Here is a 46,117-nt window from a genome sequence, read left to right as displayed (position 1 = left end):
TGGATCCGCGCGCAGTGCTTGTAGAAGAGTCCGCCGTGAACGGTGGCGATGTTGACCTGGGACTGGAACTCCTCCCGGTCGAGCATGTGGACCTCGTCGTCGGTCAGCCCGTACTTCAGCTCGGTATCACGCCTGGTGACAAGTCGACCGAGCCCCGCCCGAGTGTGAGCGGCCACGAGCGCGCCACCCTTGTGCTGATCGGCATCGATGCCCTCGGCCTCAAGGATGTCCAGCACCGCGTCGACGCCGGCGACGAACTCCTGCTGCAGCGCCCGGCTCGCCTCCAGCCCACCACCGACACGGGCGAAGGTGGCACGATTTCCCGGAGGCATTGCCGAAAGCCAGCCACCGTTGCGCCCTGACGCGCCGTAGCCCACCTGCTCGGCCTCGAAAACGGCGACCGAGAGCGACGGTTCGAGCTTCTTGGCGAAGTACGCCGCCCACAAGCCGGTGTAGCCGCCGCCGACAATGGCCACGTCGACGGAGTCCCGGCCGGTGAAACGGGGGAACGAGGGCTTCTTGTCGACCAGTTGGGTCACCCAGAAGCCGAGCTCTCCGTTTCGAGGGGATGCCGCAAGGGTGTTCATAATGAGTCTTTCTTTCTGCGTCTGGAAACCGTGTGGGCCAGCACTGGAAGGCGGTGTGACCGCCACCGAGGGGGAGGGCCGGGAACGAAGGGCTCCGTCGCCCTCGATCAGGACCTCCAGCCGCCCGGTGTCGTCCCCCATCGCATCGGCGAGGGCGCTGATGGCCGCGATGTTGTCGACGCCGACCCGCAGACGGGTCGTCTCGGCCAGCCACCGGATGTGCGGCCCTTTCGTTCCCCGCGGGCCGGATCGGGTAGTCGATGAAGACACCGTCGAATCCGGCCTCGGCGAAGACCTCGGCCTCACCCACGTTGCCCGCGGTGATTCCGTCGGTCTCCGCCTGGACCCGGCACCGACCGACCTCAACGCACTTGTCCGCCTTGACGTGCGGCCTGACGTCGAGGCTGTGCTCGGCGGCGAAGCCCTGAATACGGTTGTTGTCGTCCCGCATTACGTGGGCCGGCACGATCGGCGCCGGGGTGTCGATGCGCTCGATGAGGGCGCCGAGTGCCTGTTGCAGCCGGTTCACAGCTGTACTGCCCATGATTGGTTCGCCGCTACACCGCAGTGCAGATCATCTGGATCTCGACAGGGGTGTTGAGCGGCAGTCCGGCGACGCCGATCGCGGTCCGGGCGTGCCGTCCGTTCTCGCCCAGAACCTCGATGAACAGTTCACTGGCCGCGTTGGCGACCTGTGACTGCAGACCGAAGTCCGGCGTGCTGGCCACGAAGACCAGCATCTGCACGATCCGGACCCGGTCCAGATCACCCACCGCCTGCACAGCAGCGGCGAGCGCGTTGAGCGCGGCATGGCGCGCGAGCTCCTTCGCGGCCTCCAGCTCCACGTCCCGGCCGACAACGCCCTGACCCAGCAGCTCGCCATCCTTGAAAGGCAGTTGGCCGGAAATGTGGATGCTGGAGCCCACCGCTCGGTGGTGCACGAAGTACGCGTTACCGGCGAGGTCGGGTAGCTCCAGTCCGAGGTTTCGGAGCTTTTCTGAAGCTGAGTCACCCTTGACGGTCTGAGGCAGGGGCTGACTCATGCCGCCACCGCCTTGCTGTGGATCATTTCCTCAGTTCTCCGCTCGGGTGTCAGGGGCGCGGGAGGCCGAAGAGGACCGGGAGGTCGGCGATGTCGGTGATCCGCTCGTAGCCGAGCCAGTGCTCGTCGTGCTCCCAGCCGCGGTCCATGTACACCTTGTTCTCGATGCCCATGATCGCCGCGGAGCGCAGGTCGTACATCGGGCTCGCGGAGACATGGACGATCTCGTCGGGTGTCACGCCGAGCTTGGCAAACATGTACTCGAACGCGCTGAGTCGCGGCTTGTAGACGCCCATCTCCTCGGCACTGATGACGACCTCGAACGGGGCCTTCAGGTTCTCCGCGAGGCGCACGGCGTGCGCGGTGTCGCTGTTCGTGATGATGACCAGCGGGACCGCCTCGGCCAGGCGGTTCAGCGCCTCGGTGACACCCGGGTACGGGCCCCAGGTGGGAATGCGCTCGTACACCGCCCGCGCCTCGTCCTCGCGGAACTCCAGACCGACCTTGTGCAGAGCACGCTCCATGGAACGAGCGACGACCTGGTGGAACGGCTGGTACGCGCCCGTGCACTCGTCTATCCGGTACGCCTTGCAGATCCGCAGGAACTCATCGGCGACCTCGGCCGGCAGCCGGTCGCCCAGGACCTCGCGCATGGTGTCGTTGATGCTGAACTTGATCAGCGTTCCGTTCATGTCGAACGTCACGAACTTGGGCTTGACATCGAATCCCATGAGTCCTCCTAGTGCTTCAGCGGAGCAGCTTGAGCCGCTATGGACGATTGTCGACCAGCGCTGTCGATTGTCGACCATATGGGTATCGGCTGTCAATGTTGGGCAGCCTGCGTCCGCTCTGGCCATCGGCGGCTCCGCCTCGGCGGGGGGCTCTGTCGTCGGCGCCCCACCTGCGCGGCGGAGGGGGTGGACATGGGCTTGCAAGGCTGAGTGAACGCCGGTCAGTGGCCTGTCATGAGGCTGCGGAGGCCCGGGCGTGTGTGCGGCGCAGACGCGTTCGGCGGGTGCATCCTGACCCGCATCGCCCAGGGCGCGCTCACCAGGTATGTGCCACCACCTGCCTTGCCGCCACTCGGACCCTTGGCGCACCGACTGGTGCCGCTGCTCCCGGTGCTGCCGCGACGGGGCCGGGGTCCTGGCGTGGAGTGGTTCCCCGGACCGCCGGCTCGGGTTCAGTGTGGGACGCGGAGGGAGTTTCCCGGTCTCGCACTTCCATGGCGCAACGGAGTCTGTGAATCGTCCAGGGTGCTGGAGCGCGAGCTCAACCGGACCCGCTCCACCGCCGGCCGGTCGATTATTCCGGCCCCGGCAGGGCCGCCCCGTCCGATATCGCCCCCAAGTGCGGCGCCGACAGGGCTCCCTTCACGCTGCTGCAGATCAAAAACGCCCGTGGCAGGACCGGCGTCGGTCAGACAGTCAAACGGTCCCCTTAAGGCGCCGACCTGTCCTGTGAGTCAGGGGAGAACCGTGCTCAGAAACCGAGTTGATTGTCGATGCAAGATCAATGGAGGTATAGTCGACAAAAGAATGGTCGACAACGACCAAGGGAGGCCCCCACAGTGGACCACAAATTCGAGTGGCAGGAGCAGCGGATGACGACGCCGGACGGCGTCTACCGCACGCTGCGTGCCGCCATTCTCGACGGCACCGTACCTCCCGGTGGCCAGTTGCGTGAGGCGCACATCGCCGCGGATCTCGGCATCAGCCGGTCCCCGCTGCGTGAGGCGCTGACCAAGCTGGAGGAGGAAGGGCTCGTTGTCAAGATCCCCTACCGCGGGGCGTTCGTCGTAGAGGTGAGCGCTCGTGAGGTCGCCGAGATCGACTCGGTCCGGCTGCGGGTAGAGCCGTACGCCGCGGAGCTGTCCACCGAAGCGCTGCGCGGTCCTGAGCGGCCTCAGTTGCTGCAAACGGTCGAGGATCTCCGCCGGGCCATGGAGAAGGACGACATCCCGGCCAGCATCGACGCGCACCTTCGCTTCCACCGACTCTTCTACGATCTCTCGGGGCACGGCGTGCTGCAGAGCCTCTGGAACGGCTGGGAGACCAAGCTGCGCCTCCACCTCAGCGTCGATCACCGCACCTACAGCGACGACCCGCATCAACTGGTCGTCGAGCACGAGCGGTTGGCCGCGGTCGCCCTTGACGGCGACACCGACGCGTTCCGTCAGGAACTGGCTGCCCACTTCCCCATGGGGCTGGGAGCCCAGACGGGAGACCCGGGGGAGCGTACGCCCCGGCACATGTGAGGCCATGTTGCCTGCGTGGTCCAAGGCCGCTTGCCACCGTGACGCTGTAGAGCCGTGCCGGGAAGTCGAGGATCGTGGCGGGGCCTTGTGTCATAAGCGCGGCTTCTCCCGCAGCGCGGTCGGGGCCGCGATCGCCCCGCATCCCGTCGTCCGCGACGACCTGGAGCGAGGGCAACTCGTCGCACCCTTCGGTTCTGTCCCCGACGGCACCGGTTACCACCTCCTCAGCCCGTCACTCACCCGAGCAGGAAGGACGCGTCCGCCGGCTCATGGCATGCCTGCGGGCCAATTAGTACTGCAACGGTGCTTGTTCTGAGTGCTGGGCAGTTTCAGGGGCTGTGTCCGCGTCGTTTGTAGTGGCTGATTCGGGCTTGGTGCTGGCGTCTTCGGCGCCAGGTTGACCAGTGCAGGATGTGGTCGACCGGGGCCGACCGGCGGTGGGTGAGGCGAGTGATCAGTCGTCGGATCTCAGCGAGGCTGAGGTGGATGAGCTGGGAGGATCCGTTTCTGCTTTCTCCGTGTCCAGTTGGCGGGCCCGTAGGACGGTCAGGCAGGCGTGGGCGGCGATGGCGAGGGTCATGTGGCGGTGCCAGCCCGGGTAGCGGCGGACCTGGTAGTCGTCCAGGCCGCATTCCTGCTTGGCGGTCTGGAAGCACTCCTCGACAGCCCAGCGGCTGCCCGCGATGCGGATGAGTTCGTCCAGCGTGGTGTCGGCGGGACAGTAGGCGATGTAGTAGGAGACCTCCTCGGGCCGGCTGACGCTGCGGCGGGCGAGGACCCAGTGCCGGCGGTCCTCGCGGTGCCAGGGGCGGACCTCGACGCGAGCCCAGTCATAGATCCGCCGGCCATGGGCTCCCTCGCCGAAGGAACGGCGCTTCCACTTCTGCCGCGGCAGACCGGGGAACAGGTCGTGGACCGGGTGGTCCATGGCCCAGCGGGTGACGACGGTGTCGTGCCGGGTGGCGGCCATGACATGGAAGACGTCCGCCTGCTCCAGTTCGAACCGCCAACCCTTGCTGAAACCGTAGGCGGCGTCCGCGGTCACCCAGCCGAACGGGATCCGGTCCGCGATGGCCCTGCGGACCATCGCCTTGGCTATGGCCACCTTCGTCTCGAACGCGACCTCGTCGCCGATGCCGGCCCGACGGCAGCGTTCCCGGTCGTCCGTCCACGACGTGGGCAGATACAGCCGGCGGTCGATCAGCGTGCGGCCGCGATCGGTGGCGTAGGCGAGGAACACACCGATCTGGGAGTTCTCGGTGCGGCCGGCGGTTCCGGAGTACTGCCTCTGCACCCCGGCCGACCGCAGGCCCTTCTTCAGAAAGCCGGTGTCGTCGACGATCAGCACGGCATCCCAGTCGCCGAGGTGTTCCACGACGTAGTCGCGGACGTCGTCCAGGACCTCATCAGCGTCCCACTCGATCCGGTTCAGCATCCGCTGGATCCGGTCCGGGCCGTCGTGACCGGCCTCCTCGGCCAGCGTCCAGCCGTTCTTGCGCTCCAGCGGAGCAATCAGCCCCCGCATGTAGGCAAGAGCCGACTCCCGCGGCTCCGACCTGTTGAAACGGTGCACGAACCGCTCATGCAGAGCGCTCAGTTCGCCCGCCCACAACCTGACATCAGCAAGGTCCCCACCCATAACCACACCAACGACCGACCTGGCCAGCAGTCACGACAGACACCGTTGCAGTACTAGGGCAAGCAACGACCGCTACTCGTGCTCGGACAAGCGGATCTCGCTACTCCGAGGCGTCTGCCAGGTCGACGGAGGGCTCTGGTCCACGCTGGAAGGCACGGCCGAAGTGCTGGCCGGAGCTACCGACGGACAGGAGGTCCGGGCGTTTGGCCACGCGACCGTCTCCGGAGGAACGCCCACGCGCGCGCCTGCCGATCCACGGACCGAGGAATCCGGCGATCCAGCGCACCTCGGCTGACGCGGTACGCAAAAATCGTGCCCGACCGACAGGCAGGACGGGCAACGGGTGCGTCCAGGAGTCGTCGGTGTCCGGCAGGTTGAGCGAGTGAGCGAGCGCCGCCGCGATCCGCTGGTGGCCGAGTGGGCTCGAGTGGAGGCGGTCCTGACTCCACAGGCGTGGATCTGTGGCCACCGGATACAGGGTGACGTCGGCGACGACGACACCATGCCGGTGCGCCGCCGCGCGAACGCGGTGGTTCAGCGCCTCAAGACGCGGCCGGAGCGGACGGGCCAGTGGAGTAACGCGCGCGATGTCGGGAAAGGTGAGCGTCGCCACGCGCGCCCCCTGGCCGGTGAGCGCGGCGAACATCGCCTCCAGATGCGCGGCCACCTCATCCGGATCGAAGCGGGGGCGCAGCATGTCGTTAACTCCGGCCACGACCGTCGCGAAGTCCGGCCGCAGCGCAAGCGCCGCGGGCAACTGCTCCGCGTGGACCTGCCCGGCCAGACGGCCCCGTACGGCGAGATTGGCGTACCGGAGCTGCGGGCTGTGGCGAGCCAGGTGCTCGGCGAGCCGGTCGGCCCACCCGCGCAGGCCTGTCAGATCGTCGCCGTCGCCGACCCCTTCTGTGTGACTGTCGCCCAGGGCCACGAAGCGCAGATAGCGGGTCTCAGTGCCTGACATGAGCGGCTGGCTCCTTATTGTGATCACCGGAAGAGCCACCACTCTAGTCAATTTTTTGAGTAATCATCTTGGTGCGCTGGTCGAGCCTGCGCAACACCATGTCGCCCCACTGGAGGTTCTCCCGCTCGAACGACATCCCGCGCAGCAGAGTGAGGTACGGGCCGATACGCTCGGCCTCGGCAAAGTACGCCTCCTCCGAGCGGCCGCCCAGCAGTCGTTGACGGATTCTCTCGTAGCGGGCCAGCTTGGCCGTGGCCCATTCCATGCGTTCGACGACGGCGGCGCGCACCGCCTCGACGTCGCCGGCGTCCGCGCACTGCACCTTGACCAGCAGCTCGTCCCTGATGACCGCGGGCCGACCCGGCGGCTCGGCCGTGTATGCGCCCACAGCCTCCCGTCCAGCCTCCGTCAGGGAGAACAGCCGTTTGTTGGGACGACGCCGCTGCTCGACGAGGCGAGCCGTGACCAGCCCCTCGGCCTCCATACGCTCCAGCTCCCGATAGAGCTGCTGAGGCGTCGCCGTCCAGAAGTTCGCGACTGTCGCGTCGAAGCCTTTCGCGAGGTCGTAACCGGACGCCTCGCCCTCCAGCAGCGCGGCCATCACCGCGTTCCGCAATGCCATGGGAGCAAGGTACGGCCCAGCGAGTATTCCATGATGAGCACTCCCGAAGCGCCGCACCCTCGACAAGCATCGGAGTCACCTCTACCCTCCTCTATACCTATTCAACTTATTGGGTATAGAGGTCGATCATGCACCCCTTCCGTAAGGCCGTCGAGAACGGTGACCTGGACGCCGTGGCCGCCCTTCTGGCCGACGACGTCGTATTCACCAGCCCGGTCGCCTTCAAGCCATACCCGGGCAAGGCGATCACCACCGCGATCCTGCGCGCCGTGACACAGGTCTTCGAGAACTTCACCTACGTCCGGGAGATCGCGAACCCCGACGGCCGTGACCACGCTTTCGTCTTCACCGCGAGCGTCGCCGGAAAGAAGCTCCAGGGCTGCGACTTCCTGCACTTCGACGAGGACGGCAAGATCGACGACTTCACTGTGATGGTGCGCCCGCTGTCGGCCGCCCACGCGCTGTCCGAGGCCATGGGCGCCCAGTTCGAGAAGATCGCCCGAGAGGCCGCCGAGCAGTGAGCCCGACGACCGACTTCGACGCCGTGGTCATCGGCGCGGGAACGCCTGACTGACCGCCGCCACCACACTCCAGCAGGCGGGACAACGCACCTCCTGGTGGAGCGTCACAACATCCCCGGCGGCTGTGCCTCGTCCTTTCGGCGCGGGCGCTTCAACTTCGAGACGGCGCTGCACCAGTGACTGTCCGGTCGGCACCACGTTGAGCAGAAACGGATCCTCCCAGCTCATCCACCTCAGCCTTGCCGAGATCCGAGGCCTGATCACCCGCCTCACCGACCGCCGGCCCAGCACCGATCGACCACATAGTGCACTGGTCGACCTGGCGGCGAAGGCGGCAACACCAAGCCCGCATCAGCCACTGCAAGCGACGCGGGCACAGTCCCTGAAGAGCTGCCCAGCAATCAGAACAAGCACCGTTGCAGTATTAGACCGTGTCCTACGTGGTGAGGCGGATGAGTCGCTTGTAGCAGCACAGGGCGGCTGCGAGGCCGAGAAAGGCGAGGTAGTTGCGGGGATCCCACCACATAGGACACCGTCTTAGACGGTGTCCTATGTGGTGAGGCGTCGTCACCTGCGCCGGGCGGCCGACACCGACGAAGGGGGGCGGGGATTGTTCCTGGTCGCCCAGTTCACACACCGATGGGGCACCAGTTACGTGCCTCGCGACAAAGCGATCTGGACCGAGCAGTCACTCAACGGCTTGGCGACCGAGCCTGCCGCGGACATCGCCGACATGCTGCGGCCAGTGGAGCGAAGCGGACTGGTGACCGCTGTGGCCATCGGCCGGTGCGCGCCTCGGGCCAGAACCTGGCCGCTGCTCGCGACGGCCTCCGGACGAAGCAGGTCGGTCAGTGTCTCGCGGGCAGCAGGCCCTTCTCCAGGACGAGTTCGGCGATGCTCCGACCGCTGACGAGGACCTCTTCGGCGGTGTCGGTGGCCGCCGTACCCGATGTTTGGGGCCTTCGGAATGCGGTGAACGAGACCGTCCACCCGTCGGTGCCCGACGCCCTGCACGGCATGGTCGTGGTCGACCGCGTGGACTGCGACCACGCCGTGCGCACCTTCCACGCCATCGGCGACACCTCATCCCTGCACGCCACCGCCGCCGGGAACGCCGTCCTCGCCCATCTGGAAAGATCCGAGATGGACGGGGTCACCGCGGGGACGCTGGAGGGTTATGGCGAGGAGGCCGTCACCGACCCTGGGCAGCTGGGTGCGGAGCTCCGCCGCGTGAGCGGGCGTGGCTACGCCGTCGACCACAATCAGTACCTGCAGGGTGTCTGCGCGATCGCGGGACCCGTGCTCGACGGTGAGGGCACACCGCTGGCCGTCGTGGTGGTCTCCCTGCCCGACTCCCGCTTCCAGCTCGGCCGGTTGGCCGAGCTGGGGCGGCTGGTCTCCGAGACGGCTGCGGAGATCACCGCCCGACACCTGGCCTGACGACGGTCCCGGCGCCGCGGGCGTTGCGCGCCGGCATCACTTCACGGTCAGGTAGATCTTCCGCACGGTTTCGATGGTCTTCCACACGCCGACGAAGCCCGGCTTCATGACAAAGCTGTCGCCCGCCTTGTAGACCACCGGCTCGCCGCCTTCCGGCGTGAGTTCGACGACGCCGGCGAGAATGTGGCAGAACTCGAACGTCTCGCCCTTGATCGAGCGCATCTCGCCGGGCGTCGCCTCCCAAATTCCCGTATGGATCGACTCCCCACGGGCGACGTCTTGGGCCCAGGTCCTGAACTTGGGGTTGCCGGAAATCAGGCGCTCCGGGAGTGGTCCGGACTCGTGGGGCGTGAAGGAGGGATGGGTGTCGATGGTCTTCAGGAGCGACATGTTCTCTTTTCCTTGGGCTCGGTAAATGGATGGAAACTGGTGGTCGGGCTCGAAAAATCGATGGCCGCCCACCCGTGCCCGGCGTGGAAACCGGGCTCGGGTGAGGCCCGTGACGGTGCGCGCTGTGGCGTTGTCAGGGCATGGCCGCCGTCAGTTCACGGGTACCGCGAGGTACTGGTACTCCAGGAACTCGTCGATTCCCACGCGTCCGCCCTCGCGGCCCAGCCCCGACTGCTTGACGCCGCCGAAGGGTGCGGCCGGGTTGGACACCAGGCCCGTGTTCAGCCCCACCATGCCCACCTCCAGCCGCTCGCTCACCCGCAGGGCACGGTCGAGGCCCTCGGTGAAGACGTAGCCGACCAGGCCCCAGGGGGTGTCGTTGGCCCGGCGGATCACCTCGTCCTCGTCGTCGAAGGTGAGGATCGCGGCGACCGGGCCGAAGATCTCCGTGTCCATGAGGCGGCTGCCGGGATCGACGTCGGCCAGCACGGTGGGCGGGTAGAAGCAGCCGGGGCCTTCGGGTGTGCGGCCGCCTTCGAGCACCTGGGCCCCGCGCTCCACCGCGTCGGCGACCAGCTCCTCCACCTTGGCGCGTCCCCTCCTGTCGATCAGGGGGCCGACGTCGACGCCGTCCCGGGTGCCCGGGCCGACGACCAGCGCACCCATCCGCTCGGCCAGCCGGCGCCCGAACTCCTGCGCCACCGAGCGGTGCACGAAGAAGCGGTTGGCGGCCGTGCACGCCTCGCCCATGTTGCGCATCTTGGCGGCCATCGCGCCGTCCACGGCTTTGTCGAGGTCGGCGTCCTCGAAGACGATGAACGGCGCGTTCCCGCCCAGCTCCATCGAGGTCCGTACGACCGCCTCCGCGCTCTGGGCGAGGAGCAGCTGTCCGACCGCCGTGGAGCCGGTGAAGGACAGTTTGCGAATCCGCCCGCCGCGCAGGAGCGGTTCGCACACCTCCCCCGCACGGGAGGTGGTGACGACGTTCAGCACGCCGTCCGGCAGCCCGGCCTCCTTGAGGATCGCGGCGAGGGCCAGGCTGGAGAGAGGGGTCTGCGGGGCGGGCTTGAGCACCATCGTGCAGCCGGCGGCGACCGCCGGGCCGATCTTGCGGGTGCCCATGGCCAGCGGGAAGTTCCACGGGGTGATCAGCAGGCAGGGGCCGACCGGGCGGCGGGAGAGCAGCATGCGGTTGCGGCCGTCCGGCAGCGTGGCGAGGCCACCGTCGATACGCACGGCCTCCTCGGAGAACCAGCGGAAGAACTCCGCCGCGTAGGCCACCTCGCCCCTGGCCTCGGCGAGCGGCTTGCCCATCTCGGACGTCATGAGATGGGCGAGTTCGTCGGTGCGCTCGAGGATGATCTCGTAGGCGCGGCGCAGGATCTCGCTGCGCACCCGGGGCGCCGTACGCGCCCACTCATGCTGCGCCTGCACGGCCGCTTCCTCGGCGAGTTTCGCGTCCTTGGGACCGGCGTCCGCGACGTGGCACAGGATCTCGCCGGTGGCCGGGTCGTCGACGGGCAGGGTGGCACCGTCCGCGGCGTCCACCCAGGCGCCGCCGATGAACAACTGCGTGGGTGTGTCGGTCATGAGTTCTCTCCTGGTTGTCCGGGTCGGTCGGCGGCGAGGTCGAGCAGTTCCGCGAGGTGCAGGGCGCGGACGCCCCGGTCTCCGGCGAGGTGGTCGATCTGGGTGGCGCAGCTGAAGCCGTCGGCCACGACGACGGCCGGTGTCCACGGATCCACGTCGTCGAGGCGTGGCTTCAAGGCCAGGTCGGCGACGGCCATCGAGGTGTCGTAGTGCTGTTCCTCGAAGCCGAAGTTGCCGGCGAGTCCGCAGCAGCCCTCGGCCTCGTCGACCTTCGTCACGCCGAGGCGGCCGAGCAGGTCGCGGGGGTGGCGGCCCTTGAAGGTGGCGTATTCGTGGCAGTGGGTCTGCAGCACGACGTTGTCCGGCAGCTCCGGAGGCGCCCAGCCGGGTGTGGCGAGGTCGGTCAGGGCTCCGGTGAGGGTGTGGACGCGGGTCGCGACGCGCCGGGCGGCGTCGGTGCCGAGGAGTTCGGGCACGTCACGCTTGAGCGCTGCGGCGCAGCTGGGTTCGGCCACGACGATGGGCCGGCCGTCGCCGTTGTCCAGGCGGGCGACGGTGCGGGCCATGATGCGGCGAGCGAGGGACAGTTGGCCGGTGCTCACCCAGGTCAGGCCACAGCACAGGTCGTCCTCCGCGGTGCAGGGGATGCCGGCGTCGGCGAGTACGCGGCTCGCGGCCCCGGCCACCTCGGGGCGGAAGGCGCGGGTGAAGCTGTCCACGAAGAGCAGCGTCTTCGCCGTTTCGCCGGTCCTCGCCGGGCGCAGTGCCCGGCGCAGCGCGCGCCGGGAGGCGAAGGCGGGGATCCGGCGATTCGTGGTCACGCCGCCGAGGCGCGCGAGCAGCTTCCCTACAGGTCCGCGCAGCAGCGCGTTCACCGGGCGGGCCGCGTACCCGACGAGCCTGGACGTCAGGGGCAGCCAGCCCAGCGAGTAGTGGGACCGGGGTCTGACCCTGCCCTTGTAGTGCTGGTGCAGGAACTCCGCCTTGTAGGTGGCCATGTCGACGCCGACCGGGCAGTCGCTGGAGCAGGCCTTGCAGGACAGGCACAGGTCGAGGGCGTCGCGCACCTCCGTGGAGCGCCAGCCGTCCTGGACCACGTCACCCCGCACCATCTCCTGGAGCAGACGGGCCCGGCCCCGGGTGGAGTCGTTCTCCTCTCCCGTGGCCCGGTAGCTGGGGCACATCACGCCGCCCGCGTCGCTGCGACAGCGGCCGACACCGACGCAGCGGCGTACAGCGCCCGCGAAGCCGTCCTCGTCGTGGGGAAAGGTGAACGTCGTGTCCAAGAGCGGGAGTTCACGCAGGGCGAGGTCGGCGTCGAGGCGTGCCGGGCCGACGATCACGCCGGGGTTGAGCAGCCCCTCCGGGTCGAAGATCTCCTTGAAGGCGGCGAACGTCCGGATCATCCGGTGGCTGTACATGACCTCCAGCAGCTCGCCGCGGGCCCGCCCGTCGCCGTGCTCGCCCGACAGGCTTCCGCCGTGCTCGACGACCAGGGCCGCGGCCTCCGTGAGGAACCGGCGGGTGGCGGCCCGCCCCGTGTCCGTGGCGAGGTCGAAGTCGATGCGCACGTGCACGCAGCCCGCGCCGAAGTGGCCGTACAGCACGCCGGTCAGGCCGTGCGTGGCCAGCAGCTTGCGGAAGTCGCGCAGGTAGGCGGCCAGGTTTTCGGGCGCGACGGCCGCGTCCTCCCAGCCCGGCCAGGACTCCGAGCCGTCGACCAGGCGGGCGGCGAACCCGGCCCCGTCCTCGCGGACCCGCCACAGCGAGCGCCGTTCGGCCGGACTGTGCACGACCCGCCCACCGGTCATCCGGCCCTGCGCTTCGAGCACGTCCAGCAGTTCGCCGGCGCGAGCGTCGACGGCCACCTGGTCGTCACCGTCGAGCTCGACGTACAGCCAGGCACGGCCCTCGGGGAGGCCGGTGACGGAGTCCGGGCCGCGCCGGGCACGCATGGTGGCGACGATCGCCTCGTCCATGCCCTCCACGGCGGTGGGGTTCCAGCGAAGGATCTCGGGGACGTCCTCGGCGGCGTCGACCACGTCGTCGTAGCCGAGGGTGAGGAGGGTGGAAGCCTGTGCGGTCGCCACCAGGCGGACCGTCGCTGCGGTGACGACCGAACAGGAGCCTTCGGTGCCCACCAGCGCGCGGGCCATGTCGAAGCCGTGCTCGGGCAGCAGGTGGTGCAGCTGGTAGCCGGAGACCTGGCGCGGTACCCGGCCGAGCTCGGTGCGGATCGAGGCCAGGTTGCCGTCGATCAGTCGGCGCAGGTCCGCTTCCAGACCGGCGACACGCTGGACGGCGTCCGTGTCGCCCGGGTCGGCGGCGCGCAGTCCGGTCCGGTCGGCGACGGCCCGCACACCGTCGGCCGTCACGATCTCCAGCGCCTCGATGTGACTGCTGGTGCGCCCGTGCCGCACCGACCGGTTGCCGCACGCGTCGTTGCCGATCATGCCGCCGAGGGTGCACCGGCTGTGCGAGGACGGGTCGGGCCCGAAGGTCAGCCCGTGCAGAGCGGTCGCCGACCGCAGCGCGTCCAGGACCACTCCGGCCTCGACGCGCGCGGTGCGCGCCACCGGGTCGATGTCCAGGATCCGGTTCATATACCGGGAGAAGTCCAGCACGACGCCGGGCCCGACAGCGTTGCCCGCCATGCCGGTGCCGCCGCCGCGTGCGGTCACCGGGACGCCTGTCTCACGGCAGGCCCGCAACACCGCGACCACGTCGTCGGCACTGCGGGGAAACACCACGGCCCTCGGCGGGACACGGTAATTGGAGGCGTCGTAGGCGTAGAGGCCGGTGGAGCCGGGACCGGTCTCCACCCGCAGGCCGGGAGCGGTCTCGGCGAGCCGCGCGACCAGCGACTCCAGGGCCGTGGTGGTGTCCGTCATCGCCGTGTCGCTCCCGCTGTGCCGGCCTCGACCGCGGTCGCCCACGCCTGGAGGCCCTCGTCCACCGCCGTCTTGTCGATGGCCCGCTGGATCGGCGTCCCGTTCATGTCGAACGTGACGAACTTCCGCTTACTCTCGAACTCCATGGGTCTCTCCAGTTGCCGATCGGTGAGGTTGTCACAGACGGTTTTTCGCGACCTCGGCGAAGATCTCCAGGAATCGGGTCACATCGGCGGAATCGAAGGCCAGCGGCGGGCGGATCTTCAGGGTGTTGGCCGACTTGCCCGTGCCGTTGATGAGGATCCGGCGATCGCGCATGTCGTTGATGACGTCTTCGGTCAGCAGGCGGTCCGGCTCAAGAGTGCCGCGGTCCTTCACGATCCCCACGCCGACGTACAGACCTGCGCCGCGGACTTCGGCGACGTAGGGGGAGTCCTTGGTAACGAACCGCTGCCGCAGGTCCGTGCCCTGCTACAGCACCCTTTCGAGGAACGCCTGGGTTCGCTTCTCGCGGGGGTTGCCCAGGACTTCGCGGGCATCGCCGCGTTCGACCGCGATGCCTTCGTCCATGAACAGCACCTCGTCGGCGACCTCACGGGCGAAGCCCATCTCGTGGGTGACGAGCAGCATGGTCATGCCGTTGCCGGCGAGATCGCGCATGACGGCGAGTACTTCGCCCACACGTTCCGGATCCAGTGCGCTGGTGGGTTCGTCGAACAGCATGATGGTGGGTTCCATCGCGAGCGCGCGGGCGATGGCCACGCGTTGCTGCTGGCCGCCGGAGAGCTGGGCGGGGTACTTGTGGCCGCACCCCTCGAGGCCGACCTTGGCCAGCAGTTCTCGCGCCTGCTCCCGGCAGGCCTCGCGGTTCTTCTTCTGCACCAGCACTGGTCCGGACATGACGTTGCTCTCGGCGGTCATGTTGGGGAACAGGTTGAACTGCTGGAACACCATGCCGATACGGGCGCGCTGTTCGGCCAGCCGCCTGGGGCGTACGGCGTGGTAGGCGTCGTCCTTCTCGACGTAGCCGAAGTCCTCTCCGTTGACCTTCAGGACTCCGCGGTCGACGGCCTCCAGGCCGTTGATACAGCGCAGCAGTGTCGATTTGCCCGAGCCGCTCGGCCCGATGATGCACGAGATCTCCCCGGCCGCGACGGTCAGGTCGATGTCACGCAGGACCTGGTGACGTCCGAAGCTCTTGCACAGCTTGCGTGCGACGATCGTTCCGTCGGCGTTCACAGCAGGGACTCCCTCGTGGTGGGGACGGGCTGGCCGGCCCCGGGCTCGGCCGAGGTGGCGGCCGGGGTCAGTCGCGTCTTGGTCGAGCGGGAGAAACGGCGCTCGATCATGGACTGCGGCACGCTCAGCACCAGCGTCATGATCAGGTACCAGAGGCTGGCCACGATCAGCAGCGGAATCGTCTGGTAGTTGCGGGCGTAGATGGCCTGTGCACTCTGCAGCAGGTCGGCGACGCCGAGCACGCTCACCAGCGAGGTTTCCTTGAGCATGCCGATCACCTGGTTGCCGGTGGCCGGAATGATCGTCGGCATGGTCTGCGGGATGATCACACGGCGGAGCTTGGTGAACCCCGACATGCCCAGGGACTCCGCGGCCTCATGCTGTCCGCGAGGAACCGCGGCGAACCCGCCACGGATGATCTCGGACATGTACGCGGCCTGATTCAGCGTCAGCCCCACCACGGCCGCGGTCATCGGGGTCATGATCGCGTTCACGTTCACCGGCGTGGATATGTCGGTGAACGGGATACCGATGGAGATGTTCGGGTACAGCGCCGCGATGTTGAACCAGAAGATCAACTGCACGAGCACCGGGGTGCCGCGGAAGAAGGTGATGTAGAGCTGGGCCAGCCCGGAGACGGGCCGCTGGTGCGACATGCGCATCACCGCCAGCACCAGCCCCAGCAGTGTGCCCAGACCCATGCTCGCCGCGGTCAGAAACAGCGTGATCAGCAGGCCGTTGAGGATGGTCTCGGTGGTGAAGTAGCTGAACACCACCGGCCAGCGATAGTTCTCGTTCGTCACCGCGGTCCACACCAGACCGGCGACGATCGCTATCGCGACGGCCCAGGCCACGTAGTCGCGCGGACGTTTCGGCGTGATCCGCTTCTTGTCTTCGGCCAGTAGTTGTGGCACCGGTCGGCTCCTGGTCGTCGTCTCGAGCACGTCCATCGGTATCTCAGTCCTGCGGGACGGCCATGGCCGCGGTCTTGATCCCGAGGTCATCGAAACCCCAGCGGCCCAGCGCCTCGGCGTACTTGGGGTCGTCGATGATCGACTGGATGGCAGCCTGCACCGCGGGGGTCAGCGGTGAGTCCTTCTTCAGCGCGACGGCCACGGTCTTGGTGGCCACCAGGGGCTCGAGGACCTCGAATGTCTTCGGCTGCTGCGTGGCCGCCCACTTAAGCCCGGTGAAGTCGTACATCACCGCGTCGATCCGCTTGGAGACCAGCTGGGTGAGCGCGTCGTTCACGCTGGGCAGGGTCACCGCCTTGATGGCCGGCTTGCCCTTGCTCGTACAGTCCTCCTTGGACAGCTGGGGCAGCCACTGCAGCTCCGCGGTGCTGCCGGACTGGACCCCGACGCGGTGCCCGCACAGCGTGTGGGTGGTCAGCTTCTGCGGATTTCCGTAGGGGACGGACACTCCGGTGCCGGCCTTGAAGTAGTTGACCATGTCGAGCACCTTCAGCCGGTCCTTGGTGGCGCCCATGGTGGAGGCGGTGAAGTCGTATCGGTCGGCCTGCAGTCCGGTGATGATGGTGTCGAACTTGATGTTGTTGATCTGCAGCTTCAGGCCGAGCTTGGCGGCGATCAGCCGGGCCATGTCCGGGTTGAACCCGATCGGGGTCTTGTTGTCCGATGCCATGAACGTGGTGGGCGGGCTGGACAGGTCCATGGCCGCCGAGAGCGTGCCCTTGGCCTTCACCGCCGCGGGCAGCAGCTTCACCGCCTTCGCATCCGGCTTCACACCGACCGAGATGTCGTCGGTGTGTTCGGCCGACGAGCCGGATCCGCCGCCCTGCGTCGTGCTCTTCGCCCCCACGTTCTGCCCGGTGCCGCTCGACCCGCACGCGGCGAGCGCGAGGGCCAGGGCCGACGTGACGATCGTGACGCTCAGGTTTCTGCTGACTCGCATGGGTCTGCTCCTTATTCAAAGGGAAAGGGCGCTGGGAGCGCTCCGATCCCGGATGGGTGGTGTTTCGAACTGGCTGGGAATGGTCAGGAACCCGTCGGACTGGGCGTTGGGCCTCGTGGGGTGCCGAATGGCATCCGCTCATCGCTTCGACCGGACCCGCGGTTCGCGACCTTCACGTACGACAGAAGCGAGGGTGCTCAGAAGGCGGTGTATCCGCCGTCAACCGGGAGAACCGCTCCGGTGATGTACGACGACTCCGATGACGCGAAGAAGAGGACCGCGTCGGCGACCTCTTCAGGGGTGGCGAGGCGTTGCAGCGGGATTTGAACCTCGCGCTCGCGGCGGTAGACCTCGGGATCGGCGCTGCGCTGGATCGCTGCTTCGATGATCGGGGTGGCGGTCAGGCCAGGTGCGACGACGTTGACGCGGATGTTGCGGGGGGCCCATTCGATCGCTGCGCCCTTGGCGAGCATGATGAGGCCTCCCTTGGCGGCGGAGTACAGGACTTCCCCAGGCTTGCCGACCATGCCGAGCCGTGAACTGACACAGACGAACGAGCCACCTTCAGAAGGCATCAGCGGCGCGAAGTGCTTCATCACCAGGAACGCGCTGAGCAGGTTGCTGTCGAGCACATTCTTCGCGTCGTCGGAAGCCATCTCGGTGAGCGGACTGCTGGCCTGCAGGCCGTGGTTGAGGACGACGACGTCGACGGTGCCGAGGGACTCGGCGGCCTGCTTGGCCAGGTCCTCGACGAACGCCTCGTCATTGAGGTCCCCAGGGACGTACAGATCGTCGGGCTGGGCGGTGTCGAGCCGCTCCCTGCGACCGGTGAGCAGCAGCCGCGCGCCCTCACGGCGGAAGTGGGAACTCACTGCCTGCCCGATGCCACTGCTGGCGCCGGTCACCAGGGCCGCGACGTTCTTGAGTCTCATGTCAGGTATTCCTTCACGGGGGCGGTCGATTCGCGCTCGGCCAGGGGGAGTCGTTCCGGGGCCGGTCAGCCGAGGAATCTGCGGGCGTCGACCGGCCACCGCTGCAGCGACGTGCCCACGCTGTCGGTGACGAGCAGGTCCTCGGAATCGGGGACGCCCGGGCATACGTGTTTTTGCACCGGCGGCACCGCCGCACCACGCCGGCGACGCTGAGGCGGAACTCGCCGACCTGCAGCGGGAGGAGTCTTGTCCAGGAACGCCTGTTCCCGCGTCGAGGATGACCTGATCGGCGACCCAATCGCTGACCACGGTGGCAGTGACCAGCAGCGCGACTCGTATGTATCTCGATCATCTCTGCCCGGCTCTCCTTCTGAGCAACAGGATGGGCGGAATGCCGCGTGGTGGCTCAAACTAACCGCCAGATTGTCGTATGTCGACCATCACGCGGCTGCTCTCGCTGCCGCGTGGTGGCTCAACCTAGCCCCCAGATAGTCGTTTGTCGACTATCTTGGCAGTCGTCCCCACTGACCTGCACTTGTTCTGCCAGTCGGGCGGCTGCCCGGGGTCTGGATGGGATGGCTTGGTGCGGTTGCCGGGGACCACGGTCGCGGACGCTGCGGGGTCAGGGCGGAGGCAAGGGCCCCTCGGGCGCCGTCATGACCCGGACTGGCGATGCCCTCTTGTCTTTACCGGAGGCCGCACAGGGCGAGGAAACGGAGGTTGCGCATCAGCGCACGGGCCCCGCCGGGCTGCTGGGTGCGGATCCGGCCGGGGATGTGCTGCGGCATCAGCCGGGTGTGCCCGGCCAGGACGAGGACGAAAACGCCGGCACCGGCGAGGCAGGCGGTGCGGCGTCCCACCCTTGTCCGAGATTAGCCTTCTTGGTGTGTAACTGATAGTTGACCTGGTGCCCTAGAATTGGCGTATGAGCTTTCAACCTGAGCCCGTCCAGCGGCCTCGTGACCAGATCGAGAGACAGTTGCGCGAGGCAATCGTCTCTTCGGCCTTCAAGCGTGGCGAGCGGCTGCCCAGCGAGGCCGAACTGGCCAGTCAGTTCCAGGTCAGTCGCTCGACGGTGCGAGAGGCGCTGCGGGCGCTGGTGGCCCAGGGGTTCATCTCGAAGGTGCCCGGCGCGGGCGGGGGCAGCTTCGTCCAGACAGTGGACCACGAGTCCCTCCAGAGCCAGCTGTCCGGTTCGCTCGAGACGATCCTCAAGCTCGGCAGTGTGTCGATCCAGGAGGTGACCCGCGTCCGCCGGATGCTGGAGATTCCCGCCGCGCGCCTGGCCGCCGCGCATCGGTCGGATGAGCAGGCGGCAGAGCTGCAGAGCCTTATCCAGCGCCAGGAAGAGATGGTCCGCGAGAAGCGCGACCACCGCGACCCCGAGCTCTTCGAACTCGGCATGGCTCTCTACAACCTGATCGCGGCCGCCAGCGGCAACCGGCTGCTGGCGTCCTTCGTGTCGGCCATGGGCCGGGCGACCCTGCCGGTCTACACCCGTGATCTGAAACCTGAGGACGCGAAGGCGACGCTGGAGCGGAGCCGGGCTCTGGTGGCCGCGATCGTCGCCCAGGACGCGGACGCGGCCGAGGACGCCATGGCGGCCCAACTCGACCTGGCCCACTATGGCGGGCCCGCGGAGAGCGCCACGGACAGCCCGTTCGCAGCGGCCGAGTAGGCAGGAACTGCTCAAGCGCGCGGCAAACCGAACTGCTGCCTGGTCCAATCGCGGGCCACCGCGTCCTCGATGACCATGTTGACGTGGCTGAGGTTCCCCCTCTGACCTGGACAGCTTGATACTGGGACGGATGGTCCCGGAGGAAGCAGTTCCAGGTAGTGAGCAAGCAGAGCAACAAGAGCAAGCAGTACACGGCCGAGTTCAAACGGGACGCGGTCGCGCTCGCGCTGGCCTCGGACAAGATGCCGACCGAGGCTGCGAGGGATCTCGGGGTCAGCGCCGGGGGGGTGTGCAACTGGGTCAACCAGGCGAAGACCCACCAGGGACAGGGCCCGGCCGGCGCCCTCCTGAAAAAGCCGCGGCCATCTTCGCGCAGTAGACGTTGAAGTAGGCGCCCTGTGCGCCTTCGTCGACGCGGAGAACGCAACTTCGACGAACCCGGACGGCCACAGCGTGTCCACGCTGTGCCGAGTGCGCGGCCTGGCCCGGTCCAGCTACTGCTACGCCCACGTGGCTACAGCGCCGGCTCGACACGCGGCAGAAAGCGGAGGAGAGGCTGGTCGGGCGTCCCCCGGATCCACGCGACCCTAGGGGGGGCGGGACCGCGCGGACAACCCCAAACGGGTCGAGCGGCTGATGCGCGAGCGCGGCATCACCGGCGTCATCCCGCGCCGCAGGCGGGGCCTGCCCCGGCAGGCGCGCCGTGTTCGCCACCGACCTGATCGGCCGAGGCTTCGTTCGCAAGCCCCCAGCGCGACATCTGCACCGCCCTGGACCTCGGACCGCCCAAGAAGGTCATCGAACTGGCCCCCAACGCCGACATTGTTGAACTCGCCCCGGGCCGCTGACCAGGCACGGTCCCCGCCCCTAGCGACACGGCCCTCCGGGTGTCCATCGGTTTTTCCCCCAGGTCAACATGCTTTCCACATGAGAGCCCCAGGTTTGGGGCTGACGTAGGTGCCCTTCCGGTCCGGTTGTGGTCACCTTGAGACTCCGGGCGTGGCGCTCCACTCGGCGGGGAGCAGCACGAAGACCGGGCGTCCCGGCTGGTCTTGGGTACTGCTCAAACGCACCCTTGCGCCGACCCAGGGCTTTTCTTGTGGGCCGCCGCGGATCAAGCCGTCGATGAGTGGGCCCTCGTCAAGCTGGATCATCGTAAGGCGTTTCCTGGGTGGCGTCGGGGTGAAGACCACCCGGCCGTGTCCGGCGCTCTCTTCCCAGCGGAAGCGGTCACTGCCGCAGATCCGGCAGGTCGTAGCCGGGCGTGGCTGCGGCGAGGAGCACCATCGGCAGCGCTGGTACCGCAATGCGCTTTGATGGTCGGCAACGGTACTGGTCTCTTCCTGCATCGTCCCTCCTGCCGGACAGGGCTGAGTCCCCGTCAGATCTACTCCACGGTCGTGATAGGCGACCGATGGAAACCGCCCGTCATCCTGTTCCTCGCTCGGCTTGCGGCGTCTCGACTGACTGAATCGTGCATCTCGACCTCCGGGAAGCGGTGTTCAGGGGCACCGGGTGCGGTTCGTGGCCGTGAGAGGGGGTCAGTGCAGTTCGACGTCGAGGCGCGAGCGCAACTCCTCGATGGTGGTGCCGTAGGTCTCCAGCACGTGGACACCGTCGGGTCGCAGGTCGAAGGTGGCGACCTCGGTGTAGACGCGGCTGACGCAGCCGACGCCGGTGAGTGGGTAGGTGCACTTGGGGACGAGTTTGGGCGCTCGGGACTTGGTGAAGAGCGTCATCATCACGTAAGTGTCCTTGGCGCCGATGGCGAGGTCCATGGCGCCGCCGACGGCGGGGATGTCGTCGGGCTTGCCGGTGTGCCAGTTGGCCAGGTCGCCGTGTTCGGAGACCTGGTAGGCGCCGAGTACGCAGATGTCGAGGTGGCCGCCGCGCATCATGGCGAATGAGTCGGCGTGGTGGAAGTATGCCGCTCCAGCAAGTTCGGTGACCGGCACCTTGCCGGCGTTGGTGAGGTCGGGGTCGATCTCGGCGCCTTCGGCCTTCGGCCCCATGCCGAGCATGCCGTTCTCGGTGTGGAGGACGACGCCGAGCTCTGGGGGCAGGTGATCGGCGATCTTGGTCGGCTGGCCGATGCCGAGGTTGACGAACGCGCCGGCCGGGATGTCCCGGGCGATCATGGCGGCCAGTTCCTCCATGCTGAGAGGGTGGTCGACGGCCACGGGGGCCTTGCCCGCATGCGCGGCAGTTGTCGAGGCGGTGGTGTCGCTCATCGTGCCCCCTGGACGGTGTAGTGACGGGCCTTGACCGCGACGATGCGGTCGACGTAAACGGAGGGCGTGACGACCGCCTCGGGGGCGAGCCCGCCGAGCGGGACGACCTCGTCAACCTGGACGATCGTGGTGGTGGCGGCCGCCGCCATCACGGGGCCGAAGTTGCGGGCGGTCTTGCGGTAGACGAGGTTGCCCATCGGGTCGGCCCGATGGGCGGAGATGAGGGCGTAGTCGCCGTGGATCGGATATTCCAGCAGGTAGTCGCGTCCGTCGATGGTGCGCACTTCCTTCCCCTCGGCGAGCGGGGTGCCCACCGCGGTCGGGCAGTAGAACGCGCCGATCCCGGCGCCGGCGGCCCGCATCCGCTCGGCGAGGTTGCCCTGGGGTACCACCTCGAGCTCGACCTTGCCCTCGCGGTAGAGCGCGTCGAAGACGTAGGAGTCGACCTGCCGCGGAAAGGAGCACAGCACCTTGCGCACCCGGCCGGCCGCGAGCAGCGCGGCCAGGCCGACGTCGCCGTTGCCGGCGTTGTTGGACACGATCGTGAGGTCTTTCGCGCCCTGCCGGATGAGGGCGTCGATGAGGTCGAACGGCATCCCGGCCAGGCCGAAGCCGCCGACCAGGACGGTGGAGCCGTCCTCGATCCCCGCGACGGCCTCGTCGGTTGATTCCAGCACGGTCGCGCGGCTCACCTGGACACCTCAAGGTTCTCCAGGACGACGGCCAGGCCCTGGCCGACGCCGATACAGATCGCGGCCACGCCGTACCGCTCGCGGCGTTCCTTCAGCACGGCGGCCAGGGTCCCCAAGAGACGGCCGCCGGAAGCGCCCAGCGGGTGCCCGATCGCGATGGCCCCGCCGCGCTGGTTGACGATCCCGGGATCGCGCAGGCCGTCCTTGAGCCAGGTGTCGATGCAGGCCAGCGACTGGACGGCGAAGGCCTCATTGAGCTCGACCGCGCCGACCTGGTCCCAGGTGATCCCGGCGCGGGCGAGTGCCCGGTTGGCCGCCTCGACCGGGGCGTAGCCGAAGTCCTGTGGGTCCAGGGCCATCGCGCCTCTGCCGAGGATCCGGCCGAGCGGGTCTCGGCCGATGGCCGCTGCCGCGGACTCACTGCCGAGGATGACCGCGGAGGCGCCGTCGGAGAGCGGCGAGGCGTTGCCCGCGGTGATGGTGCCGTCCGGCCGGAACGAAGGCTTGAGCCCGGCCAGCTTCCCGGTGCTCGAGCCCGCTCGGATGCCCTCGTCCCGGCTCAGTTCGGCGACCGGGGTGACCAGCGGGTCGTAGAAGCCGTCCTCCCACGCCTGCTGCGCCAGGCGGTGGGAGCGCACGGCGAACTCGTCTTGGCGCTCGCGGGAGATGCCGAAGCGCTCCTGGAGCTGCTCGTTGCACTCCCCCAGTGCGACGGTCCACTCCTTCGGCATCCGCGGGTTGACCAGTCGCCAGCCCAGCGTGGTCGACACCGCGGTCACGTCGCCCGCCGAGAAGGCCCGCGACGGCTTGGGCAGCACCCATGGCGCCCGCGTCATCGACTCGACGCCGCCCACGAGAACAATCTCGGCGTCACCCGTCTCGATCGTCCGGGAGCCGGCCATCGCCGCGTCCAGGCTGGAGCCGCACAGCCGATTGACCGTCGTACCCGGCACGCTGGTCGGCACCCCGGCCAGCAGCGCCGCCATCCGGCCCACGTTGCGGTTCTCCTCGCCGGCGCCGTTGGCGTTGCCCCAGACGACCTCGTCGATCGCCGCGGGATCCAGCGACGGCGTCTGCGCGAGCACACCGCTGATCGCGGCAGCGGCCAGATCGTCAGGCCGTACGTCGGCCAGCGCGCCGTTGAACTTGCCGAACGGTGTCCGCGCGGCGGAGTAGAGGAATGCATTGCTCATGGCTCGACGCTAGACCGGAGCGCCGATACCGTGAAGTATCAATATCTACCCCGATTGAGACGCTGAAGCTATGGATCTGCGGCAGCTCCGCTACTTCGTCGCCGTCGCGGAAGAGCGCCACTTCGGACGCGCGGCCGAACGGCTCCACATGGCACAACCGCCGCTGTCCCAGGCCATCCGGCGACTCGAAGCCGAACTCGGCGTCGAGCTGTTCCAGCGCACCACCCGGCGCGTCGACCTCACCAGTGCCGGCCGCGCCTACCTGGACCGGGTGCGGGCGATCCTCGCCGAGGTCGACGCCGCCGCCCACCACGCCCGCCGGGTCGCCGCCGGCGCGGTCGGTCACCTCACCCTCGGCTGCGTCGGTTCCGCGACCTACAGTCTGCTGCCGACGCTGTCACGTCACCTCGCCACCGAACTGCCGGGCATCGACTTCTCCTTCCGCGGCGAAATGCTCGCGCCGGATCAGGTGGAGGCACTGCGCAGCGGCGCGATCGACGTGGCCCTGCTGCGCCCGCCCGTGGCCGACCCTGCCCTCACCGTCCATACCCTGCGCCGAGACCGCCTCGTGGTGGCTCTCCCGGTCGAGCACCCCCTCGCACCCAAGACCCAGGTGCGCGCCGCCGACCTCGCCGGCGTCGACCTGATCGTGCATTGGGCGGACCGCCACTCGGTGATGCACGATGTCGTGTTCGGTGTTCTGCGCGACGCCGGTGTCGAACCGCACGTCCGACACGAGGTCGGCGAGACCTCGACGCTCATCACCCTCGTCGCCGGCGGTCTCGGAGTCGCGGTCGTGCCCGAGCCGGTAACGGCACTCACGCTCCGCGGTGTTGTCTACCGACCTCTGGTGCGTCCGGCAGCGGCGATCGAACTCGCCGTCGCCTACCGCGCCGACCGCGGTGAACCGCACCTGGCTCTCACGGTCGAGGTCATCCGCAAGCTCTTTTGACCCGCCACTTCATGCTGCTGACGGGCGGCTTCGTCGTGGCCGCCGGGCTCGCAGCGGGGCGCCCAACGGCATGGCCTCCATGTGCTTCCTCGCCGGCCCCGGTCTGCTGATGCGACTGGTGCCGGCGAAGACCCGCGGGGTGATCACAGGCCTGCTGGTGGCCATCCAGAGAGTGATCGCCATCGCTGCGATTCAAGGAGGCGGGCTGGTGCTGGACGCCCACATGCGCCAGGCCTCAGGCTCGTCGGCGGTCCCTGAACCAGCTCGCCGCCACGCTGGGCATCCCCACCCTGACCGACCTCGGCTATGAGAACGCGGGCGACGGCTTCCGCCATCCGGTCAAGAAGCCCAAGGGTGGCGAACTCACCGAGTCCGACAAGACGTTCAACGCCGTGATCCGAGGCGTCCACGCGGTCGCCGAGCGCGCCAACGCCCTGCTGAAGGTCACCTTCAAGGCCCTGCGCCGGGTCAGCCTCGACCCGTCGGCCATCACCCGCATCGCCCGAGCCGCCCTCGTCCTCCTGCAACTGGAACACGACCACACAGCCTGAAGATCACGAACCGTCACAACAAGTTACCGAGAAGGGTTCATTGACGTGGGTTGTGGTCGAGGTTACGTTGGCGATCGATAAACGTCGTACATTAGAAACATCGAACATTAGGCAGAGGTGTCTCTTGTCCGTCAAAGCTACCCGGCGCCGTGTGGCGTCTGTGCTCGCTGGCGTCGGGGCCCTAGCGCTCGCCAGCCAGAGTGGTGTCGGATATGTGGTTGGTCCCAAGAGCTGCATCACCCTCGCGATCCTGACCGCCCTGGGCCGAGAGGACGAGATCGCGCTCCACATCGAGGTCGCGCTGAGGGACGGGCTCACTACTGACGACATCCGCGAGGTTCTGCTGCCCACCGCGCCCGATGCTGGTGTCTCTCTGGCCCGTGGAGCGGTCCTCGATGCCGAGAAGACGCTCGAGCGGCTCGCTACGGAGGTTGGCGAGTGACCAGCGAACCGGCGGACCGCCCGGTCGTCGTGGTGCTGGGCGCGCGCAACCTCGGCGGTGCCGTGCTGCGGCATTTCGTCGAGCAGGGGTGGCAGGGTGCTGCGATCGCGCGCAGCGAGGACACGCTCGAGCAGGTGCGGGCGTCGAGAGCGCTGGGGGTCGCGGCGGACGTCACCGACCCACTGCAGCTCCGCACCGCGCTCGAGCATGTGCGTCAGGTTCTGGGGCGCCTCGACGCGCTGGTCAACGCGGCTGGCGTCGGGATCCCCAAGCCCGGTGAGCAGTACGGCGGCGGCCAGATCGCCGACGCCGACCTGGACAGCTGGGAGCGATGGGCCGACGCGATCGGGCGGCAGGCGTTCGTCTTCCTCTCCGAGGGGGCTCGTGCGCTGCGTGCTAGCGGGAGAGGTGCTCTGGTGCAGATCGGCAACGGCCTGGCACTGCGCCCCAAGATGGGGGAGGGCCTGTGGGCCGCCGGACAGCAGGCCGCGCGGAGCCTGGTCCACGCTGCGGCGGAGGAGCTGCGCCACGACGGAGTCCGGGTGGCGACCGTCCTGGTCGATGCGCTCGTGGACTCGCCCAAGCTCGAGGCGCTGCGCGCCAACCCTCCGAAGATCGCTGCAGGGGCTCCGCGCCTGCCGGATCACGATGCGCTCGCCGACATGGGGGCCATCGCCGAAGCTGTCCACTTCGCGGCCACGCGCGACCCGCGTGGTCTCGTCGTGGAAATCGTCGTCACTGCCGCCAGCCGCCCCTGGGTCCCGAGATAAGGGTCCTGTGCGCTGAGCGCTTCCACCCAATCGAACTCCGCAAAGGACTCCCACTCGTGTAGGTAGCGGTAGCCGGTGGGCACCGAAATCCCGGTGTCCCGGGCGAGTTGGGCCATCCGTGTGCCGTCGACGAACCAGCGCAGCACCAGCACCGCCTGCTTGAAGACGCCCAGCGCGCGGGTGTCCTTGCGGGTTCCGAGTCGCTCGCGGTGCCCGCGCAGCAGCTGCGCAAGATGCTCGGCGGTCTCCCTGCGGACATCGAGCACGGCGGTGCAGGTGATACTGGAGGGCACGTGGAGCCTCTGGTTGTACGGAACCTGATCTTGGCAGACCCGTTCCTATCAGGGGCTTCACTCATATCTGACGCCAGGTCACCGTCCCGCGCACGGTGGTGTGATCACACACCGCAACCATCACGTTGCTGAGAAGACCTCAGTGGCCAGCGTGGGTGAACTGCTGGGAAGGCCGAGCCGACGAGCCGAACTATAAGGGCCGCTTCCGCTCGTCGATGTCCGTGGACATTCCGCAGGGCCGGGACCTGAACATCGTCCGCGTGCACCGCCGCTGGGGCATGGTCAGCATTCCCAGGGTGGGCCGGGTCCGCTTCCGCTGGACCAAGGATCTCCCGGTCGGCAAGCGCGCTGACAAGGAGAACCGGATCACCGGCGCCCGGCTGGTCAAGGACGCGTTGGGCTGGCACATCGCCTTCCGCGTCCAGAGCCTCCCACGCGCCCCCGAGCCCCACCAGGGGCCCAAGGTCGGCATCGACGCCGGGGTGAACATCCCCCTGGCCCTGTCCAACGAGGACCACCAGGACCACGGGCGCCGGCCTCGGCTTCTGGATGGCACCGCCGACTGGGACAAGTGGCTGACCTCCAAGGAGAAGGCCAAGCTCCTCCAGCTGGAGCGGCAGGCCGCGCACCGCAGGACGTTCCGCAAGCGCGGGGAGAAGACCTCCAGGCGGTTGCAGCACACCTACGACCAGATCAAGCAGCTTCGAGCCAAAGCCACGCGACGAGCCCTTGACTGGCAGCACCAGACCACCACCTATCTCGCCCGCACCTACGGCGTGCTGGTGGTCGAACAGCTCAACATCCCCGGCATGACCAAGAGCCCGGCCCCCAAGCCCGACCCCGCAGGCGAGGGCGCGTTCCTGCGCAACGGGGCCAGGGCGAAGGCCGGACTGAACCGCTCCATCGCGCAAGAGGCGTGGGGTCGGACCGTGACGATGCTGACGTACAAGAGCGCCCGATACGGCGGCCGGCTCGTCAAGGTCCCCGCCCCTCACACCTCCCAGCGATGCTCAGCCTGCCAATGCACCACCCCCTACAGCCGAGAGAGCCAGGGACTGTTCTCCTGTAAGAATCCCGACTGCGGCTGGGCGGCGAACGCCGACTGGAACGCAGCCAGGAACATCTTGCACCTGTACCGGATCGGCCACGTCATCGTGGAGGTCCCGGCCGCCGGAAGGCGCGGTCGCAGGGCGGGTAAAACCGTCAAGCCTGTCGCCGCAAGGTAGACGGGAATCCCCTTCCTGAGCCTGCGAAGGCAGGGGAGAGCTTCAAATGGCGCTCATGTCACTGGATCCGACCGGCAAGGAACGCCGCCGCTGGACGGTGCGCCGGAAGGCAGCCCTGAACGCCTTCCGGATCACCTTTCGAAGGACGCCTCACCCCCACCACCAGCAACTGACTCAACAACCAAGATCAGCCGTTGATTGGACGGACCCGGGCAGCACCCTTGGCTGGACGGGCCCGGCTGAGGAGTCGGGTTCATCGGGGTTGCCGTGAAGGATTGCTTCGACGGCGGAGGCGGCGGACCGCAGCCGGGCGATCCATGTCTTCACGTCTCGGCCCGGGCTTGCTGGGGGGAGTTGCGCGAGGCGCAGGAGCATCGCGATGTTGCCGTCCGAGCTGAGAACGGGGGTCATCAGGCCGGCGATGTCGTAGGTCTGGCTGTCCTCGAACTCGCCGCTGTGGGAGTAGTAGGGCATCAGTTCCGCCATCCGGGCGAGCAGGGAGCGTTCTGCTGCCGGTGTGAGGCCGCCGGTGGCGTACTTGTCCATCAGCCGCTCGAGGTCGTGGCGGGTTGCTGTGTCTGCCGGCTTCGCCTCCCAGGCGGCGTAGCCGCGGTCGCGGATCTTTGCCAGACGGTTTTGCAGGGTCTTGGCGGTTTCGGGGTCCTTGCCGGCGAATGCGAGCCAGCGTTCAATGGCCGTTTCGGGGGCCCACGCCATGTAGGCCTCGCCGAGCGGCGGCTTCATCGGAAGCCGCTCTCCGATCAGCTCGCGCATCAGGGCGCGGCCGCCGTGGGCCACGGCGGCGGTGGTGAGCTCGTCCTCGTTGGCAGCCACCATCACCGCGGCCTCACAGCGGAGTTCGTCGGCCAGCGCCTCGATCTGTGTCCGCGCGAGGTCGGCCAGTCGGAGGCCGGCGATCAGCTCGCCGTCCCCCCGGGCCGTCATGCCGTGCGGCGAGAATCCGCCGTATCCCCCCTGGAAGAAGAGCAGCGGGGTCACCTGCCGGCTTACGTCCATCGCGCTGACGGCGCAAAGCTGGATGTAGTGATCGCCGGCCTCGATGGCCTCGGTGGGGAAGCAGTGGATGTGCGCCACAGCGTCGAAGAGCATGGGAGCGCCGAGCGGCGAAGGGCTCCAGTCGACGTTGGAGAACTTCTCCGGCCCTGAGGAGGCCATCGTGCGGCAGAGACCGGCCTGGTCGTGGGCGAGCACATTGATGCAGAAGGCCTTCGACGTCCTCAGGCGGGCGAACGTCCGTGAGGAGGTCGTCGGGAGAAAGGCCACGAGGGGCGGATCGAGAGAGACCGAGGTGAACGTTCCCACCACCATCCCGACCGGCTCTCCTGCGTCGTCGAGGCCTGTCACGACCGTGACACCGGTGGGGTAGTGGCCCATGACCTCCCGGTAGCGGGTGGGGTCGATCGAAGTGATCGGTTCTTGCATGGTCTGCTCCTTGCGTCGGCCTGCACGGCCATCGTCCGCCATCTATCGGACATTGCGCAAGACTGTAAATGTCTGACGTTCCATGCCCTGCCTGCGGCTGGAAGGGAGGTGTGATGCAGGCCGTCCAAAGCGTTGACGGCCTGTGTCAGCGGGGTTACATTCGCCCTCGTTGGCAAACATCACACATTAACGAGAGGTGTACGTTGTCTATCAAATTCCTAAGGCGCCGCAAAGCACCTCTCGCTTCTTTCGTCGCCGGCGTCGTCGCGCTCGCACTGACCGCATGCGGCGGTGGCGGATCGTCGCCGGCCGGCAGCGGCAAGGGGGGGACGCTGACCGTCGCAGTCTCGGGCGATGCGCTGAACCTTGATACGACGAACTGCCAGCCGATCCTCTACTGCGATGTCGCCTACGACTCCCTGACTCACATCTCCGCGAAGACGGGCGAGGTGGGTCCGGACCTCGCGACGTCCTGGAAGTGGGTCGACGACAGCCATCAGAAGCTCGAACTCACGCTGCGCAAGGACGCCAGGTTCAATGACGGGACCCCGCTGACCGGCGAGGCCGCTGCCACGTCGATCAACTCTTACCTGGGTGCTGGAGGGGCGTTCTCCTCGACGAGCTACCCGATGAAGGAGGCGAAGGCCTCGGGCGAGCACACCGTGGTCATCTCCTACTCGACTCCCATCACGGAGCGGTATGCCCTTTATCTACTCTCGGGCCAGAGCGGTCTCGGCGACATCGTCGGGCCGGAGAGTGCGGCCAACCGGAAGAAGCTGAACAGTGCTACGGACGGCATCGGCCCCTACAAGCTCGATGCTTCGCAGACGGTCAAGGGCGTGTCCTACGTCTATGTTCCGAACGACCAGTACTTCAACCAGAGCGCGATCAAATACTCGAAGATCGTCCTCAAGCCGATGTCAGATCCGCAGAGCCGGCTCAACGCGCTGCAGTCGGGCCAGGTCGACTTGGCGACCAACCTGCGGACGCAGGACGTGCAGACGGTAAAGAAGGCCGGCTACACCGTCTCTCGTGGCAATCTGGGCTCGTTCTACTCCCTGGCCCTCCTCAAGCGTGACTCCGGTCCTCTCGCGGATGTCAGGGTCCGCCAGGCGCTCTCGTACGCCACACCCCGGCAGGACATCGTCGACGCGCTCTACGGCTCGGATGCCGTTGCGACGTCGTCGATGATCCCGAAGGGAGCCGAGGGCTACAACGCGAAGAACACCGACATGTACTCCCTGGACCTCGACAAGGCGAAGAAGCTGCTGTCGCAGGCGGGATATGGCGACGGGTTCACGCTCACCGTTCTCGACTCGTCATTCTTCGATGCGGGCAGCTCCCTGGGCCAAGCGCTGAAGGCGGCCTACGCCAAGATCGGGGTCACGCTGAAACTCGTGACGTCGAACGCGCCTCCGGGCAGCGTGGCGAAGGAGGCGGCCACGGGCAAGTACGACGCCGAGATCCTTTCGAACGGCGGGAACGGCCTGTCGGCTGCGGCTTACGGCCATTTCAGGCCCGGTGGCCTCTCCAACCCGCTGAAGACCCCGCTGGACGGGACGCTCGAGGCGGCACTGCGGGAGGCGGCGCTGAGCGCGCCGGAGGATCAGGAGCAGAAGATGGTGGAGGCGACCACCATTCTGGACGAGCTCGTGTACGCGGTTCCGGTCGCGAGCGTTCCTACGGTGCAGGGGGTCAACTCGAAGATCAAGAACGTCGTCGGGGAGTACTGGACGACCGAGGCGGATCCTTTCGGCCCCACGGCATCCGAGGCCTGGGCATCCGGCGAGTGAACGAGCGGGCCCGCGCCGTACGGATCGGCGCGGGCCGGCGTTCGCCGGCCTTCCGGGACCGGACGGCCGCTCGCGTGGCAGGTCGAGAGTTGGAGGGGTGAACGCTATGAGCGGGCCGGTTGCGGTTGTCGCCGGCGCAGCGACGCCGATTGGCCGGGAAGTCGCGCGACTTCTGCACGAGGACGGAGTATCGCTGGTGCTGACGGACATCAATGCCGACCACTTGGCGGTGGTCGCCGCCGAAATGGGGCAGACCGGTTACGGCGTCGCCACCCGGGTGCTCGACGTGAACGAGCCGGAAGCGTGGGTCCGTCTGTTCCAGCACGTCGAGGCATCGATGGGACCTGTCCAGATCCTCGTCAATGCGGCCGACTTCGACCCGGGGCCCGCGGTCGCCGGCATGTCTGTCGGCGACTGGGCGCGTACCGTCGCAATCAACCTGAGCGGCGTCGTTTACGGGCTGGCCGCCCTGGCGCCCAGGATCCAGGGCCGTCCCCTGCCGGTGTCGATCATGACGACCAACGGGCAGCGGGCCGAAGACGGCGACCATGGCCCCTGTTACGTCGCCCGTCGCGCCGCGCTGGCGATCGCCGACCGGTGGGCCGGCGAACTCGCCGCAGACGGAGTGCGCGTTGTCGCCTCGCACATCCCGGCCTCGGACCCGGGCGCCGTGCCCGCCCTGGTCCGCCGCGCGGTTCACGCCCTCGACCCGAGACGGGCCCCCGCGGGCTCGCATGCGCCGGAGGTGGGCGACTCATGACTCACCTCGCACTGAGATGCACATTGTTCTGCATAAGCCATCCGGATCATCAGGAGAACGAACATGCCGACTCGCGCACCCTCCCGGGCTAGCCACCCCAAACGGTGGCTCATCGCGCCGGGAGCGACGGTCATCGCTCGCATCGGTTCCGTTGCGGCGAGTCGATACTCCTTCGCTCTGACGGTCCGTGAACTCTCGGCCGGGCCGGCCCATGTCTCCCGGAGCCGGTCGTGGCACATTTGATCCTGCGCCGGCTGTTGCTGGCCATCCCCTTGCTCTTCATCGTCTCGGTCCTCACGTTCGTCCTCACGAACCTCGGCCCGGGCGACCCGGCAGCCACGATCCTCGGCAATTCGGCGACTCCGGAGTCGATTGCCGCGCTCAACCACCAGCTCGGGCTCGACCGGTCCATCGCGGTGCAGTACTGGAACTGGCTTCACGCAGCGCTGAGCGGTGACCTCGGAACATCGGTAGTGACGTCGCAGAGCGTCGGGCAGGCCATCTCGCAGCGCCTGGGCGCCACTCTCTCACTCGTCATGCTCAGCACGCTCGTCGCCGTGGTCATAGGCGTCGGACTCGGCCTGGTCAGTGCCCTGCGCGGCGGGATCCTCGGCCGGGTCACGGACATCCTCTCGATCGGCGGCTACGTGATCCCCAACTTCTGGCTCGGGCTGCTTCTCGTCTATTTCTTCTCGGTCAGCCTCGGCTGGCTTCCCGCGACGGGCTACGTCAGCCCGGCCGACTCGATCGGAGAGTGGATCCGGTCGATGGTGCTCCCCGTGCTTGCGCTGTCGGTCATGGGGATCACGGGCGTCGCCAAACAGACCCGTGATGCCCTCCGGGAGGTCATGAGCCGGGAATTCATCACGGCGCTGCGGGCGGACGGTTTTCCCGAATGGCAGATCATTTTGCGGCATGGTCTGCGCAACGCCGCCATCCCGATTGTCACCGTCACGGGAGTCCTGTTCATCGGGATGTTCGGAGGAACGGTACTGATCGAATCTGTCTTCGTTGTGCCGGGAATCGGCGGATTGGCAGTCACTTCGGCCCAGACGGGGGACTTCCAGTCGCTCCAAGGCGTGGCAGTCGTATTCGGCCTCGTGGTCGTGGGCGCCAACCTTGCCGTCGACCTTCTCTATGGATGGTTCAACCCGAAGGTGCGTGTGCAGTGAACCAGAAAAGTCGTCCCGAGGAGGTCACCGCTCCGCCTCGCCCGTGGCGTGCGATGGCTCGGCAGTTCCTCGGCAACCGGCTGGCCACCGGGGCGCTCATCGTCCTCGCGGCCATCGTGATCGCCTGTGCCGCAGCGCCAGTGCTCACCAGCTCGGGGCCGACTGACACCAGTCTCGGCGAAAGCCTTCAGGGGCCAAGTGCCCGTCATCTGCTCGGCACCGACCAACTGGGTCGTGACCTGCTGACGCGCGTGCTCTTCGGTGGAAGAAGCACCCTGCTCCACGCCCTCATCGTCAGCCTTGTCGCTGTGGGGGTGGCGGTCCCCCTCGGGATCGTGGCGGGGTACGTCGGCGGCTGGGCCGACCGCGTGATCGCGACCGTGACCGACATCGTCATGTCACTCCCGGCGATGATCGTGATGCTGGTCGTGATGACTGCCTTCTCCGAGCATCTCCCGGTCGCGATGGCCGCGCTCGGGCTCATACTCGCACCGCCCATCGTGCGGAATGTCCGTGGTGCCGCCCTCGCGGTCAGGAATGAACTGTTCATCGACGCCGCGAAGGTGGCGGGCCTTTCCAAGGGCCGGATCGTCTTCCGGCATGTCTTTCCCCGTGTCCTCGGACCCATCCTGGTGCAGGCAGCGCTGGCGACTGCTCTGGGCCTGCAGTTCGCCGTGGGCCTGTCGTTCCTGGGCTTCGGCGCGCAGCCCCCGAGCCCCGACTGGGGATCGATGATCTCCGAAGGTTCGCAGGTCCTGAACTCCAGCCCCTGGCCGCTGCTCGCCGGGGGGATCGCGCTCGGCCTCGTGAGCCTGACGCTCGTTCTGGTCGGAGACGGGCTGCGCGATATGGCAGTCGAATCCTGGACCGGGTCACCGAGTCGGCGGAGGCGGCGTCCCGCTCGGCCGCCGGTGATGGTCAGTCAGGCGCCCAGGTCCCAGGACGGTCCGGAAACGGAGAAACCCGCGCCCGACGAAGCGCTGCTCGTCGTGCGCGGCCTCTCGGTGGCCTTCACGACGGGCGGAACGGAGCGAAAGGTTGTCAGCGACCTCAACCTGACGATCGCCCCGGGCGAGATCGTCGGGATCGTCGGTGAATCAGGCTGCGGCAAGAGTTCGGTCAGCCGCGCGGTCTCCCGGCTCCTCGCGAGCGGCGGCGAGATCGTCGGCGGCTCGATCCGATTCGCGGACAAGGATGTTGCCTCCCTCAAGGGGGAGGACCTGTACGAATACCGCCGCCACTCGGTGAGCTACGTCGCCCAGGATCCGATGACGGCCCTGGACCCCTCGTTGCGCGTCGGCGTCCTTCTCCGCCGGATTGTCCAGGCCGGCGAGGGACTTTCGCGCCGCGCCGCCGATGCACGTGTCTTGGAGCTTCTGGCCCAGGTACAGCTCCCCGATCCGGCGGCGGTCGCCAAACGCTATCCGCATGAACTCTCTGGCGGAATGGCTCAACGAGTCGGCATCGCGCGGGCGATCGCCACCAAGCCGCGGCTGCTGATCGCCGACGAGCCGACCACGGCACTCGACGTCACGGTCCAGGCGGAGATCCTCGGCCTGCTCAGGTCGCTCCAGCAGCAGCTCGGCATGGCAGTCCTCCTCGTCAGCCATGACTGGGGCGTCGTTGCGCAGATCTGCGACCGCGTCGTAGTGATGTACGGCGGCGAGGTGGTCGAACGCGGGCGTCTGGAGAAGGTTGCGCGCGAGCCCGCGCATCCGTACACCGCGGCTCTGCTTGCGTGCCGGCCCTCCAGCGTCGTCGACGACGACCTTCCCCTGCCGACGATCCTCGGCTCCGTCCTGTCGCCGGGCGAGTGGCCCACAGGCTGCCGGTTCGCCGCACGATGTACCCACCGCACCGAGTCCTGCGACGCGGCGCCCATCCCCGTCTCCGCCGTGGCGTCGGCACACGACGTGCGCTGCATCCACCCACTTCGCGACGGAGACAGCACGGAGGTAACCGCAGATGTCTGACACCCCTGTCCTCGAGGTATCCGGGCTGACAGTCGAGTACCGGCGTGGTCGAAAGCGCGTGCCGGCCGTGTCCGACGTGAGCTTCTCGATCCGCGAAGGCGAGACGGTGGGACTGGTCGGTGAGAGCGGATCCGGCAAGACCACCATCGGCCGCGCGATTCTCGGCCTCGTCCCGGTGAGCGCCGGCAGTATCGTCTTCGACGGGCATGACGTGACCGGCCCGGCCCACCACGCCAGGCGCCGCGAAGAGGGCCAGATCCGTGCCGTGTTCCAAGATCCTTACAGTTCGCTGAATCCTTCGCTCCCCGTGGCCGCAAGCCTGGCGGAGGAGTGCGGCACGGGCGGGCGCAGCCGGGAAGCGACGTTCGCGAGGATGGTCGACCTGTTCGAGAAGGTTGGTCTGCCTTCGACCGTGGTCTCGAGCTATCCCGGACGGCTCTCGGGAGGACAGCGCCAGCGCGTGGCGATCGCCCGAGCGCTCATGAGCGATCCACGGCTGATCATCTGCGACGAGCCGGTGAGCGCGCTCGACGTATCGGTCCAGGCGCAGGTGCTGAACCTGCTGCGCCAGATCCAGCGTGTGCGATCGCTCAGCTACTGCTTCGTCGGCCACGACCTGGACGTCGTGCGTTACATGTCTGACTGGATCGTGGTGCTCTATCGCGGGCATGTCCTGGAGGACGGACCAGCACGGACTGTGGCCCAGTCGCCCCGACACCCTTACACGAGAGCGCTGGTGGCCGCCTCTCCTCACCCCGTGGTGTCGCCGGAGGACATCGCAACCCGCCCGCCTTCGAGCCTGAACGCCGCAATGGTCACCACCGGCTGCCCTTTCGCTCCGCGGTGTCCCGTGGCGATCGACGTGTGCTGGACCGAGCGGCCGCCGGTGTGCACAGCGCCGGACGGCGGCAAGGTCGCATGTCACCGGTATGACCCGGTGAAGGACACCACTCCCACCGCCGAGCCGGCCGCGGGCGGCTCGCCAGTCGAAGTGCCCGCGCCGGTCGCGCCGCGGACGCGTTGACCCTGGCTGCGCCGTAACGCACCGAGAGGGCCCGGCCGGATCTTCTGATCCGGCCCGGCCCTCTCAGTGCGAAGGGCCCGGTGATCAGCCCGTGATGCTCGCCGTCGGTCCGTCGATCCACTCCTTGGCAGCGGGCTCTTGGACGATCCGGTTCTCGACATGGCCGATTCCGTCGATCTCCACGCGGACCAGGTCACCGGGGACGAGGAACCGGTCCTCCATCACTCCGACTCCGCCGGGGGTGCCGGTCGCGATGAGGTCCCCGACCTCGAGGGTGGCGGCGCTCGAGAGCTCCTCGATCAGCTTGTAGCAATCGAAGATCAAGTTGGCGGTGTTGGAGTTCTGCCGGATCTCGCCGTTCACGATGGTGCGGATACCCAGGCTGTGAGGGTCGAGTTCGTCGGGAGTGACCAGCCACGGTCCGACGACGCCGTGTCCGTCGAAAGACTTGCCGAGCACCCACTGGCCACCGCGCATCTGGAAGTCACGGACGCTGTAGTCGTTCACGATGGTGAAGCCGGCGATGACCTCATGCGCGCGCTCCCTGCTGACGTGCCGGCAGCGCTTCCCGATCACGATGCCCAGCTCGCACTCGAAGTCGAGCTTGTCCGAGACCGCCGGGCGCTCGACGTCCACGTACGGCCCTGTGACCGTGTTGGGCATCTTGGCGAAGACAGTGGGGAACTCCGGAAACGGCTTACCGGTCTCGCGGACGTGTTCGGCGTAGTTCATCCCGATCGCCCAGAACTTGGGCGGGTCCGGAATGGGTGACATCAGCGCTGATGTGTCCAGCGCCGAGCGCGCCGCGCCGGAAGCGATTGCGGCACTGACGGCGTCGAGGCCTGCCTGGCCGAGCGCGAGGATTCCCGTCAGGGTGCCGGGGAGGCCAGGGGCTGCCTTCCCGAGGTCGACGACCTCGTCGCCGACGACGGCGACCGCCACCGTACCGGCTTCTGTACGGACTGTCGCAAGCCTCATGGGGCTTCTCCCATCTGTCCTTCCGGTCCCGGAAGTCCATTGTCGTTATTGGAGAGGCACAGACCTCTCGCCGAAGTTTGGCACGCAAAAGACTGATTGACAAATGTCGGACCGAGTTCTAGCGTCCCCAAGTAGACGGACGGTGCAACCGTGCACACGGGATTCGTCACATGGCAGGGGACGCGTGTGCGCCCGTGCGAGCGATGGGAAGTAATCAATGACCACTGTGGATGTGGAAACGATCCGCACCGGTGAGCCCGCGTCGGTGGGCGCCGGTCAGCCCGACTTCGAGGAGCGCACCGACCGCCTCATCGAGAAGGCGAAGGTGCTGATCCCGACTCTGCGAGCCCGTGCGCAGGAGGCCGAGGCGCTCCGGTACCAGCCGCCGCAGACCGTGAAGGACGCCGAGTTCCTCATGGACGCGCTGACTCCGCGGGTCTGGGGCGGCCAGGGACTCGGGTCCCGGGCGCTGTGCGAGGTCGCGCGGGTGCTCGCGCACGGCGACACCTCTGCCGCCTGGACGCTCGCGTTCCTCATGGAACACAGCTGGATGGCGGCGCACCTCAAGTGGGAGGCACAGGAGGAGCTGTTCAAGGGACGCACGTTCATCCTCGCTTCGGCGCCGCTGACGCCGGCCGGCAAGGCGGAGGTGGTGGAGGGAGGGTTCCGCGTCACCGGCACCTTCCGGTACGCCTCGGGACTGTGGAACTCCACCCACACGTTCCTTTCGTCGATGGTGAACATCGACGGGAGCCTGACGCCGATGACGTTCCTCATCGAGCTCGACCAGCCCGGCGTCACGGTGAACGACGACTGGCACATGTCGGGGATGGCCGCCACCGGCTCGGCCAGCGTCACGCTCGCGGACGTCTTCGTCCGGGAGATCTACGCCATCCCGCTCGAGGAAATGCTGTCGATCGACAAGCACCCCGGCACGGTGCATGAGGAGAAGTTCCTGCGCTACCCGCCCTTCGCGAGCCTGGGCATGATGATCACGGCGATCGCCCTGGGCTCGGCCGAAGCGGTCGTCGAGACCGTAAAGGCGAAGTTGGGGACGACGCGTGCGTTCGGCGGCGCGACGCGCCAGGATCTCCCGCAGTCGCGTATGCGGTTCGCGGAGGCGTGGGAGAAGCTCCGCTGCGCCCAGATGCTCTACCACCACATCCTCGAGCACTCGATCGAGAAGTGTGACGCCCTGGAGCCGTGGAGCCAGGAGGAGATCGGCCAGATCGAGCTGGACCAGACCACGATCGTTCACCTGGCCCAGGAACTCATCGGCATCCTGTGCGACGGCATGGGCTCCAGCCCTTACCAGACCAAGGAAGCACTCCAGCGCTACCGCCGCGACATCAACGTGATCGCGAATCACGCGTTCATGGACTGGGACCTCGTCGCCGAGCGGTCGATCCGCTACGTGCTCGGTCTCGGCACTCGCTCCACCGATATGTTCCGCAGTCAGGTCACCACTCAGGGCGGCGTCGCGAACGACCGCACCGATGGTGGCTCCAGCACCGAGGAGAAGACCATGAAGGCCGCAGTTCTCAACGAGGTCGCCGGTGTCCCGGCCGTCGGTGACTTCCCCGCTCCGCAGGCGGGCCCCGGGGAGCAGGTCGTCGACGTGATCGTCGCCGCTCTGAACCCCATCGACCTGCGGCTGGCCGCGGGCGGTCCCTTCGGGCCGCCGATCGTGCCGTCCGTCGTCGGATCGGAGGGCGTCGGCCGGCTCAGCGACGGCACGAAGGTGTACTTCAGCGACGCCAAGGCGCCCTACGGCGCTCTCGCCGAGCAGGTCCTGCTGGGTGACCGCTCGCGCTGCTACGCCATCCCCGACGGTCTCGACGACGGCCTTGCGGCTGCCCTCGGCACGTCGGGCATCACCGCCCTGACCGCGCTGCAGTGGCGCGCACAGCTCCGGGCCGGCGACGAGGTCCTGGTGCTGGGTGCGACGGGCGCCGTCGGACAGATCGGCGCCCAGGCCGCCAAGCTGCTCGGGGCGAGCAGGGTGGTCGGTGCCGGCCGTAGCGAGGAGACCCTCGCCAAGCTCAAGGCCGACGGCAAGATCGACGAGTACGTCGTCCTCGGTACCGAGGACGACGGTGCTGCCCTCAAGGCGGCCGCTTCGGTCGGCTACGACGTCGTTCTCGACACGGTGATGGGGCCCGCGTTTGCCGCGGCGCTGCCGGCCACCAAGATAGGCGCGCGGTACGTGGTGGTCGGGATGTCGGGCGGTGTGCCCGAGACCACGATCGCTTACCCCTTCCTCACGGGCCGTAGCGTCTTCGGCCACCTCAAGCCTCTGGTTCCGCTCGATGAGTGGGAGGCTTCGTACCAGCAGCTCGTCGGTTGGGCGAACGCCGGCCAGCTCAGCATCGAGGTGGAGCAGGTTCCGCTCGACTCCCTCGCCGAGGTGTGGGCGCGCATCGACAAGGGCGCCCACAAGAAGCTCGTGGTCGAGATCTGATCCCTGCGCAGGCAAGGGGCCCGTTGGGAACGGGCCTCTTGCCTGCGTCCGCGGGCGTCAGGAGATGGGTGCGCCCGTCCCGCGGCCGACGGTCTGGGCGGTGTGACAGCCTGGCCGCTCGGGGCCGAAGGCCTCGGCAAGCCTGGGCAGCCCGCGACCTTTCCCGGCGGTAGCCGTCCCGAAACCGAGGCCTGCGAAGATCGTCGAAGGCGGGAACTGGCAACGATCGTGAGCGCTGAGCCTGCGGGCCGGGTGGCTTTGTCCACCGGCCGCGTCGGCGGTCGGCCACGGGTTCGCAAGGCGCCCGTTTCCACGGCCGGGTGATGTTCACGAGTGTTGTCGGCACCGGGGTACTTGCCAGCCCTGGTGAAAGGACCTGGTCAGGCCGCAGATGCCGAAGGGCCGGACTGTACGCGGCGATCCCCGCCGACATCGGTGCTGGACCCGTCCGAGGCGGTGATCGGATGGGGATCCTGCGGGCGGACCCGGACTGGAGGTGCCGCGCAAGCGGCGGCTCACGCTCACGCGGATCTTCCGCCGGCCGGCCGGGGAACACAGCGCCGATGTGTCGTATGCGATGGCCGGGCGCCGGGCCGCCGACCGAGGGCCGCAGATCGCGGTGGAGGTAGGCCGGCTTCGGCGACGTGGCCGTACGTCCTGCCGGCGAGCCGGTGATCTGCCGTCCGTCTCCTTCCGCCTGTCGTCTTCGGGCAAGGCCGTCCACCGGTGTTCGCCTCCGCGGGCCGGGAAGCCCTCTTCGAGGGGGCACGTGCACGCACTGCGGGTGCCGGGCGGCGTCTTGCGGGGCCGGTCCGCTACGACAACCTCACGGCCGCCGTTGCCCAGGTGCGGAGGTCGACCCGGGCGAGGGCGGAGACCGGCCGGCGGATCGCCTTCCGCTCGCACTTGGGCATCGAGCGCTTCCACTGCCGCCCGGGCACCAACGGCGCCCACGAGAAGGGCGGGGCCGAGGGACAGACCGGCCACTTCCGCCGCAACCACGTCACCTCCGGTGCCCGAGGCCGTCCAGACCGTCCACGGCGGGACCACCGAGATCATGAAGGAGACCAACGGCCGTTCCCTGCTCGGCTGAAGCTCTTCCGCCCGACCGACCCTCACCCGAAAGGCTTCCGCGTGAGCACCGAAGCGTACGTGTACGACGCGATCCGCACCCCGCGCGGCCGCGGCAAGGCGAACGGCGCCCTGCACGGCACCAAGCCCATCGACCTGGTCGTCGGGCTCATCCACGAACTGCGTGACCGCTTCCCGGGCCTGGACCTGGCCGCGATCGACGACATCGTGCTCGGCGTCGTCGGCCCGCTCGGCGACCAGGGCTCCGACATCGCCCGCATCGCCGCGATCGCCGCCGGGCTGCCGGACACGGTCGCGGGCGTGCAGGAGAACCGCTTCTGTGCCTCCGGCCTGGAAGCCGTCAACATGGCCGCCGCCAAGGTCCGTTCCGGCTTCGAGGATCTCGTCCTGGCGGGCGGCGTGGAGTCCATGTCGCGGGTGCCGATGGCCTCCGACGGGGGCGCCTGGTTCAACGACCCGATGACCAACCTCGCCACCAACTTCGTGCCGCAGGGCATCGGAGCCGACCTGATCGCCACCATCGAGGGCTTCTCCCGCCGGGACGTGGACGAGTACGCGGCCCTCTCGCAGGAGCGGGCGGCCACGGCCGTCAAGGAGAACCGCTTCCAGCGCTCGGTCGTCCCGGTCAGGGACCGCAGTGGCCTGGTCGTCCTCGACCACGACGAGCACCTGCGCCCGGGTACGACCGCCGACTCCCTCGCCAGGCTGAAGCCGTCCTTCGCGGACATCGGCGAGCTCGGCGGCTTCGACGCCGTGGCGCTGCAGAAGTACCACTGGGTCGAGAAGATCGACCACGTCCACCACGCGGGCAACTCCTCCGGCGTCGTCGACGGCGCCTCGCTGGTCGCGATCGGCACCAAGGAGGTGGGGGAGCGCTACGGACTCATCCCCCGCGCGCGGATCGTGGCCGCCGCGGTCTCCGGCTCCGAGCCCACGATCATGCTCACCGGGCCCGCGCCCGCCGCCCGCAAGGCGCTCGCCAGGGCCGGGATGACCATCGACGACATCGACCTCGTCGAGATCAACGAGGCGTTCGCGGCGGTCGTCCTGCGCTTCGTCAGGGACATGGGCCTGTCCCTGGACAAGGTCAACGTCAACGGCGGCGCGATCGCGCTCGGCCACCCCCTCGGCGCGACCGGCGCGATGATCCTCGGCACGCTCGTCGACGAACTGGAGCGCCAGGACAAGCGCTACGGCCTCGCCACGCTGTGCGTGGGCGGCGGCATGGGCATCGCCACCGTCGTCGAGCGCGTCTGACCACCTCCCGACGGATCACACGGAGCACACTCCTCATGAGCACTGAGCCCACCACCATCCGCTGGGAACAGGACCGCACCGGCGTCGTCACCCTCGTCCTCGACGACCCCAACCAGTCCGCGAACACCATGAACCAGGCGTTCCGCGACTCCCTCGCCGCCGTCACCGACCGCCTGGAGGCCGAGCAGGACTCCATCCGCGGCATCATCCTCACCTCCGCCAAGAAGACCTTCTTCGCCGGCGGCGACCTGCGCGACCTCATCCGGGTCACCCCCGAGACCGCGCAGGAGCTGTTCGACGGCGGCATGGCGATCAAGCGCAACCTGCGCCGCATCGAGACCCTGGGCAAGCCGGTGGTCGCGGCCATCAACGGCGCGGCCCTGGGCGGCGGTTACGAGCTCGCCCTCGCCTGCCACCACCGCGTCGCCCTCGACGCGCCGGGCTCGAAGATCGGCTGCCCCGAGGTCACCCTCGGCCTGCTGCCCGGCGGCGGGGGAGTGGTGCGCACCGTCCGGCTGCTCGGCATCGCCGACGCGCTGCTGAAGGTGCTGCTCCAGGGCACCCAGTACGACCCGCGGCGTGCGTTGGCGAACGGCCTCGTCGACGAAGTCGTCGCCACCCCCGAGGAGTTGCTGGACCGGGCCCGCGCCTTCATCGACGCCCACCCCGAGTCGCAGCAGCCCTGGGACAGGCCCGGCTACAAGATCCCCGGCGGCACACCGGCCGACCCCAAGTTCGCCGCCAACCTGCCCGCCTTCCCGGCCAACCTCCGCAAGCAGACAGGCGGCGCCCCCTACCCGGCCCCGCGCAACATCCTGGCCGCCGCGGTCGAGGGCGCCCAGGTGGACTTCGAGACCGCGCAGGTGATCGAGGCCCGCTACTTCGTGGAACTGGCCGCCGGCCAGACCGCCAAGAACATGATCCAGGCGTTCTTCTTCGATCTGCAGGCCGTCAACTCCGGTGCCAACCGCCCGAAGGGCGTCGAGCAGCGCTTGGTGCGCAAGGTCGCCGTGCTGGGCGCCGGGATGATGGGTGCCGGCATCGCCTACTCCTGCGCCCGCACCGGCATCGAGGTGGTCCTCAAGGACGTCTCCCTCGAAGCGGCTCTCAAGGGCAAGGCGTACTCCGAGAAGTTGTGCGCGAAGGCCGTGTCCCGGGGCCGTACCAGCCAGGAGAAGGCGGACGCGCTGCTGGCCCGCATCTCGCCCACGGCGGAGGCGGCCGACCTGGCGGGCTGCGACGCGGTCATCGAGGCCGTGTTCGAAACCCCCGAGCTCAAGCACGAGGTGTTCCAGGAGATCCAGCACGTCGTCGCGCCGGACGCCCTGCTGTGCTCCAACACCTCCACTCTCCCGATCACCCTGCTCGCCGAAGGCGTCGAGCGGCAGGACGACTTCATCGGACTGCACTTCCTCTCGCCGGTCGACAAGATGCCGCTGGTCGAGATCATCAAGGGGCGGCGCACCGGTGAGGCGGCCCTGGCGCGCGCCTTCGACCTCGTCCGGCAGATCAGGAAGACGCCGATCGTCGTGGAGGACTCGCGCGGCTTCTTCACCTCCCGGGTCATCGGCCACTTCATCAACGAGGGTGTGGCGATGGTCGGCGAGGGCATCGAGCCCGCGTCGGTGGAACAGGCGGCGGCCCAGGCCGGCTATCCGGCCAAGGTGCTGTCCCTGATGGACGAGCTGACGCTCACCCTGCCGCGCAAGATCCGGGGCGACTCGAAGCGGGCCGTCGAGGAGGCCGGCGGCACCTGGACGGCCCACCCGGCCGAGGCGGTCATCGACCGCATGGTCGACGAGTTCGGGCGTACGGGCCGCAGCGGGGGAGCCGGTTTCTACGAGTACGGGGAGGACGGCAAGCGCGCGGGCCTGTGGCCGGGCCTGCGCGAGCATTTCACCAAGGCCGGCCACGAGATCCCCTTCGCGGACATGCAGGAACGCATGCTCTTCTCGGAGGCGCTCGACACCGTCCGGCTCCTGGAGGAAGGGGTGCTGACCTCCGTCGCCGACACCAACATCGGCTCGATCTTCGGCATCGGCTTCCCCGGCTGGACCGGCGGCGTCCTGCAGTACATCAACGGCTACGAGGGGGGCCTGCCCGGCTTCGTCGCCCGCGCGTGGGAACTCGCCGAGCGCTACGGCGACCGCTTCACCCCGTCGGCGTTGCTGGTCGAGAAGGCCGAGAACGGGGAGCGCTTCTCGGACGCGTGAGGCCGTCCGCTCTGACCGGTGTCTCTCGGCGCAGGCCCGCCGGTGAACGGCACACCGCCGAACGCGACCGGGACGAGTCCGCCGCCTCGCCGCCTACTCCCCGGCGCCCCCGGCCCGCGATCTCCCGCCGCACGCCGGGGGCGTCGAAGAGGTCATCACATTGGGCCTGTTGCTCCGCCGCCCTCGGCCGCGCCCGCGGCCGAACCCGGCCGGCCGGTGGTGGCTGTCCTCGGAGACGGCTCCAGCCTGTTCGGCCTGCAAGGACCGTGGAGCGCCGCCCGCCGGAACGCCCGCACCTTGCTCGTGGCCATGGTCAACGGGCCTACCGCACTGTCCAGGAGACCTACGAGGCACCGAACTGGAGGCAGCTCGGCTTCACCCGGGCGACCCGCTTCTTCGGCGTCGACGCGCTCCGCGCGGACAGCGCCGGCCACTTGCCGGAACTGGTCGCGGGCGCAGGCGGATGAGCCGTTCGGGACCGGGCGGGTGTTCCCCTCAGGTTCCTCCTCACGCGGCAGCATCCCGCTCGGCGAGTACCTGGAAGAGCAGATCGGCGCCGTGCCCGCCGGGCTCCAGAGGACCGGGCTGTTGACCTGCGACATCGACCGTGATACTAAATATCAGGTATTAAACAATTAGCATATGTCGGATCAAGGGGTCTCGGATGCGCGCGATTGAGATCACCGGGGAGTGGTCGCCCCGGGAGGGCTCCCGCCTCAGCAAGGACGAGCAAGCCGGCCACTGGGCCCGGAATGCCGCTGACGCCTGGCGCAACCCTCGATGGACGGTTGTGGATCGTCCGGCACCCGACCTCATCAGGCCCGACGACGTACTCATACGCAGTCGCGCGGTAGGCATCTGCGGTTCCGACGTCCACCTCTACGAGACCGACGCGTCCGGCTACGTGTTGCTGCCGTACCGGGTCCGGCTACCGCTCGTACCCGGCCACGAGATCGCCGGCGAAGTCGTCGAGGTCGGCCCAGCGGTGCACAACGTGCGCCCCGGCGACCCGGTGGCGGTCCAGACACTGCAATACTGCGGTCGGTGCGACGCCTGCCGGGCGGGACTTGCCGGCCACTGCGGTGAAGCCGAGGACCGTGGATTCAACCTGGACGGCGGTATGGCCGAGTTGATGATCTCGCGGGAGAGCAACGTCCGGTCATTGGCCGCAGTCCGCGAACGGCACAGTGAACGCGACACCTTCGAGATCGGCGCTCTCTGCGAGCCTGCCAGCGTGGCATACGTCGGTATGTTCCTGAGGGCCGGGGGCATCCTCCCGGGCGCCGCGGTGGCCGTTCACGGCTGTGGTCCGATCGGCCTCGCGGCGGTCGCCTTGGCGCGCGCCGCCGGCGCAGCCACCGTGCTCGCCTTCGACACCTCGTCCAGCCGCTGCAAGCTGGCTGAGGAGCTTGGCGCGGACGCTGCCTACGACGTCGTGGCCCTGAGAGCCCAAGGCGTCCAGGCCGCCGATGTCATCCTCGAGAACACTCATGGCGAGGGCGCCGACATGTCGGTCGAGGCGGCCGGCGCGGCCGGCGCGATCCTGCCTCAGATCGAGGGATCGCTCGCCGTCGGCGGGAAGGTCGTCTTCCTGGGCTCCGAGGCCGGGGCGGTCCCCATGCAGACCATGGCTTACATGCTGCGCGGCGCTACGGTGCACGGCTCGATCGGCAACATCGGCGGGCTCGATCCGGTCATCGCACTACAGGCAAGCGGCCGCATCGACCTGCGCCCGATGGTCACCGCCCGCTACGACCTCGAGCACGCAGTGGAAGCGGTCGAGCGGGCGTCGCAACGCCAGGACGCGAAGATCCTGATCTTGCCCAACGGCTGAGGGCCCGGGACGCGGGGATGGAGGTCGTCCTGCCCAACGGCGAGCTGATGCGAACGGGCATGGG

General features: G+C 68.3%; 39 protein-coding genes and 4 pseudogenes. 20 read left to right on the top strand and 23 right to left on the bottom strand.

What is annotated here, in order from left to right; translation table 11 throughout:
* The 3 genes from STSP_RS02075 to STSP_RS02065 all read right to left on the bottom strand — a co-directional run.
* The coding region (locus STSP_RS02075) for an NAD(P)/FAD-dependent oxidoreductase (RefSeq protein WP_157902765.1) at nucleotides 1-539 on the bottom strand (539 nt) is incomplete at its 3' end.
* Between the two features lie 605 nt (nucleotides 540-1,144).
* A complete protein-coding gene (locus tag STSP_RS02070; RefSeq protein ID WP_067271173.1) occupies nucleotides 1,145-1,630 on the bottom strand; it encodes a RidA family protein in 486 nt (161 codons plus the stop codon).
* A gap of 49 nt (nucleotides 1,631-1,679) precedes the next feature.
* On the bottom strand, nucleotides 1,680-2,360 hold the full coding sequence (locus STSP_RS02065) for a haloacid dehalogenase type II (RefSeq protein WP_067271170.1): 681 nt from the start codon (nucleotides 2,358-2,360) through the stop codon (nucleotides 1,680-1,682).
* Between the two features lie 839 nt (nucleotides 2,361-3,199).
* On the opposite strand from STSP_RS02065, the gene STSP_RS02060 reads away from it, so the two are divergent.
* Nucleotides 3,200-3,886, top strand: coding sequence for a GntR family transcriptional regulator (locus STSP_RS02060; protein ID WP_067271168.1), 687 nt, complete (start codon nucleotides 3,200-3,202; stop codon nucleotides 3,884-3,886).
* A 454-nt stretch (nucleotides 3,887-4,340) separates the two neighbouring features.
* Here STSP_RS02060 and STSP_RS02055 read toward each other — a convergent pair whose 3' ends face one another.
* The 3 genes from STSP_RS02055 to STSP_RS02045 form a co-directional block, all read right to left on the bottom strand.
* Entirely contained in the window at nucleotides 4,341-5,525 is a 1,185-nt protein-coding gene (locus STSP_RS02055; RefSeq protein ID WP_067271166.1) for an IS701 family transposase, read from the bottom strand.
* Between the two features lie 100 nt (nucleotides 5,526-5,625).
* Nucleotides 5,626-6,486, bottom strand: coding sequence for an SGNH/GDSL hydrolase family protein (locus STSP_RS02050; protein WP_067271164.1), 861 nt, complete (start codon nucleotides 6,484-6,486; stop codon nucleotides 5,626-5,628).
* Nucleotides 6,487-6,529: 43 nt separating this feature from the next.
* Nucleotides 6,530-7,108, bottom strand: a complete 579-nt coding sequence (locus STSP_RS02045) for a PadR family transcriptional regulator (protein WP_067271162.1) — start codon at nucleotides 7,106-7,108, stop codon at nucleotides 6,530-6,532.
* A 128-nt stretch (nucleotides 7,109-7,236) separates the two neighbouring features.
* On the opposite strand from STSP_RS02045, the gene STSP_RS02040 reads away from it, so the two are divergent.
* A complete protein-coding gene (locus STSP_RS02040; RefSeq protein ID WP_067271159.1) occupies nucleotides 7,237-7,629 on the top strand; it encodes a nuclear transport factor 2 family protein in 393 nt (130 codons plus the stop codon).
* An 810-nt stretch (nucleotides 7,630-8,439) separates the two neighbouring features.
* On the opposite strand, the pseudogene STSP_RS39925 reads toward STSP_RS02040, so the two are convergent.
* A pseudogene (locus tag STSP_RS39925) lies at nucleotides 8,440-8,588 on the bottom strand (aspartate ammonia-lyase); the annotation flags it as partial.
* 13 nt (nucleotides 8,589-8,601) lie between these two features.
* On the opposite strand from STSP_RS39925, the gene STSP_RS02035 reads away from it, so the two are divergent.
* Nucleotides 8,602-9,069 (top strand): IclR family transcriptional regulator, encoded by a 468-nt coding sequence (locus STSP_RS02035; RefSeq protein WP_232789492.1) that lies wholly within the window; start codon nucleotides 8,602-8,604, stop codon nucleotides 9,067-9,069.
* 36 nt (nucleotides 9,070-9,105) lie between these two features.
* Here the strand turns inward: STSP_RS02035 and STSP_RS02030 are convergent, their stop codons facing one another.
* The 10 genes and pseudogenes from STSP_RS02030 to STSP_RS38130 form a co-directional block, all read right to left on the bottom strand.
* Nucleotides 9,106-9,459 (bottom strand): cupin domain-containing protein, encoded by a 354-nt coding sequence (locus tag STSP_RS02030; RefSeq protein WP_067271156.1) that lies wholly within the window; start codon nucleotides 9,457-9,459, stop codon nucleotides 9,106-9,108.
* A 150-nt stretch (nucleotides 9,460-9,609) separates the two neighbouring features.
* A complete protein-coding gene (locus tag STSP_RS02025) occupies nucleotides 9,610-11,049 on the bottom strand; it encodes an NAD-dependent succinate-semialdehyde dehydrogenase (RefSeq protein ID WP_067271153.1) in 1,440 nt (479 codons plus the stop codon).
* Nucleotides 11,046-13,940, bottom strand: coding sequence for an FAD-binding and (Fe-S)-binding domain-containing protein (locus STSP_RS02020; protein WP_067271151.1), 2,895 nt, complete (start codon nucleotides 13,938-13,940; stop codon nucleotides 11,046-11,048). The genes STSP_RS02025 and STSP_RS02020 overlap by 4 nt, the downstream gene beginning before the upstream one ends.
* Nucleotides 13,937-14,086, bottom strand: coding sequence for a hypothetical protein (locus STSP_RS38995; RefSeq protein WP_157902764.1), 150 nt, complete (start codon nucleotides 14,084-14,086; stop codon nucleotides 13,937-13,939). The genes STSP_RS02020 and STSP_RS38995 overlap by 4 nt, the downstream gene beginning before the upstream one ends.
* Nucleotides 14,087-14,117: 31 nt before the next feature.
* Nucleotides 14,118-14,318 carry a hypothetical protein gene (locus STSP_RS02015; protein WP_198547241.1) on the bottom strand — a complete coding sequence of 67 codons (201 nt, stop codon included), beginning with the start codon at nucleotides 14,316-14,318 and terminating at the stop codon, nucleotides 14,118-14,120.
* Nucleotides 14,319-14,411: 93 nt separating this feature from the next.
* Nucleotides 14,412-15,179: an amino acid ABC transporter ATP-binding protein gene (locus STSP_RS02010; RefSeq protein ID WP_067271146.1), complete on the bottom strand. Its 768-nt coding sequence runs from the start codon at nucleotides 15,177-15,179 to the stop codon at nucleotides 14,412-14,414.
* Entirely contained in the window at nucleotides 15,176-16,093 is a 918-nt protein-coding gene (locus STSP_RS02005) for an amino acid ABC transporter permease (protein ID WP_232789490.1), read from the bottom strand. The genes STSP_RS02010 and STSP_RS02005 overlap by 4 nt, the downstream gene beginning before the upstream one ends.
* A gap of 43 nt (nucleotides 16,094-16,136) precedes the next feature.
* Nucleotides 16,137-17,093 (bottom strand): ABC transporter substrate-binding protein, encoded by a 957-nt coding sequence (locus STSP_RS02000; RefSeq protein WP_067271141.1) that lies wholly within the window; start codon nucleotides 17,091-17,093, stop codon nucleotides 16,137-16,139.
* 197 nt (nucleotides 17,094-17,290) lie between these two features.
* Nucleotides 17,291-18,025 carry an SDR family NAD(P)-dependent oxidoreductase gene (locus STSP_RS01995; RefSeq protein ID WP_067271140.1) on the bottom strand — a complete coding sequence of 245 codons (735 nt, stop codon included), beginning with the start codon at nucleotides 18,023-18,025 and terminating at the stop codon, nucleotides 17,291-17,293.
* Between the two features lie 698 nt (nucleotides 18,026-18,723).
* Nucleotides 18,724-18,876: pseudogene (locus STSP_RS38130) on the bottom strand (MFS transporter); the annotation flags it as partial.
* A gap of 74 nt (nucleotides 18,877-18,950) precedes the next feature.
* On the opposite strand from STSP_RS38130, the gene STSP_RS01990 reads away from it, so the two are divergent.
* Both STSP_RS01990 and STSP_RS01985 read left to right on the top strand, forming a co-directional pair.
* Nucleotides 18,951-19,703, top strand: a complete 753-nt coding sequence (locus STSP_RS01990; RefSeq protein WP_067271137.1) for a FadR/GntR family transcriptional regulator — start codon at nucleotides 18,951-18,953, stop codon at nucleotides 19,701-19,703.
* 158 nt (nucleotides 19,704-19,861) lie between these two features.
* Entirely contained in the window at nucleotides 19,862-20,089 is a 228-nt protein-coding gene (locus STSP_RS01985; protein WP_067271135.1) for a transposase, read from the top strand.
* 1,155 nt (nucleotides 20,090-21,244) lie between these two features.
* Here the strand turns inward: STSP_RS01985 and STSP_RS01980 are convergent.
* Genes STSP_RS01980 through STSP_RS01970 form a run of 3 tightly spaced genes read right to left on the bottom strand, consistent with a single transcriptional unit; the run spans nucleotide 21,245 to nucleotide 23,819 of the window.
* Nucleotides 21,245-21,934 carry a 3-oxoacid CoA-transferase subunit B gene (locus STSP_RS01980; protein ID WP_067271132.1) on the bottom strand — a complete coding sequence of 230 codons (690 nt, stop codon included), beginning with the start codon at nucleotides 21,932-21,934 and terminating at the stop codon, nucleotides 21,245-21,247.
* Complete coding sequence (locus tag STSP_RS01975; RefSeq protein ID WP_067271129.1) at nucleotides 21,931-22,626, bottom strand: 3-oxoacid CoA-transferase subunit A; 696 nt, start codon at nucleotides 22,624-22,626, stop codon at nucleotides 21,931-21,933. Before STSP_RS01975 ends, STSP_RS01980 begins: the two co-directional genes overlap by 4 nt.
* Nucleotides 22,623-23,819, bottom strand: a complete 1,197-nt coding sequence (locus STSP_RS01970; RefSeq protein WP_067271127.1) for a thiolase family protein — start codon at nucleotides 23,817-23,819, stop codon at nucleotides 22,623-22,625. The genes STSP_RS01975 and STSP_RS01970 overlap by 4 nt, the downstream gene beginning before the upstream one ends.
* 70 nt (nucleotides 23,820-23,889) lie before the next feature.
* Between STSP_RS01970 and STSP_RS01965 the strand changes: the two genes are divergently transcribed.
* The 4 genes and pseudogenes from STSP_RS01965 (at nucleotide 23,890) to STSP_RS01950 (ending at nucleotide 26,534) form a co-directional block, all read left to right on the top strand.
* Complete coding sequence (locus STSP_RS01965; RefSeq protein ID WP_067271125.1) at nucleotides 23,890-24,771, top strand: LysR family transcriptional regulator; 882 nt, start codon at nucleotides 23,890-23,892, stop codon at nucleotides 24,769-24,771.
* Between the two features lie 221 nt (nucleotides 24,772-24,992).
* Nucleotides 24,993-25,322 (top strand): annotated as a pseudogene (locus tag STSP_RS01960) (transposase family protein); the annotation flags it as partial.
* A 214-nt stretch (nucleotides 25,323-25,536) separates the two neighbouring features.
* Nucleotides 25,537-25,764, top strand: a complete 228-nt coding sequence (locus STSP_RS39920; protein WP_232789489.1) for a carboxymuconolactone decarboxylase family protein — start codon at nucleotides 25,537-25,539, stop codon at nucleotides 25,762-25,764.
* Nucleotides 25,761-26,534: an SDR family oxidoreductase gene (locus tag STSP_RS01950; protein WP_067271120.1), complete on the top strand. Its 774-nt coding sequence runs from the start codon at nucleotides 25,761-25,763 to the stop codon at nucleotides 26,532-26,534. The genes STSP_RS39920 and STSP_RS01950 overlap by 4 nt, the downstream gene beginning before the upstream one ends.
* 53 nt (nucleotides 26,535-26,587) lie before the next feature.
* Here STSP_RS01950 and STSP_RS36520 read toward each other — a convergent pair.
* Nucleotides 26,588-26,827 (bottom strand): annotated as a pseudogene (locus tag STSP_RS36520) (IS5/IS1182 family transposase); the annotation flags it as partial.
* A 119-nt stretch (nucleotides 26,828-26,946) separates the two neighbouring features.
* On the opposite strand from STSP_RS36520, the gene STSP_RS01945 reads away from it, so the two are divergent.
* On the top strand, nucleotides 26,947-28,053 hold the full coding sequence (locus tag STSP_RS01945; protein WP_067271117.1) for an RNA-guided endonuclease InsQ/TnpB family protein: 1,107 nt from the start codon (nucleotides 26,947-26,949) through the stop codon (nucleotides 28,051-28,053).
* 174 nt (nucleotides 28,054-28,227) lie between these two features.
* Here STSP_RS01945 and STSP_RS01940 read toward each other — a convergent pair whose 3' ends face one another.
* A complete protein-coding gene (locus STSP_RS01940) occupies nucleotides 28,228-29,496 on the bottom strand; it encodes a flavin reductase (RefSeq protein WP_067271115.1) in 1,269 nt (422 codons plus the stop codon).
* 113 nt (nucleotides 29,497-29,609) lie between these two features.
* Between STSP_RS01940 and STSP_RS01935 the strand changes: the two genes are divergently transcribed.
* The 5 genes from STSP_RS01935 to STSP_RS01915 all read left to right on the top strand — a co-directional run bounded on the left by STSP_RS01935 (nucleotide 29,610) and on the right by STSP_RS01915 (nucleotide 36,218).
* A complete protein-coding gene (locus tag STSP_RS01935) occupies nucleotides 29,610-31,289 on the top strand; it encodes an ABC transporter substrate-binding protein (protein ID WP_157902763.1) in 1,680 nt (559 codons plus the stop codon).
* A 106-nt stretch (nucleotides 31,290-31,395) separates the two neighbouring features.
* A complete protein-coding gene (locus STSP_RS01930) occupies nucleotides 31,396-32,049 on the top strand; it encodes an SDR family NAD(P)-dependent oxidoreductase (protein ID WP_078066815.1) in 654 nt (217 codons plus the stop codon).
* Nucleotides 32,050-32,279: 230 nt separating this feature from the next.
* Nucleotides 32,280-33,221, top strand: a complete 942-nt coding sequence (locus tag STSP_RS01925; RefSeq protein WP_067271107.1) for an ABC transporter permease — start codon at nucleotides 32,280-32,282, stop codon at nucleotides 33,219-33,221.
* Nucleotides 33,191-35,194 carry a dipeptide/oligopeptide/nickel ABC transporter permease/ATP-binding protein gene (locus STSP_RS01920; RefSeq protein ID WP_067271104.1) on the top strand — a complete coding sequence of 668 codons (2,004 nt, stop codon included), beginning with the start codon at nucleotides 33,191-33,193 and terminating at the stop codon, nucleotides 35,192-35,194. Before STSP_RS01925 ends, STSP_RS01920 begins: the two co-directional genes overlap by 31 nt.
* On the top strand, nucleotides 35,187-36,218 hold the full coding sequence (locus tag STSP_RS01915; protein WP_078066814.1) for an ABC transporter ATP-binding protein: 1,032 nt from the start codon (nucleotides 35,187-35,189) through the stop codon (nucleotides 36,216-36,218). The genes STSP_RS01920 and STSP_RS01915 overlap by 8 nt, the downstream gene beginning before the upstream one ends.
* An 84-nt stretch (nucleotides 36,219-36,302) precedes the next feature.
* Here STSP_RS01915 and STSP_RS01910 read toward each other — a convergent pair whose 3' ends face one another.
* Entirely contained in the window at nucleotides 36,303-37,196 is an 894-nt protein-coding gene (locus STSP_RS01910) for a fumarylacetoacetate hydrolase family protein (protein ID WP_067271100.1), read from the bottom strand.
* Between the two features lie 217 nt (nucleotides 37,197-37,413).
* Between STSP_RS01910 and STSP_RS36510 the strand changes: the two genes are divergently transcribed.
* The 5 genes from STSP_RS36510 to iolM all read left to right on the top strand — a co-directional run bounded on the left by STSP_RS36510 (nucleotide 37,414) and on the right by iolM (nucleotide 46,053).
* On the top strand, nucleotides 37,414-39,657 hold the full coding sequence (locus STSP_RS36510) for a zinc-binding dehydrogenase (RefSeq protein ID WP_078066813.1): 2,244 nt from the start codon (nucleotides 37,414-37,416) through the stop codon (nucleotides 39,655-39,657).
* 1,134 nt (nucleotides 39,658-40,791) lie between these two features.
* Complete coding sequence (locus STSP_RS01900) at nucleotides 40,792-42,006, top strand: acetyl-CoA C-acetyltransferase (protein WP_067271097.1); 1,215 nt, start codon at nucleotides 40,792-40,794, stop codon at nucleotides 42,004-42,006.
* A gap of 35 nt (nucleotides 42,007-42,041) precedes the next feature.
* Nucleotides 42,042-44,219, top strand: coding sequence for a 3-hydroxyacyl-CoA dehydrogenase NAD-binding domain-containing protein (locus STSP_RS01895; RefSeq protein ID WP_067271095.1), 2,178 nt, complete (start codon nucleotides 42,042-42,044; stop codon nucleotides 44,217-44,219).
* 18 nt (nucleotides 44,220-44,237) lie between these two features.
* Nucleotides 44,238-44,858 (top strand): thiamine pyrophosphate-dependent enzyme, encoded by a 621-nt coding sequence (locus STSP_RS41090; RefSeq protein ID WP_078066812.1) that lies wholly within the window; start codon nucleotides 44,238-44,240, stop codon nucleotides 44,856-44,858.
* A gap of 25 nt (nucleotides 44,859-44,883) precedes the next feature.
* Entirely contained in the window at nucleotides 44,884-46,053 is a 1,170-nt protein-coding gene (gene iolM, locus STSP_RS01885; protein WP_067271089.1) for a scyllo-inosose 3-dehydrogenase, read from the top strand.
* Nucleotides 46,054-46,117: the final 64 nt, after the last annotated feature.

The sequence above is a fragment of the Streptomyces jeddahensis genome (assembly GCF_001642995.1).
GTDB classification, from domain to species: domain Bacteria; phylum Actinomycetota; class Actinomycetes; order Streptomycetales; family Streptomycetaceae; genus Streptomyces; species Streptomyces jeddahensis.
The sequence above is the reverse complement of the archived record's forward strand: the minus strand, read 5'-3'. Positions and strand labels throughout refer to the sequence as shown.

Excerpts from the sequence above, each read along its gene's own strand:
- STSP_RS02070 (WP_067271173.1), bottom strand. The coding sequence starts at position 1,630 with ATGAGTCAGCCCCTGCCTCAGACCGTCAAGGGTGACTCAGCTTCAGAA.
- STSP_RS02045 (WP_067271162.1), bottom strand. The coding sequence starts at position 7,108 with ATGGCATTGCGGAACGCGGTGATGGCCGCGCTGCTGGAGGGCGAGGCG.
- STSP_RS02055 (WP_067271166.1), bottom strand. The coding sequence starts at position 5,525 with ATGGGTGGGGACCTTGCTGATGTCAGGTTGTGGGCGGGCGAACTGAGC.
- STSP_RS01915 (WP_078066814.1), top strand. The coding sequence starts at position 35,187 with ATGTCTGACACCCCTGTCCTCGAGGTATCCGGGCTGACAGTCGAGTAC.
- iolM (WP_067271089.1), top strand. The coding sequence starts at position 44,884 with ATGCGCGCGATTGAGATCACCGGGGAGTGGTCGCCCCGGGAGGGCTCC.
- STSP_RS02030 (WP_067271156.1), bottom strand. The coding sequence starts at position 9,459 with ATGTCGCTCCTGAAGACCATCGACACCCATCCCTCCTTCACGCCCCAC.
- STSP_RS01930 (WP_078066815.1), top strand. The coding sequence starts at position 31,396 with ATGAGCGGGCCGGTTGCGGTTGTCGCCGGCGCAGCGACGCCGATTGGC.
- STSP_RS02000 (WP_067271141.1), bottom strand. The coding sequence starts at position 17,093 with ATGCGAGTCAGCAGAAACCTGAGCGTCACGATCGTCACGTCGGCCCTG.
- STSP_RS02050 (WP_067271164.1), bottom strand. The coding sequence starts at position 6,486 with ATGTCAGGCACTGAGACCCGCTATCTGCGCTTCGTGGCCCTGGGCGAC.
- STSP_RS01965 (WP_067271125.1), top strand. The coding sequence starts at position 23,890 with ATGGATCTGCGGCAGCTCCGCTACTTCGTCGCCGTCGCGGAAGAGCGC.
- STSP_RS01935 (WP_157902763.1), top strand. The coding sequence starts at position 29,610 with ATGCAGGCCGTCCAAAGCGTTGACGGCCTGTGTCAGCGGGGTTACATT.
- STSP_RS02025 (WP_067271153.1), bottom strand. The coding sequence starts at position 11,049 with ATGACCGACACACCCACGCAGTTGTTCATCGGCGGCGCCTGGGTGGAC.
- STSP_RS01895 (WP_067271095.1), top strand. The coding sequence starts at position 42,042 with ATGAGCACTGAGCCCACCACCATCCGCTGGGAACAGGACCGCACCGGC.
- STSP_RS01990 (WP_067271137.1), top strand. The coding sequence starts at position 18,951 with ATGAGCTTTCAACCTGAGCCCGTCCAGCGGCCTCGTGACCAGATCGAG.
- STSP_RS02020 (WP_067271151.1), bottom strand. The coding sequence starts at position 13,940 with ATGACGGACACCACCACGGCCCTGGAGTCGCTGGTCGCGCGGCTCGCC.
- STSP_RS01980 (WP_067271132.1), bottom strand. The coding sequence starts at position 21,934 with ATGAGCGACACCACCGCCTCGACAACTGCCGCGCATGCGGGCAAGGCC.
- STSP_RS36510 (WP_078066813.1), top strand. The coding sequence starts at position 37,414 with ATGACCACTGTGGATGTGGAAACGATCCGCACCGGTGAGCCCGCGTCG.
- STSP_RS02065 (WP_067271170.1), bottom strand. The coding sequence starts at position 2,360 with ATGGGATTCGATGTCAAGCCCAAGTTCGTGACGTTCGACATGAACGGA.
- STSP_RS38995 (WP_157902764.1), bottom strand. The coding sequence starts at position 14,086 with ATGGAGTTCGAGAGTAAGCGGAAGTTCGTCACGTTCGACATGAACGGG.
- STSP_RS01970 (WP_067271127.1), bottom strand. The coding sequence starts at position 23,819 with ATGAGCAATGCATTCCTCTACTCCGCCGCGCGGACACCGTTCGGCAAG.
- STSP_RS01910 (WP_067271100.1), bottom strand. The coding sequence starts at position 37,196 with ATGAGGCTTGCGACAGTCCGTACAGAAGCCGGTACGGTGGCGGTCGCC.
- STSP_RS02040 (WP_067271159.1), top strand. The coding sequence starts at position 7,237 with ATGCACCCCTTCCGTAAGGCCGTCGAGAACGGTGACCTGGACGCCGTG.
- STSP_RS01940 (WP_067271115.1), bottom strand. The coding sequence starts at position 29,496 with ATGCAAGAACCGATCACTTCGATCGACCCCACCCGCTACCGGGAGGTC.
- STSP_RS01920 (WP_067271104.1), top strand. The coding sequence starts at position 33,191 with ATGGTTCAACCCGAAGGTGCGTGTGCAGTGAACCAGAAAAGTCGTCCC.
- STSP_RS01995 (WP_067271140.1), bottom strand. The coding sequence starts at position 18,025 with ATGAGACTCAAGAACGTCGCGGCCCTGGTGACCGGCGCCAGCAGTGGC.